57 protein-coding genes, 3 tRNA genes and 2 pseudogenes (1 of these 62 running past the window's edge) are annotated in these 54,809 nt (G+C 58.5%); 35 read left to right on the top strand and 27 right to left on the bottom strand.

The genetic code is table 11. The features are described from left to right. Positions 1-90: 90 nt before the first annotated feature. From ACR0CG_RS11740 to ACR0CG_RS11780, 9 genes and pseudogenes are all read right to left on the bottom strand, one after another. Positions 91-282: pseudogene (locus ACR0CG_RS11740) on the bottom strand (transposase); the annotation flags it as partial. A 63-nt stretch (positions 283-345) separates the two neighbouring features. Further along, entirely contained in the window at positions 346-1,863 is a 1,518-nt protein-coding gene (locus tag ACR0CG_RS11745) for an aldehyde dehydrogenase family protein (RefSeq protein ID WP_480525038.1), read from the bottom strand. Positions 1,864-1,897: 34 nt separating this feature from the next. Then, positions 1,898-2,242 carry a cupin domain-containing protein gene (locus tag ACR0CG_RS11750; protein WP_480525040.1) on the bottom strand — a complete coding sequence of 115 codons (345 nt, stop codon included), beginning with the start codon at positions 2,240-2,242 and terminating at the stop codon, positions 1,898-1,900. Further along, on the bottom strand, positions 2,239-2,604 hold the full coding sequence (locus ACR0CG_RS11755; protein ID WP_480525042.1) for a cupin domain-containing protein: 366 nt from the start codon (positions 2,602-2,604) through the stop codon (positions 2,239-2,241). The genes ACR0CG_RS11750 and ACR0CG_RS11755 overlap by 4 nt, the downstream gene beginning before the upstream one ends. After that, complete coding sequence (locus ACR0CG_RS11760) at positions 2,601-3,887, bottom strand: glycosyltransferase (protein WP_480525044.1); 1,287 nt, start codon at positions 3,885-3,887, stop codon at positions 2,601-2,603. The genes ACR0CG_RS11755 and ACR0CG_RS11760 overlap by 4 nt, the downstream gene beginning before the upstream one ends. Before the next feature lie 24 nt (positions 3,888-3,911). After that, complete coding sequence (locus ACR0CG_RS11765; protein ID WP_480525045.1) at positions 3,912-4,925, bottom strand: ABC transporter ATP-binding protein; 1,014 nt, start codon at positions 4,923-4,925, stop codon at positions 3,912-3,914. 44 nt (positions 4,926-4,969) lie between these two features. Next, positions 4,970-5,752, bottom strand: a complete 783-nt coding sequence (locus tag ACR0CG_RS11770) for an ABC transporter permease (protein ID WP_480525047.1) — start codon at positions 5,750-5,752, stop codon at positions 4,970-4,972. After that, positions 5,752-6,606, bottom strand: coding sequence for an ABC transporter permease (locus tag ACR0CG_RS11775; RefSeq protein ID WP_480525049.1), 855 nt, complete (start codon positions 6,604-6,606; stop codon positions 5,752-5,754). Before ACR0CG_RS11775 ends, ACR0CG_RS11770 begins: the two co-directional genes overlap by 1 nt. Positions 6,607-6,684: 78 nt before the next feature. After that, complete coding sequence (locus tag ACR0CG_RS11780; protein ID WP_480525051.1) at positions 6,685-7,755, bottom strand: polyamine ABC transporter substrate-binding protein; 1,071 nt, start codon at positions 7,753-7,755, stop codon at positions 6,685-6,687. Between ACR0CG_RS11780 and ACR0CG_RS11785 the strand changes: the two genes are divergently transcribed. The 5 genes from ACR0CG_RS11785 to ACR0CG_RS11805 all read left to right on the top strand — a co-directional run bounded on the left by ACR0CG_RS11785 (position 7,739) and on the right by ACR0CG_RS11805 (position 12,382). Continuing rightward, positions 7,739-8,857 (top strand): GntR family transcriptional regulator, encoded by a 1,119-nt coding sequence (locus tag ACR0CG_RS11785; RefSeq protein WP_480525053.1) that lies wholly within the window; start codon positions 7,739-7,741, stop codon positions 8,855-8,857. The genes ACR0CG_RS11780 and ACR0CG_RS11785 overlap by 17 nt on opposite strands. 4 nt (positions 8,858-8,861) lie before the next feature. Continuing rightward, the gene (locus tag ACR0CG_RS11790) at positions 8,862-10,160 is read left to right on the top strand and encodes a nucleotide disphospho-sugar-binding domain-containing protein (protein WP_480525055.1); all 1,299 of its coding nucleotides are present in this window, start codon (positions 8,862-8,864) and stop codon (positions 10,158-10,160) included. Between the two features lie 777 nt (positions 10,161-10,937). Beyond that, a complete protein-coding gene (locus ACR0CG_RS11795) occupies positions 10,938-11,096 on the top strand; it encodes a primase-helicase zinc-binding domain-containing protein (protein WP_480525057.1) in 159 nt (52 codons plus the stop codon). Positions 11,097-11,364: 268 nt separating this feature from the next. Next, a complete protein-coding gene (locus ACR0CG_RS11800; protein WP_480525059.1) occupies positions 11,365-11,814 on the top strand; it encodes a toprim domain-containing protein in 450 nt (149 codons plus the stop codon). Further along, a complete protein-coding gene (locus ACR0CG_RS11805; protein WP_480525061.1) occupies positions 11,807-12,382 on the top strand; it encodes an AAA family ATPase in 576 nt (191 codons plus the stop codon). The genes ACR0CG_RS11800 and ACR0CG_RS11805 overlap by 8 nt, the downstream gene beginning before the upstream one ends. A gap of 163 nt (positions 12,383-12,545) precedes the next feature. Here ACR0CG_RS11805 and ACR0CG_RS11810 read toward each other — a convergent pair whose 3' ends face one another. Then, positions 12,546-13,442 (bottom strand): LysR family transcriptional regulator, encoded by an 897-nt coding sequence (locus ACR0CG_RS11810; RefSeq protein WP_480525063.1) that lies wholly within the window; start codon positions 13,440-13,442, stop codon positions 12,546-12,548. Positions 13,443-13,612: 170 nt separating this feature from the next. On the opposite strand from ACR0CG_RS11810, the gene ACR0CG_RS11815 reads away from it, so the two are divergent. The 9 genes from ACR0CG_RS11815 (at position 13,613) to ACR0CG_RS11855 (ending at position 21,614) form a co-directional block, all read left to right on the top strand. Further along, a complete protein-coding gene (locus ACR0CG_RS11815) occupies positions 13,613-14,233 on the top strand; it encodes a glutathione S-transferase family protein (RefSeq protein WP_480525065.1) in 621 nt (206 codons plus the stop codon). A gap of 80 nt (positions 14,234-14,313) precedes the next feature. Beyond that, the gene (locus tag ACR0CG_RS11820) at positions 14,314-15,969 is read left to right on the top strand and encodes an FAD-binding oxidoreductase (RefSeq protein ID WP_480525067.1); all 1,656 of its coding nucleotides are present in this window, start codon (positions 14,314-14,316) and stop codon (positions 15,967-15,969) included. 53 nt (positions 15,970-16,022) lie between these two features. Next, complete coding sequence (locus tag ACR0CG_RS11825) at positions 16,023-17,369, top strand: dihydrolipoyl dehydrogenase family protein (RefSeq protein WP_480525070.1); 1,347 nt, start codon at positions 16,023-16,025, stop codon at positions 17,367-17,369. A gap of 381 nt (positions 17,370-17,750) precedes the next feature. Continuing rightward, positions 17,751-18,101 carry a hypothetical protein gene (locus tag ACR0CG_RS11830; RefSeq protein ID WP_480525072.1) on the top strand — a complete coding sequence of 117 codons (351 nt, stop codon included), beginning with the start codon at positions 17,751-17,753 and terminating at the stop codon, positions 18,099-18,101. 95 nt (positions 18,102-18,196) lie between these two features. Then, positions 18,197-18,628, top strand: coding sequence for a c-type cytochrome (locus ACR0CG_RS11835; RefSeq protein WP_480525073.1), 432 nt, complete (start codon positions 18,197-18,199; stop codon positions 18,626-18,628). A 10-nt stretch (positions 18,629-18,638) separates the two neighbouring features. Continuing rightward, positions 18,639-18,989 carry a copper resistance CopC family protein gene (locus tag ACR0CG_RS11840; protein ID WP_480525074.1) on the top strand — a complete coding sequence of 117 codons (351 nt, stop codon included), beginning with the start codon at positions 18,639-18,641 and terminating at the stop codon, positions 18,987-18,989. A gap of 2 nt (positions 18,990-18,991) precedes the next feature. Then, complete coding sequence (locus tag ACR0CG_RS11845) at positions 18,992-19,858, top strand: copper resistance D family protein (RefSeq protein ID WP_480525076.1); 867 nt, start codon at positions 18,992-18,994, stop codon at positions 19,856-19,858. 8 nt (positions 19,859-19,866) lie between these two features. Next, positions 19,867-21,186 (top strand): multicopper oxidase family protein, encoded by a 1,320-nt coding sequence (locus ACR0CG_RS11850; RefSeq protein ID WP_480525078.1) that lies wholly within the window; start codon positions 19,867-19,869, stop codon positions 21,184-21,186. Further along, positions 21,183-21,614 carry a c-type cytochrome gene (locus ACR0CG_RS11855; protein WP_480525080.1) on the top strand — a complete coding sequence of 144 codons (432 nt, stop codon included), beginning with the start codon at positions 21,183-21,185 and terminating at the stop codon, positions 21,612-21,614. Before ACR0CG_RS11850 ends, ACR0CG_RS11855 begins: the two co-directional genes overlap by 4 nt. A gap of 85 nt (positions 21,615-21,699) precedes the next feature. Here ACR0CG_RS11855 and ACR0CG_RS11860 read toward each other — a convergent pair. Beyond that, a tRNA-Tyr gene (locus ACR0CG_RS11860) sits at positions 21,700-21,783 on the bottom strand. Between the two features lie 116 nt (positions 21,784-21,899). Here ACR0CG_RS11860 and rlmB point away from each other — a divergent pair. The 4 genes from rlmB (at position 21,900) to ACR0CG_RS11880 (ending at position 24,197) form a co-directional block, all read left to right on the top strand. Beyond that, the gene (rlmB, locus tag ACR0CG_RS11865) at positions 21,900-22,673 is read left to right on the top strand and encodes a 23S rRNA (guanosine(2251)-2'-O)-methyltransferase RlmB (RefSeq protein ID WP_170615167.1); all 774 of its coding nucleotides are present in this window, start codon (positions 21,900-21,902) and stop codon (positions 22,671-22,673) included. 12 nt (positions 22,674-22,685) lie between these two features. After that, positions 22,686-22,967 carry a hypothetical protein gene (locus tag ACR0CG_RS11870; RefSeq protein ID WP_480525280.1) on the top strand — a complete coding sequence of 94 codons (282 nt, stop codon included), beginning with the start codon at positions 22,686-22,688 and terminating at the stop codon, positions 22,965-22,967. 107 nt (positions 22,968-23,074) lie between these two features. Then, positions 23,075-23,524 carry a YHS domain-containing (seleno)protein gene (locus ACR0CG_RS11875; RefSeq protein ID WP_480525083.1) on the top strand — a complete coding sequence of 150 codons (450 nt, stop codon included), beginning with the start codon at positions 23,075-23,077 and terminating at the stop codon, positions 23,522-23,524. A gap of 202 nt (positions 23,525-23,726) precedes the next feature. Further along, positions 23,727-24,197 carry a CoA-binding protein gene (locus tag ACR0CG_RS11880; protein WP_480525085.1) on the top strand — a complete coding sequence of 157 codons (471 nt, stop codon included), beginning with the start codon at positions 23,727-23,729 and terminating at the stop codon, positions 24,195-24,197. A 3-nt stretch (positions 24,198-24,200) separates the two neighbouring features. Here ACR0CG_RS11880 and ACR0CG_RS11885 read toward each other — a convergent pair whose 3' ends face one another. From ACR0CG_RS11885 to hisF, 3 genes are all read right to left on the bottom strand, one after another. Further along, positions 24,201-24,767 (bottom strand): hypothetical protein, encoded by a 567-nt coding sequence (locus ACR0CG_RS11885; RefSeq protein WP_170615173.1) that lies wholly within the window; start codon positions 24,765-24,767, stop codon positions 24,201-24,203. 73 nt (positions 24,768-24,840) lie between these two features. After that, positions 24,841-25,158: a phosphoribosyl-ATP diphosphatase gene (locus ACR0CG_RS11890; protein ID WP_480525087.1), complete on the bottom strand. Its 318-nt coding sequence runs from the start codon at positions 25,156-25,158 to the stop codon at positions 24,841-24,843. Then, positions 25,155-25,916 (bottom strand): imidazole glycerol phosphate synthase subunit HisF, encoded by a 762-nt coding sequence (gene hisF, locus ACR0CG_RS11895; RefSeq protein ID WP_480525088.1) that lies wholly within the window; start codon positions 25,914-25,916, stop codon positions 25,155-25,157. Before hisF ends, ACR0CG_RS11890 begins: the two co-directional genes overlap by 4 nt. 171 nt (positions 25,917-26,087) lie before the next feature. On the opposite strand from hisF, the gene ACR0CG_RS11900 reads away from it, so the two are divergent. After that, a complete protein-coding gene (locus ACR0CG_RS11900) occupies positions 26,088-26,480 on the top strand; it encodes a DUF302 domain-containing protein (protein WP_480525090.1) in 393 nt (130 codons plus the stop codon). On the opposite strand, the gene hisA is transcribed toward ACR0CG_RS11900, so the two are convergent. After that, positions 26,481-27,200, bottom strand: coding sequence for a 1-(5-phosphoribosyl)-5-[(5-phosphoribosylamino)methylideneamino]imidazole-4-carboxamide isomerase (gene hisA / locus ACR0CG_RS11905; RefSeq protein WP_170615179.1), 720 nt, complete (start codon positions 27,198-27,200; stop codon positions 26,481-26,483). It lies immediately after the preceding gene. Between the two features lie 134 nt (positions 27,201-27,334). On the opposite strand from hisA, the gene ACR0CG_RS11910 reads away from it, so the two are divergent. Then, positions 27,335-27,736, top strand: a complete 402-nt coding sequence (locus tag ACR0CG_RS11910; RefSeq protein WP_480525092.1) for a DUF2147 domain-containing protein — start codon at positions 27,335-27,337, stop codon at positions 27,734-27,736. A gap of 4 nt (positions 27,737-27,740) precedes the next feature. Here the strand turns inward: ACR0CG_RS11910 and hisH are convergent, their stop codons facing one another. Next, positions 27,741-28,379 (bottom strand): imidazole glycerol phosphate synthase subunit HisH, encoded by a 639-nt coding sequence (gene hisH / locus ACR0CG_RS11915; RefSeq protein ID WP_480525094.1) that lies wholly within the window; start codon positions 28,377-28,379, stop codon positions 27,741-27,743. Next, positions 28,380-28,967 (bottom strand): imidazoleglycerol-phosphate dehydratase HisB, encoded by a 588-nt coding sequence (gene hisB / locus ACR0CG_RS11920; protein ID WP_480525096.1) that lies wholly within the window; start codon positions 28,965-28,967, stop codon positions 28,380-28,382. 154 nt (positions 28,968-29,121) lie between these two features. Here hisB and ACR0CG_RS11925 point away from each other — a divergent pair, with 154 nt between their 5' ends. Next, on the top strand, positions 29,122-29,361 hold the full coding sequence (locus ACR0CG_RS11925) for an Lrp/AsnC ligand binding domain-containing protein (protein ID WP_480525098.1): 240 nt from the start codon (positions 29,122-29,124) through the stop codon (positions 29,359-29,361). Positions 29,362-29,364: 3 nt separating this feature from the next. Here the strand turns inward: ACR0CG_RS11925 and ACR0CG_RS11930 are convergent, their stop codons facing one another. The 3 genes from ACR0CG_RS11930 to ACR0CG_RS11940 form a co-directional block, all read right to left on the bottom strand. Continuing rightward, on the bottom strand, positions 29,365-30,231 hold the full coding sequence (locus tag ACR0CG_RS11930) for a GNAT family N-acetyltransferase (RefSeq protein WP_480525100.1): 867 nt from the start codon (positions 30,229-30,231) through the stop codon (positions 29,365-29,367). A gap of 84 nt (positions 30,232-30,315) precedes the next feature. After that, positions 30,316-30,390, bottom strand: a tRNA-Gly gene (locus ACR0CG_RS11935). Between the two features lie 34 nt (positions 30,391-30,424). Continuing rightward, positions 30,425-30,499, bottom strand: a tRNA-Gly gene (locus ACR0CG_RS11940). Positions 30,500-30,650: 151 nt separating this feature from the next. Here ACR0CG_RS11940 and ACR0CG_RS11945 point away from each other — a divergent pair. After that, positions 30,651-30,803 carry a hypothetical protein gene (locus tag ACR0CG_RS11945; protein WP_480525102.1) on the top strand — a complete coding sequence of 51 codons (153 nt, stop codon included), beginning with the start codon at positions 30,651-30,653 and terminating at the stop codon, positions 30,801-30,803. Between the two features lie 2 nt (positions 30,804-30,805). Here ACR0CG_RS11945 and ACR0CG_RS11950 read toward each other — a convergent pair whose 3' ends face one another. The 4 genes and pseudogenes from ACR0CG_RS11950 to ACR0CG_RS11965 all read right to left on the bottom strand — a co-directional run. Beyond that, positions 30,806-31,189 carry an MAPEG family protein gene (locus tag ACR0CG_RS11950; RefSeq protein WP_170615194.1) on the bottom strand — a complete coding sequence of 128 codons (384 nt, stop codon included), beginning with the start codon at positions 31,187-31,189 and terminating at the stop codon, positions 30,806-30,808. Between the two features lie 78 nt (positions 31,190-31,267). Then, the gene (locus tag ACR0CG_RS11955) at positions 31,268-34,705 is read right to left on the bottom strand and encodes a pyruvate carboxylase (protein WP_480525105.1); all 3,438 of its coding nucleotides are present in this window, start codon (positions 34,703-34,705) and stop codon (positions 31,268-31,270) included. Between the two features lie 124 nt (positions 34,706-34,829). Further along, a complete protein-coding gene (locus ACR0CG_RS11960; RefSeq protein ID WP_480525107.1) occupies positions 34,830-35,987 on the bottom strand; it encodes an alpha-hydroxy acid oxidase in 1,158 nt (385 codons plus the stop codon). A 39-nt stretch (positions 35,988-36,026) separates the two neighbouring features. Further along, a pseudogene (locus ACR0CG_RS11965) lies at positions 36,027-36,323 on the bottom strand (GGDEF domain-containing protein); the annotation flags it as partial. A 353-nt stretch (positions 36,324-36,676) separates the two neighbouring features. Between ACR0CG_RS11965 and ACR0CG_RS11970 the strand changes: the two are divergent. Next, complete coding sequence (locus ACR0CG_RS11970) at positions 36,677-39,073, top strand: ATP-dependent helicase (protein WP_480525109.1); 2,397 nt, start codon at positions 36,677-36,679, stop codon at positions 39,071-39,073. Here the strand turns inward: ACR0CG_RS11970 and ACR0CG_RS11975 are convergent. After that, on the bottom strand, positions 39,070-39,360 hold the full coding sequence (locus ACR0CG_RS11975; protein WP_480525110.1) for a DUF1330 domain-containing protein: 291 nt from the start codon (positions 39,358-39,360) through the stop codon (positions 39,070-39,072). The genes ACR0CG_RS11970 and ACR0CG_RS11975 overlap by 4 nt on opposite strands. Before the next feature lie 375 nt (positions 39,361-39,735). Continuing rightward, positions 39,736-39,960, bottom strand: coding sequence for a DUF1127 domain-containing protein (locus ACR0CG_RS11980; RefSeq protein WP_170615206.1), 225 nt, complete (start codon positions 39,958-39,960; stop codon positions 39,736-39,738). Positions 39,961-40,858: 898 nt separating this feature from the next. Here ACR0CG_RS11980 and mraZ point away from each other — a divergent pair. From mraZ to ACR0CG_RS12025, 9 genes are all read left to right on the top strand, one after another. After that, entirely contained in the window at positions 40,859-41,362 is a 504-nt protein-coding gene (gene mraZ, locus ACR0CG_RS11985) for a division/cell wall cluster transcriptional repressor MraZ (RefSeq protein ID WP_170677960.1), read from the top strand. A gap of 4 nt (positions 41,363-41,366) precedes the next feature. Beyond that, positions 41,367-42,359 (top strand): 16S rRNA (cytosine(1402)-N(4))-methyltransferase RsmH, encoded by a 993-nt coding sequence (gene rsmH, locus ACR0CG_RS11990; RefSeq protein ID WP_480525112.1) that lies wholly within the window; start codon positions 41,367-41,369, stop codon positions 42,357-42,359. After that, positions 42,356-42,724, top strand: coding sequence for a cell division protein FtsL (gene ftsL, locus ACR0CG_RS11995; RefSeq protein ID WP_170615212.1), 369 nt, complete (start codon positions 42,356-42,358; stop codon positions 42,722-42,724). Before rsmH ends, ftsL begins: the two co-directional genes overlap by 4 nt. Beyond that, positions 42,721-44,508: a peptidoglycan D,D-transpeptidase FtsI family protein gene (locus ACR0CG_RS12000; RefSeq protein WP_480525114.1), complete on the top strand. Its 1,788-nt coding sequence runs from the start codon at positions 42,721-42,723 to the stop codon at positions 44,506-44,508. Before ftsL ends, ACR0CG_RS12000 begins: the two co-directional genes overlap by 4 nt. Before the next feature lie 22 nt (positions 44,509-44,530). Beyond that, complete coding sequence (locus ACR0CG_RS12005) at positions 44,531-46,012, top strand: UDP-N-acetylmuramoyl-L-alanyl-D-glutamate--2,6-diaminopimelate ligase (protein ID WP_480525116.1); 1,482 nt, start codon at positions 44,531-44,533, stop codon at positions 46,010-46,012. Beyond that, complete coding sequence (locus ACR0CG_RS12010; protein WP_170806606.1) at positions 46,009-47,403, top strand: UDP-N-acetylmuramoyl-tripeptide--D-alanyl-D-alanine ligase; 1,395 nt, start codon at positions 46,009-46,011, stop codon at positions 47,401-47,403. Before ACR0CG_RS12005 ends, ACR0CG_RS12010 begins: the two co-directional genes overlap by 4 nt. 40 nt (positions 47,404-47,443) lie before the next feature. Further along, entirely contained in the window at positions 47,444-48,526 is a 1,083-nt protein-coding gene (mraY, locus tag ACR0CG_RS12015; protein ID WP_170615220.1) for a phospho-N-acetylmuramoyl-pentapeptide-transferase, read from the top strand. Between the two features lie 151 nt (positions 48,527-48,677). After that, a complete protein-coding gene (gene murD, locus ACR0CG_RS12020; RefSeq protein WP_480525118.1) occupies positions 48,678-50,075 on the top strand; it encodes a UDP-N-acetylmuramoyl-L-alanine--D-glutamate ligase in 1,398 nt (465 codons plus the stop codon). 106 nt (positions 50,076-50,181) lie between these two features. Next, on the top strand, positions 50,182-50,556 hold the full coding sequence (locus tag ACR0CG_RS12025; protein WP_170677948.1) for a glycine zipper family protein: 375 nt from the start codon (positions 50,182-50,184) through the stop codon (positions 50,554-50,556). Here ACR0CG_RS12025 and ACR0CG_RS12030 read toward each other — a convergent pair. After that, positions 50,553-51,731, bottom strand: coding sequence for a BaiN/RdsA family NAD(P)/FAD-dependent oxidoreductase (locus ACR0CG_RS12030; protein ID WP_480525282.1), 1,179 nt, complete (start codon positions 51,729-51,731; stop codon positions 50,553-50,555). The genes ACR0CG_RS12025 and ACR0CG_RS12030 overlap by 4 nt on opposite strands. Before the next feature lie 235 nt (positions 51,732-51,966). On the opposite strand from ACR0CG_RS12030, the gene ACR0CG_RS12035 reads away from it, so the two are divergent. From ACR0CG_RS12035 to ACR0CG_RS12045, 3 genes are all read left to right on the top strand, one after another. After that, the gene (locus ACR0CG_RS12035; RefSeq protein ID WP_480525120.1) at positions 51,967-53,019 is read left to right on the top strand and encodes a Hint domain-containing protein; all 1,053 of its coding nucleotides are present in this window, start codon (positions 51,967-51,969) and stop codon (positions 53,017-53,019) included. A 165-nt stretch (positions 53,020-53,184) separates the two neighbouring features. After that, positions 53,185-54,348, top strand: coding sequence for a putative lipid II flippase FtsW (ftsW, locus tag ACR0CG_RS12040; protein ID WP_480525122.1), 1,164 nt, complete (start codon positions 53,185-53,187; stop codon positions 54,346-54,348). After that, positions 54,348-54,809, top strand: partial view of a UDP-N-acetylglucosamine--N-acetylmuramyl-(pentapeptide) pyrophosphoryl-undecaprenol N-acetylglucosamine transferase gene (locus ACR0CG_RS12045; RefSeq protein ID WP_480525124.1) — the start only. The gene runs 636 nt beyond the window's last position; the window shows 462 of its 1,098 coding nt (coding positions 1-462); it begins with the start codon at positions 54,348-54,350; the stop codon falls past the right edge of the window. The genes ftsW and ACR0CG_RS12045 overlap by 1 nt, the downstream gene beginning before the upstream one ends.

Below are 54,809 nucleotides of genomic sequence, written 5' to 3' on the forward strand. Positions count from 1 at the left end.
CAAATCCGCCGCATAATCAAACCAACCAGATGAGCCACATCCTCTCTTAGATCAGAGCGCCATCTGTCCCAAAATCCCTGACGACGGACACCAACGATTGTAGAGCGTCTTGTGCGGCCCGTATGCCGCTGGGGCGTCGCGCCACCTTAGGCCATTGCGATTGATGAAGATAATACCTCTCAATACACGTCGATCGTCAACGCGTTGTTTGCCGTGGGACTTGGGGAAAAAGGGCTCAAGACGTGCCATTTGCGCGTCCGTTAGCCAGTAAAGATCAGACATGTTCACCACTCGTTTTCCGAACCGTGAATCACGCGGCCAAGCGGAAATCAATGGGTCCCGAGCCTAGCCGATGTGCTTTCTCCCGCCCTGTACGTCATCTGAATAGAACCAGTCGTCGGGATATGGATACCACCAGTCCGCCTCCTTCGCCTTCGGATCAATCATGACCATCTTGGGCCGTCTGAAAGCCTCGAGGCCTTGAAGGCCTAGCGTGCGCCCAAGCCCAGAATTCTTGACGCCGCCAAAAGGCAAGGCATCGTTGTCCACGAGCGGGTTGTTGACCCAGACCATCCCCACCTGTAGCTTGTTCACCCCTTGAAATGCCTCGTCCAAGTCGCCGGTAAACAGGCATCCGCCAAGACCGAATTGTGACGCGTTTGCCAGTTCAAGCGCTTGGTCAAAGTCGCTCACCCGAATGACCGAGGCGACTGGCCCAAAGACCTCTTCCTGAGTTAGCGCCATGTCCGTCGTCACGCCGGTCAGGATCGTTGGTTCGAAAAACCAACCCGGCCCGGCGTGATCCGGGGTACCGCCTCCTACCTCAACCACCGCGCCTTTCTCAGTTGCATCACGCACCAGCCGCTCGACCTTGTCGCGTGCCTCCTCGGAGACCAAAGGTCCGATTTCCGCCACCCCCATTCCGTCGCCGATGCGCAGTTTCCGGGTTCGGGTCACGAATTCATCGACAAAATCGTCGTACACGTCATCCACTACAAAAATCCGTTCAGACGATGTACAAACCTGGCCCGACTGCAAAAATGCAGCGGTAACCGCCCCGGCAGCAGCGACCGCGATGTCGGCGTGTTTACTGACGATCAGTGGATCGCTTCCCCCAGCCTCGATCACTGCGGGTTTTAGATTCTCTGCTGCGGCCACTGCGACTGCACGACCTGTCGGCACGGACCCTGTAAAAGCGACCACATGGGTTTTGGGGCTGGCAATCAGCTGTTTGCCCACGTCTGCACCACCCGGCAGGCAAGCAATCAGGTCTTGGGGCAACGCCCGAAAAAACTCCATGAACGCCATCGTGCACAAAGTTCCTGCGGGTGAGGCTTTCAACACTACACCGTTACCTGCCGCAAGTGATGCGGCCATCGACCAGCAGCCAAGAATGAGGGGGAAATTGTACGGAACCACATGCACGGACACGCCGTAGGGCTCGTATGTCTGATACTGAAATGATCCAGTTTGCATCGTGCCGGCGATCTTGCCCGCGTCATTGCGCGCCATCTCGGCATAATAGCGGAAAACCGGCGGGATGTTCGCAATCTCGCCGATCGATTCAGGGTAAGGTTTGCCCGTTTCCAATGTCATCAAGCGGGCGATCTCAGTCATGTCGCCGCTTTCGATGTCGTTGGCGATCTGGTGCAATACCCGCGCGCGAGATTTGCAGTCCATCGCAGACCACTTCCTTTGCGCCGCATTGACCCGGTCCAGAACCTGGTTCACGATCTGCGGCGACGGCTCACCAAAAACCCCGACGGGCTGCAAGGTAGACGGGTTGACCAGAGTGGTCCCACCACCCTCCAGTGGCACATGCTTGGGGTTGAGGTAGTAGGTGGGTTTGAACGGGTCACGCATTTGGCAGCCCCCTTGTTTGACAGGCATTGCGCCGTTAGCGGATCATGTACACTTTCTTGACCGTCTCGTGGACAGAGCAAACGCCTTTCCAGTCCTGCGGAAAAAAGGCCGCAGTATCGGGCGTAATCTCAATTACCTCGCCGCTTTCATGGACATAGGTACAGCGGCCTTCCAGAAAGTGGCAGAACTCGTCCTTGGTGACGTGACATTCCCACTTACCGGGAGTGCAGACCCAAAGGCCGCATTCGGACTGGCCGTCAGGCCCCTTGTGGATCAGCTTTCCCGAGGTGCGGGATTGCCCTTCAATCATCGTCGGGATTACCCCCCAATCGACAAGATCAGTCTGCTGGAGCGGGTTTTGCATACGTGGCGTGGTCATGTTTCAGGTTCGCGATCCGTTAGGTAGTAGGTGTTGCGCAATGTTTCCTCGACCGTGCATTCCCCTACCCAACCGGCGAGGAATAGTACGGCCGTTCCGGGCGTAACTTCGATGCTTTCGCCTGCATCCGACCGATAGACCGCGCGGCCCTGCACAAAATAGCAGAACTCGTCACGCGGTATCGTTAGGCGCCAGCGGCCTGGAGTACAGACCCATACGCCGATCTCCGGCCGGTTGTCAGGACCCTTGTGAACCAGCATACCCGATGAATGCGACTGGCTTTCAATCATGTCCGGCTGTAGCCCCCAGTCCGTGAGGTCGGTGCGGGTCGAGATTTCCGAAAGATGCGGGGCGCTGCTCATTCCGCGGCTTTCAGGATTTCGTCGAGAATGCCAGCTGCCTTGGTCGGGCCATGCCGTGACTGCATGTGAGCAGAGGTTGCCGCCATCTTCGCCTGCATTCCTGGATCGTTGATACATTTGTCGAGGGCAATAGCCAATTCATCATCGGTCCAGTCGTATCGGTGAAACCCGAACCCGTGGCCGGTTTCCTGAACACGGGTGGCGTTATCGTGGCCGTCCCAGACATAGGGCATAATGATTGCTGCTTTGCCGAAATATAGGCACTCTGTGAACGAGTTGTTACCGCCATGATGTATCACCGCGTCAACCTGCGGAATTACCGAAGGCTGGGGATACCAGCTCTGTATGTGCACGTTGTCGGGAATGTCTGTGTATTCGTCAATATAATCCCCGACATTTACGAGCGCCCGGTAGGGCAACCTGGAAATGGTCGAAATGATCCTCTTTAGCAGGTCGGTGTCGCCTGCGCCAAGCGACCCGAAAGATACATAGAGAAGTGGTTTGTCATTGTTGGACTTAAACGTTGGCACCTCAAAGGGTTCTTCTTCGCGCACGCAACCTTCAAGATACTGAAACCGGTTTGGGTCCAGTGGGTTCTGCCGTTCGTACTTTGCCGGCTCGGGATAAAGCAGAAGGTTCATTGTGGGCGACGCTTCGAAAAACTCTCCAATCGGATAGGCGTCTTCGTTGCATCTGGCTAGGAACGCATTGTAGTCGTTGTGGATCGGCTTGATCATATCGTGGAACTTTGCCTCATAGGCCTCCATGCCCTCGCGGTCATCCACCCGGCAGCCCGATAAGTGCGGCGGCACAATCGGGTCCGGGATTTCGTTTTCGGAACATGAGATGATCCGCACCCACGGTACGCCGAACTGCTTGATGGCTGGGAACATAATAACATTATCCACGCAGATCATATCTGGTTTGATTTTTGCCAATACCTCGGGCAGATCTTTTTGCGCCCATTTTGCGCTGTCGACGATCGCCTCCCAGCAATCCTTGACGTAGTTATCGATCTGGTCAATCGGGGCTTTGCGAAAATTTGGGATGTGACCGTTGATGAAATCCTCCCAGAACTTTGCCATCGCCTCGGGTTCCATCGGCTCGGACAGGGCAACAGGATGCGCCTCAAACCCATAACCTTCATATACCTCGACAAAGCCGGGATCGCTTAGAAATACAGCCTTATGGCCCAGTTTCTCGCAGGCCTGCGCGATGCCAACCGAATTCAGCGCAGGGCCAAAGGCAGCTTCGGGGAAGAAGGCGATGGTTTTCTGTGACATTGTAGGTCTCCGGTTAGATTTGGCTTAGCAGTTGGGAAGGATGCGGGAATGTTTCGCGTCCCATACGCAGTGGACATCCTGACCCGGCTGGATATTTTCACGGTCGGCTTGGCTGGCAGGAACGCGGGCGGAAAGGGTGCTCCTCCCGCCGCGAACGCGCACATGCACACCCAGGTCTGACCCGTGATAGGCGACTTCTTCGACAGTGCCGGGAAGGCAGTTGCGCCCATCTTGAGGGGCGGTCTGCATCAGGCTGACCCGTTCCGGGCGCACAGCAATCGTGGCAGCACCGCGCAGCTCGGAAACGCCCCTCAGCACCCCCGCCCCGTCGACATCGACACCGCCGTCGACGGCGTTACCATCCAGAAAGTTCATCACGCCGACAAAATCTGCAACAAAGCGCGATCCGGGGTGTTCGTAGAGCTCGTGAGGAGTACCGACCTGCGCCAGCTTGCCATCATGCAAGACCGCGATCCGGTCGGCCATGACTAAAGCCTCTTCCTGGTCATGAGTCACAATCAGAAATGTAATCCCCACCTCGTGCTGCAACCGTTTGAGTTCCAACTGCATCTCTTCTCGCAGCTTCTTGTCCAGAGCCGAAAGGGGCTCATCTAACAGCAGGACCTTTGGCCTTTTGACCAGCGCGCGCGCCAAAGCGACCCGCTGTCGCTGCCCACCGGAAAGCTGATCCGGCTTGCGTCCAGCAAAGCCTGAAAGCTTCGCGCTTTCCAGAACCTCGGCCACCCGCATGGCGATTTCTTCCTTGGGCAATCTCTCCATCTCTAACCCATAGGCGATGTTTTTTTCGACGCTCATGTGCGGAAACAAGGCATATGACTGGAACATCAGGTTCAGGGGCCGCCTGCTGGGGCGTATGTTTGTCACGTCCTGCCCGGCAACTATTACCTGTCCTTCCTGTGGTGTTTCGAACCCCGCCAGCGTCCGCAACAATGTGGTCTTGCCGCAGCCCGATGGGCCCAGAAGTGCAAAGAACTCGTTATCGCGAATATTCAGTGAAACGTTGTCGATCGCAGTCACCAAACCGTATCGCTTGGTTATATTCCTGAGTTGAATCCCTTGGCTCATCGGCTGAAAACCTCTTTGTCGGCACGCTGCGCGAAGAAGACCAGCGTGAACGAAACGAACATGACGATGGTAGCCATCGCGTTGATTTCCGGCGTAACGCCAAATCGGATCATTGCGTAAATCTGCATCGGCAACGTGGTCGAGGATTGCCCAGCACCTGCGGTGAAGAAGGCAATAATGAATTCGTCCACAGACAGGGTAAAAGACAACAGCGCCCCGGCGATAACCCCCGGCGCGATGGCGGGCAGCAGAATGCGGCGAAAGGTGGTGAATTCGCTGGCCCCAAGGTCGGCACTGGCCTCAAGTATCGAATGGTCGAAATTGCGCATCCGCGTTCGTACCACGGCGACAACAAAGGCTATGTTAAATACGACATGGCTGAGGATGATCGAATGAAGCCCCAGCGTCATGTTGAGTAGGGTGAAAAAGGACAAGAGCGCGATGGCCAGAACTATGTCGGGGATGATCATCGGTGCGAACAGAACCGCGTCTAGAACTGAAGAATTACGCCGTGTCTCGACACCGACCGCCAAAAGCGTGCCGATTATTGTCGCCAGAACGGTCGAGATTAAGGCCACGATTAGCGTGTTGCGCGCTGCCGACAGTATTGGATCCGCGGTAAACAACTTGCCGTACCATTCCAACGAAAACCCGGTCCATACAGTTGGAAGTCCGGCCCGGTTAAAGCTTAGCGCCATGAGCACAAGGATCGGCACATAGAGAAAGGTGTAAAACAAAACCAGGTGCAGCTTCAGGCCCATGTTGGATCGGCCCCGCATCAGTCCTGCCCTCTCTGTCCCGCTGCGCGATTGGCCAATACCGCCTGTGCGAACAGTAGCCCCATCATGATCGCAATCAGGAACATCGACAACGTTGCTCCGAACGGCCAGTCGCGGGCGCTCAAGAACTGGTCATAGATCAGGTTTCCAACCATCTGAAGTCGCCCGCCACCAAGCAAATCGGGCGTAATGAAATTGCCGATCGACAGCACAAAAACAAAGACACCACCTGCCGCAATGCCGGGAACGGTCTGTGGCAGTATCACCCGGTAGAAAGTGGTCCAAGCGGGCGCTCCAAGATCTTCCGAGGCTTCTATGGTTTCGACACTTATGCGGTTCAGCGATGAATAGATCGCCAGAACCACAAAGGGGGTGTAGTTGTAGACAAGCCCAACGATCACCGCGAAATTGTTATAAAGCAGAGACAGCGGCTCATCGATCAAACCTGCCCCCTGGAGAGTATTATTGATCAAGCCCTCGCGGTTAAGCATCACGATCCAGGCGTAAGTGCGTATTAGGTAGTTGGACCAGAACGGCAGGATCACCAAGATCAGCAAACCAGTCTGCCAACGGCGCGGCGCCAGCGTGATGGCATAGGCCGCCGGATAGGCGATCAGGATCGCGATTATCGTGGCCAGAAATGCGATCTTGGCCGAGCGCAAGAAGATCCCGAGGTAAAGAGGATCGGCGGCCCGCACAAAATTTTCAAACGTAAAGACGTGGTCGATGCCGCCATAGATACCGCGTTCAAAGAACGCATAGGTAAAAATAAGACCACACGGAACCACCATAAGAAGCGCAAGCCAGCCCAGGCCCGGCCCCAGCAAGATCACCGATTTCAGTCGATTGGTCATATACTTGGCAATCTGTGGAGTGATGTCGTACAGGCCCGACCCTTTGTTCGGGTCGGGTTTTGCTCAGGGTTCGATCACTTACTGTGCGGCCATGATTTCGGTCACGGTCCGAGCAAAAGGTTTTTGGCCCTCGCCGAGATCGCGCAGCTGCTCGTACTTGGTAAGATCTGCAGGCGACATTCCCATGTTCGGGAAGGTGCCGATCAACGACGGGTCCAGCGCCTCCATCGCAGCCTTGTTCGGCGTTTTGTAAAGGATATTGCTGGCAACCCAGACACCGACATCCGCCCCCAAGACATAGTTTACAAAGGCATGCGCCGCGTCTTTGTTTTCAGATGCATCTGTGATGACTAGCGCATCTACCCACAGATCCGATCCTTCTGATGGTATCGTGTACTTGATGTCCGCGTTTTCACCGATGCCGTAGTTACACCAGCCATCCCAGGCGTGAACCATGGTTGCCTCGCCCGATACCAACTTCAGATAAAAAGTTGCGTCGTCGTAGGCCAGCAGATCCTGCTTCGCCGCGACCAGCAGGTCCTTTGCAGCCGCCAACGTCTCATCCGACGTATCGTTCAGCGACTTTCCGAGGGCTAGCGCAGCAGCCCCCATCAGCCAGCGATCCGTCGAGAGCATTGTCACTTTGCCTTTAAGGTCGTCAGAGGGTTTGAGCAGATCATTCCACGAAGTTGGCTCTGCCATCAGGTCTGACCGGTAGCATAAGCCCGTCGTGCCCCAAGCGTATGGCATTGAATAGTTGTTGCCCGGATCATGGGCTAGTTCTTTCGCTTCGTCATACAGGTTGGAGGCATTCGGAACCTTGTCGTGGTCGATTGCAGCCACCAGCCCCAGGTTGTTTAACGCCTCGGCAAAAGGCGACGAGACGAAAAGAACGTCGTAGCCCTTGCCTCCACCGGCTACGACCTTGCCCATGATTTCTTCGTTGGTGCCATGCACCGAGAGCTCGGCCTCGATACCGGTTTCCTTGGTGAAATTCTCCAGCAGGTCCGGCGGCATGTAGCCGTCCCAGTTCGAGATCACGATTTTTTCTGCTTGGGCCGCTCCGGCGAATACGCTGAGTGCGCAGGCCGCCCCGGCGGTGAGCCAAGCAAATGGCAAACGGAACGAATTGGTGAACTTGTTGGTCATGTCTTCCTCCCTTGACATCCGCGCTCGCTTCTGGGGCGAGATATATGATGCAATCACGGTATTTTTTGACGAAATAAAACTCAACAATTTTTTGAATCATTTTTGTATGGCCCGGCGAAGCCATTTAAGGTACCGTTTTTATTGTATATTAATTAAGTATGACGAAAGCCGTCTTCTTATGTCACCAAGCAAACACTTGAAACTTGCTCAAAAAATACTGGATGTTGCGTTGGATCTCGATTTGCATCAGGGCGACAGACTGGTGGAGAAAACCCTTGCTGATTCGTGCAGCGTCTCTCGCACTCCGGTTAGATCCGCATTGAGGCTACTGGAAAAGGAGGGGATGGCACGCAAAGCGGCAGAAGGCGGGTTTGTCCTAGAATGCGAACCCGAAAAGGGGCATTCGATACTCAACCAACATGCGATCGGAGCAGGTGTGGATCTCGCTGGTGCCATCCTACGAGATCGCGGCGCCCGACGCCTGGACGGTGCCATCAATGTCACAGACCTGATCCGCAGATATTCGGTTTCCCGCAGCGCTGCACAGCGTGGGCTCGAAGCCCTCCTGGCCCAAGGTGTGATTCAGAAAGCCGAAGGTCAATCCTGGGTTTTCACGCGCATGCCGGGAGACCGCTCCGGACGAATAGAGAGCTACGAATTTCGTCTGATACTTGAACCGCAGGCCATTCTGTCCGACGGTTTTAAGTTGGACACCAAGCGCGCCGATCTGGTCCGCAGCCAGACCGAAGCGCTTCTGGCGCAGTCGGAAAACTCTTTCAATAGCCAGGATTTCCAAGACGCGGACCTTGCCTTTCACAAGCTCATCGCTCGATCGTCCGGAAACCAGTATCTAGCTTCTGCTCTCATGGCCCATCATGGGTTGCGCCACCTGCCAGGCGGATCATTCGGTATGATCGACTTTCGGATGCGGCAGGCGCTCGATGAACATCTGCGTATACTTGATTTCATCGAACAGGGTTATTTCGATCTTGCGGCGGATCAGATGAGGGTACATTTGCGGCTTTCAATGCACCAAAGGCCCAGCGTAGCCAATCGTGGTGCTCCGGCGCTAGTCCAAGCAACCCGCGGGTCAATCCGGTGAGTGAATGATGAACCGCAAGGAAGCACCCGTAATCGCGTTTTTCCCCGAAGCTAGTTTTGGGGCTGCACTGAATTGTGTGGGGATCGCTCAGGAACTTCGCGCTATGGGTGCACACCCCGTTTTCCTGACCCACGGCGGCTTTGGTGGCGTATTCGCAGACTACGGTTTTGACGAATTCGCTGTCCCTGTTCAGTCAGAGTTGACAGAAGAAGAAACCCAGACCTACTGGCAGGAATTCCTAAGCCATCATCTGCCGCATTTTAACATGCACCCAACTGACCAACTGGCCACCTATGTAGAGCCCGTTTGGAACGCAATCGTCGAGACAGCGGAAGCGGTCGAACAGGGGTTGGAATCCGCGCTAGAGCGTATCAACCCGGATGTCGTCGTCCTCGACAACGTGATCATGTTCCCTGCTATCGTACGCTCCGAGTGCCCATGGGTCAGGGTCATTTCTTGCGCGGAAACCGAGTTGCCAGACAAGTGCCTACCGCCGTACCTGTCCGGCCTGCCGGCATCTGACGTTGCCGGGTGCGCGACATTCCGCGGCCAGTACCTGGAGACCCTTGGCCCACTTCATGCTCGCTACAACAAATTTCGCCAGGATCGCGGGCTTAAGCTATTGCCTGAAGGTGAGTTCCTGGAAACATCACCGCATCAAAACCTTCTTTTGGCGCCGTCTATCATTCGCCATGATCGTGAGCAGGCGCCGGACCCGAGACAATTCACCTTTCTCGAAGGCTGCGTGCGCCAGGAAGGTCCCTATCGTGTACCTCAGATGCCCCGTAACGAAGGGCCTCTGGTGTACGTGAGTTTTGGCAGCCTCGGTGCCATGGATGTCTCATTCTTTGAAAGCCTGTTCGACGTATTCAAGACAATGGACATGCGTTTTCTGATCAATGTCGGCGCCCAGATCGATGCCTATTCCAGAGTGCCAGACAATGTTCACCTGCAGGAATGGTTCCCGCAGCCTTCCGTGGTTGAACAATGCGATCTTTTTATTCACCACGGCGGCAACAACAGCTTTTGCGAAGCACTGTACTTCGGGGCTCCGTCGCTGATCCTCCCCTATTGCTGGGACGGACATGACAACGCCCAGCGGGCAGTTGATACCTGTGTCGGCCTCAGGCTAAACCGATGGGATTGGACACCGGAGCAATTGGAGAGTGCGATTAACCAACTACTTGGGGACGCGGAGATGAAGGCCCGGCTGGCTGCGAGCTCAGAGAGCATGCAGTTGAGAAAGTCGGTTCAGTTAGCTGCTCAAAAAATTCTGGATTGTGTAAAACCTAACCGAATCTAGTTTATTCTCGTCGGTCATCCGTTTTGACAGGAAGGATGGAAGGGTACATCGCAACTAACTCTAAATCACTGAACCTAAAGTGTCGGTTTTGGGCCGATATTGTTGAAAAACTCCAGTTTTGGCCAAAACCTGTAAAAAATTACCCATTGAGAGGCGGTTGAAGTTTTTGGCCAGGGGGTCGGCCAAAGCATTGGTTCCGCGATGTGCGAGGCTGTCATGGCCTTCTCTGGGCAAGTGGCGTCAACATTGCTGGCGCGATGGAAATAGGCGAAAAAGCGAGTGGGCCGAATTCTCGAGTTTTTCAACAATATCGGCTCTGAGCGGTTGTTCGTTGCGCAGCGCATCAATGACCGAGTTGCGGACGGAGCAACCATCGTCTGAAGCACAGTAGTTTGCTGTGTGGGCAAAGAAGCCACAACCGCACAATAGTCCACAAAGAGGTCCAACTAACGCCAAATCTATGTGGTGACTGCACAATGCAGAGGTCAACTCTGCATTGTGCACAGCGATCTTCGTGTGGCTGCGATGAATGCCATGATCATGAATGCCAGCCTGGTTCAGCAGGAGATGGTATGAGATGCGGAAAGTATATAAGCCAAGCGCGGCTGCACTGGCCGCTGCTTCTGCGGCTCAAGCCCCAGAAAAGCGAACCCCTACAACTGAGGCAAAGCAAGTCACAGGGGATCAGCGTCAGATTGCCGTTAAGCATTCCGAACCTACCAGATATGGTGGTCCTAACAAAGAGGAAAGCCAAGCCTTCGCACCCTTGTGTTCAGGATGAACGGCTTGGCGAACACGTTCCTGCGTGATCGCTACGGCCTCGCCATACCTGAGAGATTGGGACAAGGTGGGCCTTGCCCCGTATGCGGTGGTGACGATCGTTTCAACTGGTTCCCGCGGCGAGATGGTCGCGTCCGGTACTTTTGCCGGAGGTGAAGTGAAACCCGTGACCTGGCCCAACTCATGGTGGATGCAGGCTGTGTCTCCGTCATGAAGGAAGCTTGCAGGGTACTCTATGACGTATCCTAACCTGGCTCGGATTCATGACACACCGGTTCAGCTGTATCTGGAACGTCGCGGCGTATGGGGTGAGCTGGCATCTCAAACCAATGCCCTGCGATATGGGCGGGAATGGTTTGCTGGTGCTGTGCGCCACGTCCTGTACGCCAGACAGCGCGACACCCGTACCAATGAGCCTGTTTCCATGCAGCGCACCTTCATTGCTGAGGAGGGCGGGCGGCTTCGGTTGCCTGACATGAAAACAGGGAAGCTGAAAAAACTGCCCAAGCTTTCCCTCTCAGGAATTCCAACAGGTGGCACGGCCATCATGCTTGATCCGTTTGAGCATGTGAGCCACGGCCTGACGATTGCCGAGGGTGTGGAAGCCGCTCTCGCTGTCGCTGACTATTGGCACCACAGGCCCGTGTGGGCAGTCACTGGCACCATGTTTATGAAGAACTTTGAGCCGCCTGCTTACCTGAATGCTGTGACCATTGTTTCGGATGCAGATGAGCCAGGACTGGATGCAGCCAGAGCGTGCGGTGAGCGCCTGATTAAGAGGGGCATCGAAGTCAAAATTTACAAATCCAGTAACGAAGGGGAAGACCCGGATGAGTTGGCCATCCGACTGAAAAAGGAAATGGCCAATGGCTGACATGCCGAAAGATATGGAAGAGCTGAAGGTCGCTCAAATCCCCACCGAGCAATACGCTCTGAAACACTCGGAGCTTTGGGCAAATCGCAAGGCCCCAAAGATGGGTTTTCTCGGTACTTCGGCTGGCGGTTTCTACACCATCACGGCACTGACTGGCACAGGCAAAACAGCCTTTGTCCTGATGCTTGCCATATGTGCAGCCACAGGGATTGACCATCTCGGCATAGGAAACAATCGCAAGTACAAGGTCGTTTTGTGCCTTGGTGAAAATCCAAACGAAACACTGGAAAAGCTGTGGGCAGCAACCTTGTATCTGGTGCTTAATCCAGAAGACTTGGAAGACACCATGTCCAATCTCACAGGCATTCACTCCCCGGAACAGATTACCAGAGAGATGAGGCTCATGGGCGGTGACTTTGAGCTGGTGATTATCGACACACTGTCAGTTTTCATGGGCCTGACTGAAGGTATGGAAATGAACAGCAACACCCACACCCTGAAGTTCTTGGAAGATTATCGCAGCTCTTTTTGTGAGGCAGGGCAACTGAACTGGTCCTCCGTTTCCTAAACATATCGGCGGACCAGTTCAGTTGGGGAGGCTCAAAATTCGCTGATCCTGTACCTTTTGCCCCGGTAGCTTTCTACCCAACCTTGCCCATCACGGTGTTTTCAACGGTCTGCAACTACCCCGCCTGAACTGCGCGTATTCTCAACTTGTTCGGGCAAAGGGTTCAGACACCTGCTTTCGTCGAAAAGTACTTGGCCAGGTGGTCAATCAACGCACGGACTCGGGCGGTTAGGTGCCTGTTTGGGGGGTAAAGGGCATAGAGGCCAAAGTTTTCAGGATCGTAATCTTGAAAAAGCTGCTCAAGGCTGCCGTTGTTCAGGGCCTGAGCGACAGCATACTGAGGACAGCGGCCAATGCCGAGGCCCGCGATCGCCATGTTTGCGATTGCCGCCGGAGCATTGGCGTGCAAGGCGCCAGATACTTTCACCACAAAATCCCGGGTACCAGACCGGAATCTCCACGAAGTGGCGTCAGTCGGGTTTTCATCAATCAGGCAGTTGTGTGTCGCAAGCGCCATTGGATCGCCAGGGCGCCCGTGTTCCGCCAGGTATTCCGGTGAGGCACATACGACAAGCGGCATATCGGCCAGTTTGCGTGCAATCAAAGTCGAATCCCGGAGCACGCCAATTCTGATGGCCAGATCAATTCCTTCTTCCACAAGCGCGACTCTACTGTCCGAAAGCTTGAGGTCCAAATCCACCTTTGGATGTGCCTGCATAAAAGGAACCAACGCCGTCGCCAGGTTGTTGCTGCCGAACCCGGTTGGCGCGGTGATCCGGATAAGCCCCGCCAGCGCGGACTGCCTTTCCTGAACCAGATCTTCCAGTTCGTCGAATTGTTCCACGATCGGCCGACACCGCTCGAGATAGGCAACACCGACATCCGTCAACGCGACACTTCGGGTCGTTCGGTTAAACAGCTGGGTCGAAAGCCTGCTTTCCAACTGGGCGACATATTTGCTGACCAGTCTCGTCGAAAGACCAAGGCGTTTTCCCGCAGCCGTGAAAGAGCCTTCATGTGCAACGGCCAAAAAGGCGCGCATCGTATCAATCGTATCCATGGCCAAGTTCCTCTGTCTGCCCGCATTCTTTTTATTATTACCATTTTGTTCATAGTAACTGAACAAAGTGTTGGATTATTAATGAAATGGGCAATTGGTATGTTTGGTTCAGTGATCGCTAATGAGCTGCGTCACATAACCTCCAGAGCTTCCTCGGAAAGGGAACTGCAATGCCGAACGCCATTCGTATTCATCGTCACCCGTTGTCGGGTCACTCTCACCGGGTCGAGCTTTTTGCCAAACTCGGCGGCATCAATCATGAACTGGTTGATGTCGACCTGCTGGCGGGCGAACACAAAAAGGAACCCTTCCTGTCTTTGAATTCGGCGGGGCAGGTGCCGGTCATCGAAGACGGAGATTCCGTGATCGCCGACTCCAACGCGATCCTCGTCTATCTCGCGCGCAAGTATGCGCCTGATTGGTTGCCAACCGATCCGGTCCGCGAAGCCGAGGTGCAGAAATTCCTGTCGCTGGCTGCTGGTGAAATAGCCAATGGGCCCGCTGCCGCAAGGCTTGTCACCGTATTTGGCGCCCAGTTGGATGCCGAGCGCGCAAAGGCTGTCGCCAAAACCGCCTTTGACCGTCTCGAGGCACATTTGAATGGGCGTGAATGGCTGGTCGGCAACGCCGCGTCAATCGCCGATGTCGCGATATACAGCTACACCGCACATGCCCCCGAAGGTAACGTCTCGCTATCTGACTACCCCAACATCCGTGCGCTGCTGGCCCGTGTCGAAGCCCTGCCGGGCTTTGTGCCGATGCAAAGCACCAAAGTCGGCCTGGCCGCCTGATTGAACGACGCGCCCGGTCGCAAAGCCGGGCGCGCCGCCTTCTGGCGTATCACCGCAACCGCTGTCCCAGGAGAAGTTTCATGCTTATCGTTGACCCTAGTGCAAAAGACGTCTCACCGTTTCATCGGGGCGAACACATGGCCCAATCCCGTCAGGGTGTCCGTGATATCGAAGACTGGGCGCGCAAGGTGGTTCGTGACCATTTGCCCGAACAACACCGTGACTTTCACACCGCCCTGCCGTTCCTGGTGGTTGCGGCCCGGGACAAAGCGGGTTGGCCCTGGGTCACGTTGGTGGAAGGACCCGATGGTTTCGTTACCTCTCCGGACGCCAAAACGCTATCCGTTGCCGCATTACCCCTGAAAGGTGATGCACTTCACGATGCCATTCACAACGAAAGCGACATCGGCATTCTGGGTATCGAACTGGCGACCCGGCGACGCAACCGCGTGAATGGACGGGCGGGCAAAGTCACATCTTCAGGCTTTGAGTTTCACGTCGACCAGACCTTTGGCAACTGCCCGCAATACATCCGCGAACGTGATTGGCGCCGTGTGGACGGCCGGGCACCCGGACCCACAACAAGAAGCAACAAGTTGTCGGCCCAACAAGCCGATTGGATCAAGACAGCCGACACTTTCTTTATCGCCAGTGGTTTTCGTGGTGAAGGTGAAAGCCCGACTTACGGAATGGACGCATCGCACCGTGGTGGTGATCGCGGGTTTGTACAGGTTCTGGATGACACGCGGGTGCGGTTTCCGGATTTCGCAGGCAACAACCATTTCAACACAATCGGCAATCTGATGCTCGACCCCAGAGCCGGCTACCTTTTTGTCGACTTTGAAAGTGGCAGTTTGTTGCAAGTGGCGGGAACTGCAACAGTAGATTGGGACAGTGCCGAAGTGGAAGAATTTCCCGGCGCGCGGCGATTGGTGACCTTGGACATCCACGAGGTTGTCGAAACGCGCTCGGCTCTCAGCCTTCGGTGGAACTTCGATGCGGACTCGATCCGATCCCTGAGGTTGATCGAGAAGACACCTGAAAGCACCGATGTAAGTTCGTTTCTGTTTGAAGCGCGCGACGGTGGTACTCTGCCAGAGTTCGAACCCGGCCAGCACCTGCCGATCGAACTGGACATTCCAGGGCACGATACACCAGTGCGTCGGACCTATTCATTGTCCAACGGGCCGAATGAGCACCGTTATCGGATTTCGGTCAAGCGAGAACCAAAGGGCCTGGTTTCCCGGTACATGCACGATCACCTCGATCCTGGGGCGATCATCAGCAGCCGCCGACCTTCCGGGGATTTCGCAATGACCTGCAGTAAATGCCCGTTGGTGCTTGTCAGCGCTGGTGTTGGCGTCACGCCCATGGTGAGCATTCTCAGCAAGGTTGCGAATGAGCGCGGCAATCGCCCGGTCTGGTTCGTGCACGGTGCACGGGATGGCCAGCATCATCCATTGGCTCACGAGGTTCGCGAACTGGCCGCCAAGCGGGCAGGCATCAACGTCCATGTGGCATATAGCCGACCGACGGCAAATGATAACTTTGGTAGCGTTTACAATTCCCGGGGCCGCGTCAACGGGGCGTTGCTGGCACAGCTGGTCGACGACGCTGACGCTCATTACTTCTTGTGCGGCCCGGTCGGGTTTATGGCCGATATTCAGGCCGATCTGGAAAGCCGGGGCGTCCCCCTGGGGCAGATTCATACCGAAAGTTTTGGTCCTGTCGGGTGATCCGCACGGAGATCGTTTTTGTGACCAAAAAATAGAACGAGAGGAGCAATGACATGCGCGATTCATATGACGTGATAATTATCGGCGGGGGCAACGCGGGGTTAGGTGTTTCCTCGGTTGTACATGAAGCCGGAAAATCGATCGCCTTCGTCGAGGCGCGCGATTTTGGCGGGACTTGCCCCAATCGCGGCTGCACGCCGAAGAAGGTTCTTGTGGCGGCTGCCCATGCGATACACGAGATCGAACAGGCCCACATCCACGGGATTGAGGTCGGCAAGCCAAAATTGAATTGGGCGAAACTGATCGAACGAGAGAAGGACCTGATCTGTTTTATCCCGGGCGCCATGCAGGAACTGGCCGAAAAGCGTGGCGAGGTGTTGCGTGGCACAGCACGCTTTGTTGGGCGAAACACCATTGAGGTCAACGGTCGTGTCATACATGGCAAAGACATTGTTGTCGCAACAGGATCAAAGCCAAGGCCGCTGCCATTTCCCGGTGCCGAGCTCATGATTACTTCGGACGAAGTACTGTCCGATGCGACATTGCCGAAAGAAGTTGTCTTTGTTGGCGGCGGTGTCATCGCCATGGAATTTGGCCACGTCTATGCGCGCGCTGGTGTTCACGTGACGATCCTTGAAGCCTTGCCGCAACTGCTGCCTCGTCTGGACAGTGATGCTGTGGCGGCGCTGCAAGCGGAAACCGAACGCCTGGGCATTGTTGTCAAAACCGGAGTATCGGTGACAGCAATCCAGCAGACGGCCGACGGGTTGAATGTTCAATACGAGCATGACGGCCGCAGTCAAAATGTTATTGCTGAACGCGTCGTAAACGGCGCTGGGCGCATCGCCAATATCGAAGGGCTGAACCTTGATGCGGCGGGTGTGGAACATGATGGGCTTCGCATTCTGATCGACGACACGATGCGGTCCATCTCCAACCCTTCGGTCTGGGTTGCAGGCGACGCGGTGGCGCAATCCGCCCAGCTTTCCCCCATCGCAACTTACGAAGGTCAGATTGTCGGCCACAACATCGTGCATGGCCCGACCAAAACGCCGGACTACACCGTGATCCCCAGTGCCGTCTACACAGTTCCGGCGCTTAGCACCGTTGGGCTTTCTGAAGAACAGGCGCAGGAAAAGGGCCTGGATGTCTCGGTTACGGTTTCCGACATGTCCGGGTGGTTTTCGACCAAGACCTACGCAGAAACCGCTGCATGGTCCAAGGTTTTGGTCGACAAAAATAGCGACCAGATTGTGGGTGCACATATTCTGGGCCACCACGGTGACGAACTGATCCATCTTTTTGCGATGGCCATGCGTCATGGCATGTCAGCTACCGATCTCAAGTCCTCGCTTTATGCGTTTCCGACCTTTGCTGCCGATATGAAATCCTTGATCTAGGCAGTTAAATGCATGCTGTTTCTTCCGGGTGGAAAGCCTGCTTGCAGGGCATTTCCCCGGAATGGCGGTTCATCTGCATGCGAACACTTTCAGGCTGACCAGTTCCACACGCAACGCGGGCTTTCTGACGTCAGCAACCGATCGGAGACATATGTCCCAAGTTCCGAACCGCTAATTTGGATTGGCCTCGGACCTGACCGTGTAGGGGTTGCATCGGCTGCCGTTCTTGTCGAAGTATGCATGGAACAAAGCGCCGGAACTGATCTCGACCAACAAAATCTTTGTCGACTGGGTAGGCTAACTGGTGCACCGGTGTTTGCCGACGCCAAGGTCTTTTCGTGTGTTGTTTTGTTCCGATTTGCGTAATAGGTTTCCGCCGAAATGATTTTGCAGCGGATGATATCGGTGGTCCTGGCGGCAATTCTGGTCTTATTGACCGGGTTCGCAAGTGTTGCCCACGACATGCCGCTGCATTGCAACGATGGACATTGTGACGAAGTTCAGTCTTCGGAGAGATCTCCGCACTTGGATCGTTTGTCGCCGACCGGCCATCACGAAACGGACGGCGCAGACCATGATGGATGCAATCCTTTCCTCTGCAACCTGATGCTCCTTGCCTCCGACACGTCGGATGCATCACCAGACCAGTTCGAACAGGTATTGAATTGGCAGGTAAGCGAACTTTCGGCGCTGCGTGAGCCGGAACATCCTGACAGACCACCTAACTTCTGAAACGGCACTTCGACGCCGGGTGCACGCGCCTGGTGTTTCTGCCTGGCCGCCGCTCAGCGCGGTCAATATTCTGTTTCATAAAGTCAGGAAGAACCATGAACCGAAAGTATCTCGTTATCGGAGTGTGTGCCGTGGCGGTCGCTGCTGCATACACTATGCTGCGGCCCGGTACGTCTGAAATTGCCACTCCGTCGTCCCCTGCCGCAGGGGGTGCCTTGGTGGCCGTTCAAATGCCCACGATCGAGGGCAAAGCCGCCATTGGTCAGCGCATCTTCGACGAGGCTTGCGCCGCGTGCCACGGCACCAATGCTGTCGGAATTGAAGGTGCCGGACCGCCACTGATCCATGTTATCTATGAACCCAGTCATCACGCCGACGAATCCTTTCAGCGCGCAGTTGCGACAGGTGTAAGAAGCCATCACTGGTCGTTCGGAGATATGCCGCCGGTCGAAGGCTTAACCCGTGGCGACGTTGCCATGGTTGTCGCCTATATCCGCGAAATCCAGCGCGCCAACGGAATTAACTGAGGAACACTCTATGAAGACGCTCAAGATCCTTTCTCTGCTTGCCACGCTTGCCACGCTTGCCACGGGTGCGCTTGCGCATTCCCGCGTGGACACGACGACGCCAGAAAACGGTGCGACGATTGCAGAAGTCCCGTCTGAAATCAGTTTCAACTTTGCGGACGACATCCGTCTGACCCGAGTGGAGATGACCCATCAGGATCTTCATTCGGTCCCACTCGACATTGGGAACCAGACCAGTTTTGATCGTCTCTTCACCCTCCCGCTTCAGGATATGGGGGCAGGCGCCTATCGCATAGAATGGCGCGGTCTGGGCGTGGACGGCCATGCGATGCAGGGCGAATTTTCCTTTACGGTTGACTGAGGATGCCGGACGTCTGGGGCATTGCCGCGATCCTGTCAAAACTCCTGCTGTATGTTGGCATTGCAGGATCCAGCGGGCTGGTGATCATGCGCGCCGCCTTTGCTGATCTCCTCTCGTCGCTGAGCGGCCGGATGCGCGTCCATACTGCGTTCTTGGCTGGGCTTGCGATAGTCGCGTCTGTCACTGGGTTCATGCTGCGCGGGGCCGCCCTGACCGGCGGCGCTGATGGGATGAGCGATCCCGAGATGCTGAGGCTTTTGTGGCAAACACCGGTCGGTGATGTTCTGATCTATCGACTGGTCGGCGCGGCCATGATCCTTGTCGGGTTGTTCGTGCCATTTGCCGGTCAATGGATATCCCTTGGTGGCGGTGTGCTGGCGCTGTGGTCGTTTGCACAGATTGGGCATGTGCCCGGCCTGGAACAAAGCGGCGTAAGGCTTCTGCTGCTTTTGCATTTGCTTTGCCTTGCGTTCTGGATCGGCATTCTTGGTCCGTTACGGCGCTTGTCGTTACAGCCCGAACGCTTGGACGAGGCAGCAGCGCTGGGGGATCGTTTCGGGCAAGCCGCCTCGGTCATTGTCCCTGCGTTGATTTTGGCGGGCTTGCTGATGTCCTGGCTTCTGTTGGGTGATCTTCGCAGCCTTTTTGTTTCGGGCTACGGGCAGGCGCTTCTCATCAAACTGGGGCTGGTGGCGTTGGTGCTTGTGATGGCAGCCGCCAACAAGTTTCGGTTTGTTCCCGCCATGCAGGCAGGTGATCACGACGCAGCGCGGCATCTGGCACGCTCCATCGAAATAGAAACTGCAATCATACTGGTCGTGTTCGCGGCAACAGCTACCCTTACCAGCGTCCTGACCCTTCCGAATTGAGGTTTAAGATGAACCGAAGAGAATTCCTGATCACGACAAGTGCAATGGCATTGGTTCCCGGCGTCGTCATCGCGGCGGCTCCATTGGACCTGATTGCACAGCCAGTCTCTGCGCAAATCCTGCCGGAAGGCGATCCGGCAACGCCGATGCTTGGCTTCAACGGCAGCACGCCCGGTCCGGTCCTTCGCGTCCGTCAGGACGAGGTGTTCGACATCCGTTTTCTCAACCAGATAGACGACGGCTCGGCGGTCCATTGGCACGGGTTGCGGACCGACAATGCGATGGACGGCGTGCCGGGCCTGACACAGGACGTTGTCGAAACGGGTGCAGAGTTCACCTATCGCTTTCGCGCGCCGGACGCCGGAACCTTCTGGTATCACTCGCATAACCGGTCCTGGGAACAGGTTGCAAAGGGGCTTTACGGCCCCCTGATCGTCGAGGAGCAATCCCCGCCTGATGTGGACCATGACGTGATCGTCATGATTGATGACTGGCGCCTGACCGAAGACGGCACACTCGCCGATGGCTTTGAGAACATGCACGATCAGGCGCATCAGGGTCGGCTTGGCAACTATGCCCGTGTGCTTTTCGAACCGGACGCGTCCGTTCGTCTTGGTGACCGTGTGCGCTTGCGGTTGATCAACGTCGCGACTGACAGGATTTTCCCGATTGAACTTGAAGGCATTGACGGCAAGACTGTTGCATTGGACGGTATGCCGCTTTCCGATCCGCAAGAGGTTTCTGACCTGGTTTTGGCCCCGGCCCAACGGGTTGATATCATAGCGGATGTCACTTCCGCTGAAACAATCGCATTTGTATTTCCGACCCGGGATGATCCTTACCTGCTGGGCGAAATCCCGGTTGAAGGCGAGAACACGGCGCGACAACCATCAGAGATATCCGCGCTGCCGCCAAACGCGACGGTGCAGCCCGACTTGGACAATGCCGTTTCCCTGACCTTGACCATGGAGGGCGGGGCCATGAGCCAAAGAATGATGCAGGGGCTGATGGAAGAGGGCATCTGGGCGTTCAACGGACAGTCCGGCCTTGCGGACACCCCGTTCCACAGCTTCCAACGCGGACAGACTGCGCGCATCCAACTGGTGAACGATACCCGCTTTCCCCATGGTATCCATCTGCACGGGCATCACTTTTTCGAGGTCGAAGCCGACGGCAATTTAAGTGCTTTCCGGGATACAACTCTGATTGATCCGGGTGAAACGCGAGAAATCGTTTGCGTGTTCGACAACCCCGGCAAATGGCTGATGCACTGTCACATGCTGGGCCATCAGGCGTCGGGCATGAAAACCTGGGTCGAGGTTGCATGAAACGCGTTCTGATCATCGCAGCCTTTAGCGTTGCAACTGGGGCGATCGCAGGTCACGAACTGGATGGCCGGGACTTGGCCAGCGGTCAGGCCCTTTACGTCCAACATTGCGCGTCCTGTCACGGTGCAAACCTCGAAGGGCAACCGAACTGGCAAACGCCAGACGAAAACGGTGTCTTGCCCGCGCCTCCCCATGATGAGACGGGACACACCTGGCATCACGACAACCTTCTTCTTTTTGAATACACCCAATTGGGTGGAGAAAAAGCTTTGGCGGCACGCGGTATCAGCGACTTCGCAAGTGGAATGCCCGGGTTTGAGGAAGTAATATCCGACGATGAAATCTGGGATATCTTAGCCTACATTAGATCGACGTGGTCTGAACGTGCTCAGGAAACTCAGGCCTCCAGAAATCCGCCGCACGACTGACACCGCTAATAGCCGGTTAACGCCGACGAACCGCGTCTGGGCGTATGCCGCACACGATGTTCTAAATTTGAACTGCTTGAAGAAGTGGTGGGCGACCCTGGAATCGAACCAGGCGTGCGTCTCCGCGAGGGAGTTACAGTCCCCTGCCACACCTTGCGGCCTGTCGCCCACTGTCAGGCGTTGCACCTGACGTGGAGGCGTGATTACTAGCGCCTTAAAGGAGCGTCAACAGGAAAATTCCGCTTTGGCGCAGGAAACCGAATTCCCGGCCCGGAGGCCCTTAAAATGAAGAAACCCAAATGGGTCGTCGAAAAGGAACAGGCGCGCAAAGCAGCCGCGTCCGAGACTGTCTGGTTGTTTGGACTGCACGCCGTCCGTGACGCGCTCATGAACCCGAAGCGTCAGAAATTGCGTCTGATCGTGACCCTGAACGCGCAGGCCAAGCTGGCGGAAGCCATTGAATTTTCAGGAATTGAAGCCGAGCTGGTTGATCCACGTAAATTCACGGCACCGATCGATCCGGGGTCGGTGCATCAGGGCGCGGCGCTTGAGGTCAAGCCGCTGGACTGGGGTGGGCTGGCCGAAAACTGCATCGGTCGTGAACACCCGCGCGTCATTCTGCTGGATCGGGTCACCGACCCGCACAACGTCGGGGCGATTCTGCGCTCGGCCGAGGTGCTGGGTGCAAGCGCCGTTGTCGGCACACGCCACCATTCCGCGCCGGAAACCGGGGCACTGGCGAAAACCGCCAGTGGCGCTCTCGAACGTCAGCCCTATCTGCGGGTGCGCAATCTGGCGGACGCAATCGTCGAGCTGCAGAATATGGGGTTTCTGGTGCTGGGGCTGGACGGCGAGGCAGATCAGACCATCGAAACCACGTTGGCGGGCAAGCTGGACCGGCCGGTTGCACTGGTGTTGGGTGCCGAAGGTCCCGGTCTGCGGCAGAAAACCAAGGAAACCGTCGATCATCTGGTGAAAATTGACGCAGCCGGCGGTTTTGGGTCGCTCAACGTCTCAAATGCGGCGGCGATTGCCCTATATGCATCGAGGCACAAATAACAGGAGAGCGTCATTCCCAGCCCGTCGAAAATTGCCACTTGCTGTTACTGCGGCACGCGTGCCGCGCTGGTTCTGCAGGGAAAACAACGTCACGAGCTCAGCTGTTCCAGTTGTGGCGCCCCCCTGAACGACCTCAAGATGTTGCCCAAACGAAAGCTGACGAAAGAAAGGCGAGCGCGTCCGGCCAAGTCCAAGGCCCGAACGCCGAAATACAAATACAAGAAACGGAAAAAAGGTGTATTCTCGCGCGTGCTGGATGAAGCCTGGGATGTGATCGAAGATATCTTCGACTGACTTGTTTCTTCGGCGACACGGGTGTTCACAACCGCGTCAAGGGGGGTTTCATGGCGCTGAAAAAATTGCATTTTGACGGTCTCGAATTCTAAGAACTCAGACCGACGATGCTGACCCGACGTTTCTTCATTGGCGCAATGGCCGCTATCATGTTCGCACCTGCCGTCCAGGCGCAGGAGGCGCCCGTCTATTTTGCCACTGATGGTGCGGCAATGGCGGGCTATGATCCCGTGTCCTATTTCGTGGATGACGCGCCGGTGCTGGGCCATGCCGAGCATTCGTTGATGTGGAAAGGCGTCGAATGGCATTTCGCATCAGCCGAGAACCAGGAGCGGTTCGAGCGTGATCCGCGCGCCTTTGCGCCTCAGTTCGGCGGATACTGCGCCTATGCTATGGCCCTGGGCCTTCTGTCCAGCACCGACCCGATGGCGTGGAGGGTCGTGGATGGCAGGCTTTATTTGGTGCATTCGCTCGCGATCGAGAAAGTGTGGCAGGAAGACATGGCGCTGAACATTCGCATGGCCGAGGAGCACTGGCCCTCGGTTCTGTACAAGTGACAGGCGAAATTTCGCGTTTTTTTGATCTGTCATCACAAAAATGCGCGCGCCCTCTTTTTTTTGTCGAACTCATGCCTAAATGTCACAGTGACCGCGGAACGGAACTGCCGCGGGTCATTTCACTGTCCCTCGTTCCAACAACTGGCGCTCAGGTCCGACCTGGGCGCTTTTTTCTTTTGAACGCAGCGATTAGGGTGCCCTCATGGCAGATTATTCCGATGAGTTCCTGAAAGGCATCCTGCAACGCACCAAAGTTGTGGCGGTCGTTGGGGTGTCGATGAACCCGGTGCGGCCCAGTTATTACGTGGCGCGATACCTTTCGCTGAAAGGATACCGGGTCATTCCGGTCAATCCGGGGCATGCAGGGAAGCAATTGTTCGGTCAGACCGTTCATGCCTCGTTGTCGGATATTGCCGAACCTGTCGACATGGTGGACATATTTCGCAGATCCGAAGCCGTGCCACCGATTGTGGACGAAGCTTTGCAGGTTTTTCCAAAGCTCAGGACAGTCTGGATGCAGATCGGTGTCGAACATGAAGGCGCGGCAGCAGTTGCACAGGCCAGAGGTGTCGATGTGGTCATGAACCGATGCCCGAAAATCGAATATCAGCGGCTTTTCGGGGAATTGCGCATGGGCGGGTTTGCCACCGGGATCATATCGTCAAAGCTGTGACCGTCAGCCGCCGCCTGCCGTTTTCAGCCGGGCAACTTGTTCCAGTCGCCGCTTTTCCAGAACCTGATCGCGCGGGACCCACTCGTAACGTGTGTCCTCGACCAAAGGTCCCCAGTACAGCACTCCACCATACCGCCACGGGTCCAGTACGATCCCTTCGTACATGGTTTCTCCGCGTCGGCTGATAATGGCGGTCGAGTGGTCGATTCGGAACGGGTTGTCGGCATTGGCGATGGCGCGGTGCAGGGTCAGTGTTTCGAACTCTTCCTGTTTTAGGCGCCGTTCAATGTCTTCGGCCCAGTGCCAGCACAATCCGCGCGGACGCAAGCCCTTATTGACCTTTGCGTTATGGATCAGCGGCGGGTCGGTGATCTCATATTCCTCGACCAACTGCGCGGTGTAGCTGTAGGCGACCCGCGCCGCGCGCTGCGCTTCTGCGGGGTCGATATCGGGTCCGAGGCTTTGGATTTTCGCTGCCAGCCGTTGAACCTCGTCCCCGGTGGAACGGGGCGGCGCAGAACAGGCCGCCAGGATGGCAAGCGTCGCCACAAAAACCAATGCTCTGATCATCGCGCGCGTTCCCTGATCTGTGGCACCCTGACACAGCACTATAGCGGGCAGGAGCAGCGCACGAAACCCACGCTTAGCTCTTGGGACGCGCCGCTTTTTCGGCAATGCCGCTGATGCCCTGACGCCGGGCAAGCTCGTTCAGAACGTCATCCAGCGCCACATCACGGGCGGCCAGCATCACCAGCAGGTGATACAGTACATCCGCCGCCTCGGACGTCAGTCTGGCCCGATCGCCCTTGATGGCTTCGATGATGGCCTCGATGGCCTCTTCGCCGAACTTCTCGGCACACTTTTCGGGGCCCTTGGCAAGCAGTTTGGCGGTCCAGCTCAACTCGGGGTCGGTTCCCTTACGCGCTTCGATGGTTGCGGCCAGTTCGTGCAGGATGCTCATGTCAGCCTCATCGGGATGCCTGCGGCGGCCATGTGTTCCTTGGCCTCGCGGATGGTGTATTCGCCGAAATGGAAGATCGAAGCCGCCAATACCGCGCTGGCGCCACCTTCGGTCACGCCTTCGACCAGATGATCCAGATTGCCGACCCCGCCCGATGCGATCACCGGTACATCTACCGCGTCCGAGATCGCGCGGGTCAGGGGCAGGTTGAACCCGGATTTGGTGCCGTCACGATCCATCGAAGTCAGCAGGATTTCCCCTGCGCCCTTGGCGACCACGGTTCTTGCAAACTCGACCGCGTCAATGCCGGTTGGTTTGCGCCCCCCGTGGGTAAAGATCTCCCACTTGCCGAGGCTGACGGTTTTGGCATCGATGGCGACCACGATGCACTGGCTGCCGAACTGATCGGCGGCCTCGGCCACAACATCCGGGTTCGCCACGGCGGCCGAGTTGAAACTGACCTTGTCGGCACCTGCCAGCAGCAGCGCGCGGACATCTTCCCTGGTGCGGACACCACCGCCCACCGTCAGCGGAACAAAACACTGTTCCGCCGTGCGCTGCACCACATCGAACATGGTGCCCCGGTTTTCATGGGTGGCGTGAATATCCAGAAAGCAGATTTCGTCCGCGCCGGCGGCATCATAGGCCTTGGCCGATTCCACCGGGTCGCCCGCATCGCGCAAGCCGACGAAATTGACGCCCTTAACCACGCGGCCATCGGCAACATCAAGGCAGGGAATGATCCGTGTTTTCAGCATGGCATGTCCTTTGTTGGCGCACCTCTACCGGCAAAGCCCCGCCGATGCCAGACTTGTGATTGCCACATCTCTCGAACCTGTGAAAACTGGTCCTTATTTCATCCGGAGATCAATGAGATGCGTAACCTCTTTTTGACGACCACATTCATATTCACAGGAGCTGTCGCCGCGATGGCTGACGATATCATCAAAGTAGAGACAGCCAAATCCGTGTCCGAGGCGATGGACGCGCTCGAGGCCGCAGTCGGCAATGCGGGCGCCACGGTTTTCGCGCGTGTCGATCACGCAGCGGGCGCCGAGAAGGTGGGTATGACCATCCCGGCCAATCAGGTGCTGATCTTCGGCAATCCGGCGCTGGGCACACCCGCCATGCAGGCCGACCCGCGCGCAGGTCTGTTCCTGCCGCTGAAAGTGCAGGCCTACGAGGACGAAAACGGGCAGGTCTGGCTGACCTATGAAGACCCGAAAGAAACCATGGACGAGCTTGACGCGGTCGAGAATTCCCCGGTCATCGAGAATATGCGTGGGGCACTGGCCAAGCTGACATCGGTCGCCGCTCAGTAGTCAGCTCAGGGCGCGAATGGCCTCGTTCAGATCGATCGCGCCGTCATAGAGCGCCCGGCCGGAGATTGCGCCGTTAAGTTCGACCCCGCAATCACGCAAGGCGATCAGGTCGTCCAGCGAGCTAACTCCGCCCGATGCGATGACCGGGATCGACACGGCGCGGGCCAGTGCCGCAGTGGCCTCGATATTGGGGCCCTGCATCGCTCCGTCGCGGTTGATGTCGGTGTAGATGATCGCGGCAACACCCGCATCCTCGAAGCTTCGGGCAAGATCCGTGACCTGCACATCGGTTTCTTCGGCCCAGCCCTTGGTGGCGACCATGCCATTGCGTGCGTCGATACCGACGGCGACGTGGCCGGGGAACTCTTGTGCCGCTTGACGCACCAGATCGGGGTTCTCGACGGCGACAGTGCCCAGAATGACGCGCGCGAGCCCCTTATCGAGCCATGTTTCGATTGTTGCCATGTCACGGATGCCGCCACCCAGTTGGGCGGGCACATCACAGGCTTTCAAAATCGCCTCGACCGGAGCGGCATTGACGGGTTCCCCTGCAAAGGCGCCATTCAGATCGACCAGATGCAGCCACTCGCAACCCGCTTCGACGAAGGCGCGGGCCTGCGCGGCGGGGTCTTCGTTGAACACCGTGGCCTTGTCCATTTCACCGCGCAGCAGGCGCACGGCCTGGCCGTCTTTTAGGTCGATGGCGGGGTAGAGGATCATGTCGGGCGGCCCTATATCAATGTTATCCGCGCGGGATATCGCACACACAGGGCAGGGGATGCAACGCGACGCAAAGTCAATCTTGCCCGACGGCGACCGGCGCGCCAGACTGCTTGCAAAACAGGGAGGATATCATGAGGAAATTCGTTCTGGCCGCAGGGTTTGCCGCCTTGGCAAGCAGCGCTTATGCGGCCGATCCGGTTGATGGCATCTGGAAAACCCAACCCGGTGACACCGGCGGGTATCTGCATGTTTCCATCGGATCGTGCGGCAGCGCCGTCTGCGGCACCATCGACACGGCGTTTGATGCCAACGGCAATGAGCAGCTGGACTACGAGAATTTGGGCAAACAGATTATCTGGGACATGGTTCCGGAAGGTGGCGGGGCCTATGACAACGGCAAGATCTGGGCGCCAGACCGCGACAAGACCTACAACTCGAAAATGACGCTGGACAGCCAGAACCAGCTGACCGTGAAAGGTTGCGTTGCCGGTGGCCTGATCTGCCGTGGGCAAACCTGGACACGCGTGCAATAGGCCGTCACGGAGCCCAGGTCAGGAAATTTCCGATCATACGCAGGCCGACATCCTGACTTTTCTCGGGGTGGAACTGCATCCCGACCATCGTGTCACGGCCAATCACGGCCGTGACCTCTTGGCCGTAATCCACATAGGCCAACCTCTGCGCCGGGTCCGTCACGCGGAAATGGTAGGAGTGCACGAAATAGGCGTGATCACCTGATTTCACCCCTTCAAACACCGGGTGTCTGCTTTCCAGAACCAGATCGTTCCAGCCCATATGTGGTACTTTCAACGCATGGTCTGACGGCTCGATCCGAACCACGTCGCCCGCGATCCAATCCAAACCATCGGTTTCACGGTATTCATGGCCTTTCGAGGCCATCAGCTGCATGCCCACACAGATACCCAGAAACGGGCGACCCTTTTGTTCGACCGCCTCGACCATCGCGTCATAGATACCCTTATGGCCGCGCAGTTCGGCGGCACAGGCTGGAAACGCACCATCGCCGGGCAGAACCAGCCGATCGGCCCGCGCGACAACATCTGCGTCCGAGGTCACGACGACCTCACCCACATCCAGTTCACGCGCCATGCGCTGAAACGCCTTTTCAGCGGAATGCAGATTGCCGCTTTCGTAGTCGATAATGGTAGTCAGCATCTACAATGCGCCTTTGGTCGACGGAATCGCATCGGCCTTGCGCGGGTCGGTCTCAACCGCCAGCCGAAGGGCACGGGCAACCGCCTTAAAGGCCGCCTCGGCGATATGGTGGCTGTTGAAACCGTGTATCTGGTCGATATGCAGGGTGATACCGCCATGGGTGCTGAGCGCCTGAAAGAACTCGCGCACCAGTTCGGTGTCGAAGGTCCCGATCTTGGGTGTCGGCAAATCCACGTTCCAGATCAGGAACGGACGGCCCGACAGATCCAGCGCACAGCGCACCTGAGCGTCATCCATCGGCAGGTGGCACTCGCCATAGCGGCGGATACCCTTCTTGTCGTCCAATGCCTGCGTCAGCGCCTGACCCAGTGCGATGCCTGTGTCCTCGACCGTGTGGTGATCGTCGATGTGATAATCGCCCTTGGCGCGGATCGTGATGTCGATAAGCGAATGGCGCGCCAGTTGGTCCAGCATGTGATCGAAGAAGCCAACGCCGGTCTGGTTGTCATACTGGCCGGTGCCGTCCAGATTGACCTCGACCGTGATCTCGGTCTCGGCGGTCTGACGGCTAATCTTTGCGCTGCGCATGGGCGAATTCCTTTTGATACAGGCGCGCTTATAGACGGGGATCGCCGGGCATATCCAGACCAAGCATCACATGCGCGCCAAACTGTTGCAGGGGATTGCGCCCGGGCGCGGCCCATGCCAGCCTGCGCGCAACTCAACAAACAGGGTCAACCCCATGTCCGCCTGCGTTTTCATCCAGATCCGCTGTAAACCCGGTTCCACCTACAAGGTCGCCGAAGAAATCGCTCTGCGCGAAATCCATTCCGAGCTTTACTCGACCAGCGGCGAATACGACCTGCTGCTGAAACTCTATATCCCCGAAACCGAGGATGTGGGGCACTTCATCAACGAAAACCTGCTGGTGATTCCCAATATCGAACGATCCCTGACCACGATGACGTTCAAGGCGTTCTGAACGTTACCCCAGCTCGAACGTCGTGATCCCATAGATACGGTGCAGATCAATTTCCGGCGCGTGGCTGGAATACATGCGGCCGGTTTCGAACACTTTGGTCAACCCCAGTTGTTGCGCCATCGCCATCGCTTGCGTGTTGGGGTTGGGCATGTCGATAAAGACCTCGGCATCCATCTGGTCAGCCGGAAGCGTCATCAGCAGCGACACCAAAAGCGCCTGCGCGATCTCGGGTGTGTCCGCAAACAATGGCCCTACCTTGTACCCGGCCAAACATCGGCGCAGCGTTGCATAGCCTCTGATCCGGCCGCCTTCCTCAAACACCCGCGAGGTATGGTTGGGTGCATCCAGCCAGGCCTGCAGGAACGTGTCGCGCGGGGCAGGAAACAGGCCCCGATCATAAGACTTCAGCTCATCCGTAAGTGTGTCGATCAGTGAAACCTGACCGTGGCCGGAACGGCCCAGGGCGTTGAGGATTTCACCCGCTGTGCCCGAAAATCGGTAGTTGTCATAAGCCAGTTCGAACCCGAACTTCCGGTAATTGTCCTGCTGTTCGACGACCCCGTCCATGCCCATGTTCCGATGTTCGCAATGCGCCTTGACGGCCTCGGCAACCTGCAGCCCGTAGCCCGATCCACGATATTCGGGCAGGACGATGTAAAAACCCAGAAACGAGTAGGTGTCGTCGTAATTCACGGCCGAGGCAGACGCGATCATCTTGCCATCCAGAAATCCGCCCTTGAATCCTTCGGGATCGGAGCTGCGGAAGCACACGGCGTCGTGAAGGCCGGGGTTCCAACCTTCGCGGCCGGCCCAATCAACAGCCGTCTGGACCTCATCCGCTGTCAGAGCGCGAATTACGTATTCTGGCATGGCGCATCTCCGTCGTGATTGCGTGCGACCCGAGAATGCCGCAGCAGACAACAAAGAACCAGAAATTTAAGGGAGGTTGGTATCTGGAGCGGGCGAGGCGATTCGAACGCCCGACCCTAACCTTGGCAAGGTTATGCTCTACCCCTGAGCTACGCCCGCATCAGATACAAATGTTGGTCCAAAGACCTCTCAATGGAGCGGGCGAGGCGATTCGAACGCCCGACCCTAACCTTGGCAAGGTTATGCTCTACCCCTGAGCTACGCCCGCGCCGTTGAGTGAGGCGTGAAGTATAAATTCTGGCGCAAAGCTGCAAGAGGAAAAACGCATCTTCCGCAAAATTTCTTTTCTGGCGACGGAAATCCGGGCCCCATCCGTTCAACTGTCTGAACACGTCAGGAAAGAACGGCGGAAGCGACAGATGAACCCGAAAGAAACCCTGAAACTCTCGGTGCTGGTTGTTTCGATGCTCATGGCGGGCATCGTGGCGCAGGCCGGTGGCGACAAAGGGCAGACCGCCCAACAGATATGGCAGCCTGCATGCCCGGTTGAAGTCGAGGTGCTGGCCGGCTGACCCTAAAGCGCCAGCACGAGGTTGGTGACCGCAGCGACCAGAATGGCGGCAAATGTCAGCAACATTCCCGTCCGGCGCAGAATCACGATCTGAGGTGTGCGCCCGAATCCGTAGGCATGCAGCAATCGTCCGGACAGAATCGCCAAACCCATCAGGTTGACCAGAACGCCCCCCGCACCTTGAATTTCGGCCATGGCGATCAGCAACAGCGTGAACGGCGCGTATTCGACGCAGTTGGAATGCGTGCGGATGGCCTTGATCAGCGCCTTGTTGCCGCCGTCGCCGACCGAGATTTGCCCCATAAACCGCTGCCGGATGACGTTAAGGCTGAGCGCGAGAAACAGGAGGGCAATCAGCGCGGCGTAGATCGGGGTAATGGTCAGCATGGCGTGGCTCCGCAGGGGCATGAAAAAGGGCCGCGCAGTGTCCTGCGCGGCCCGGCTGACATTAACCTGTTTGTCGGCTTATTCCAGTTCGACCAAAAGGTCCTTTGCGTCAATCTGGCCGCCGGGCTGAATGTGAACCGCTTTGACCACCGCATCGCGCTCGGCATGGATGCCGGTTTCCATCTTCATCGCTTCGATGGTCAGCAGCAGGTCGCCTTCCTTGACCTCCTGACCGGCGGTGACTGAAACGGTCGCGACAACGCCCGGCATCGGTGCGCCGATATGGTTGGGATTGCCGGCCTCGGCCTTGGGCCGGGCCTGCGTGGTCGAAGTCACCAGGCGGTTCGGCACCCGGATGACACGGGGCTGACCATTGAGTTCAAAGAAAACTTTGACCTCGCCCTTTTCATCGGTTTCACCAATCGCCTGACAGCGGATTTCAAGCGTTTTGCCCGGATCGATTTCGGCCGTGATTTCTTCGCCCGGCTCCATGCCGTAGAAGAAGGTGCGCGTTGGCAGGGTCCGGACCGGGCCGTAAACCCGGTGGCGGCCCATGTAGTCCAGGAAGACCTTGGGATACATCAGGTATCCGTTCAGATCCTCGTCATCGACCTCCTTGCCTTCCAGTTGCTTGGACAGTTCGGCGCGGGTGGCCTCAAGATCCACGGCGGGAACGTCCTTGCCAGGGCGCTGGGTGTTGGGCGCTTCGTCCTTGAGGACCTTCTTGATGATCGTGTCGGGGAACCCGCCCGGAGGCTGACCCAGATTGCCGCGCATCATGTCGACGACAGAATCCGGGAAGGCCACATCCGTTTCGGGGCTTTCCACGTCGGCACGGGTCAGCCCCTGGCTGACCATCATCAGCGCCATGTCACCGACCACCTTGGAGGACGGCGTCACCTTAACGATGTCCCCGAACATCTGGTTCACGTCGGCATACATCTGCGCCACCTCGTGCCAGCGTTCCTCCAGCCCAAGCGAACGCGCCTGCGCCTTGAGGTTGGTGAACTGGCCGCCGGGCATCTCGTGCAGGTACACCTCGGAGGCGGGGGCCTGCAGGCTGGATTCAAAGGCCGCATATTGGCCGCGCACCGCTTCGAAGTAATCACTGATCTCGCGGATCGCCTTGATATCCAGTCCGGTGTCGCGTTCGGTATGGCGCAGCGCCTCGACAACGGTGCCCAGCGTCGCCTGGCTGGTGTTGCCACTGAAGCTGTCCATCGCGCAATCCACCGCGTCCACGCCCGCCTCGGACGCGGCCAGAATGGTGGCGCTGGCGATTCCGGCAGTGTCATGAGTGTGGAAGTGGATCGGCAAGCCGACCTCTTCTTTCAGAGCGCGGATGAGGATTTTGGCCGAGGCCGGTTTCAGCAGACCCGCCATATCCTTGAGGCCCAGAACATGTGCACCTGCGTCGCGCAGTTCCTTGGCCATGCCGACATAGTATTTCAGGTCATACTTGGCGCGATCGGGATCCAGAATGTCACCGGTATAGCAGACGGTGCCTTCACAGATCTTGCCGTTTTCAACCACTGCATCCATGGCCACGCGCATGTTCTCGACCCAGTTCAGCGAGTCGAATACGCGGAAGACGTCGATATTCTTCGAGGCCTGACGCACGAACTCCTGCACCACGTTGTCGGGGTAGTTGGTATAGCCGACCCCGTTCGCGCCGCGCAGAAGCATCTGTGTCATCAGGTTCGGCATCGCCTCGCGCAGGTCACGCAGACGCTGCCACGGGCATTCCTGAAGAAAGCGATAGGCCACGTCAAAGGTCGCGCCGCCCCAGCATTCAACGCTGAACAGTTGCGGCAGGTTCGCCGCATAGGTCGGCGCCACCTTGATCATGTCGATCGACCGCATCCGGGTCGCCAGCAGGGATTGGTGGCCGTCCCGCATGGTGGTGTCGGTGATCAGCAACTGCCGCTGCGCTTTCATCCAGTCGGCCACGGCCTGCGGGCCCTTCTGCTCCAGCAGGTTGCGGGTGCCCATTTTGGGCTCACCCTTCAGGGCAGGGGGCTTGGCCTCTTTCAGATCGGCGCGCGGTTCGGGACGATCCTTGGTCTCGGGGTGCCCGTTCACGGTAATGTCCGCGATATAGGTCAGAACCTTGGTGCCCCGATCCCGACGGCGTTTGAACTGGAACAGGTCTGGCGTCGTGTCGATGAACTTGGTGGTGTATTCGTTCGACAGGAAGGTCGGGTGCTTCAGCAGGTTGATGACAAAGTCGATATTGGTGCTGACGCCGCGGATGCGGAATTCACGCAGCGCGCGGTCCATCCGATGGATCGCCTTGTCCGGCGTTGGTGCCCAAGCGGTCACCTTGGTCAGCAGCGAGTCGTAGTACCGCGTGATCACTCCGCCCGCATAGGCCGTGCCGCCGTCCAGACGGATGCCCATACCGGTGGCCGAGCGATAGGCGGTGATGCGGCCATAATCGGGGATGAAGTTATTCTGCGGGTCCTCGGTTGTGATCCGGGTTTGCAGGGCGTGGCCGTTCAGTTGAACGTCCGACTGGCTGGTGGCACCGGTCGCTTCGGCCAGCGTCTTGCCCTCGGCGATCAGGATCTGGGCTTGTACGATGTCGATGCCGGTAACTTCCTCGGTGACGGTGTGTTCCACCTGAACGCGCGGGTTGACCTCGATGAAGTAGAATTTGCCGGTTTCCATATCCATCAGGAATTCGACCGTGCCCGCGCATTCATAGTTCACATGGGCACAGATCTTGCGGCCCAGTTCACAGATTTCGGCACGCTGCTCCTCGCTCAGGTAAGGGGCGGGGGCGCGTTCCACGACCTTCTGGTTCCGGCGCTGGACCGAACAGTCGCGTTCGTAGAGATGGTAGATCTCGCCATGCTTGTCGCCCAGAATCTGAACTTCAACATGCCGGGCGCGGGTGATCATCTTTTCCAGATAACCCTCGCCATTGCCGAACGCGGCTTCGGCTTCGCGACGACCTTCCAGGACTTTCTCTTCCAGTTCGTCCTCGGACTCGATCGGGCGCATACCGCGCCCGCCGCCTCCCCAGGACGCCTTGAGCATAAGCGGATAGCCGATCTGGGCGGCTTCCTTGCGGATCGCGTCCATGTCATCGCCCAAAACCTCGGTCGCAGGGATCACCGGAACTCCTGCCTCGATGGCGACGCGACGGGCACTGGCCTTGTCGCCAAGCGCGCGCATGGTCTTGGCCTTGGGACCGATGAAAGTGATGCCGTTCTGCACGCAGGCATCCACGAAATCGGGATTCTCGGACAACAGACCGTAACCGGGGTGGATTGCATCAGCGCCGCATTCTTTGGCAACACGGATGATCTCGTCTATGCTCAGATAAGCGGCAACCGGCCCCATCCCCTCGCCAATGCGATATGCCTCATCCGCTTTAAAGCGATGCAGGCCAAGCTTGTCCTCCTCGGCAAAGACGGCAACGGTGCGTTTGCCCATCTCGTTGGCCGCGCGCATCACGCGAATAGCAATCTCGCCGCGATTGGCGATCAGGATCTTTTTGAAGTCGGTCATGTCAGGTCCCGGTCTTTATGGTGTGGCCGTGTTCATAGGCGGACAATACGCGCACGTATATCAGTCGTTCTGGGTAGAACCGGCATGTTATCGCTCGCAAACGCCGCCTGTTGGCGCAATCTACTTACACATGCTGCGATGCAGCATCAATATTTGTGATTGCAGATGTCACATTTTGTAAACTTGCAAGGCCCAACTGGCCCATATTGGCCTTCAGATCCTGCCGCAGGATGTCGATGACATGAGCGGGGCCGCGTTCGCCTAACGCCGCCAGACCAAAGAGAAACCCACGCCCCAGCATGACAAAATCCGCGCCAAGGGCCAGCGCGCGAAGGATGTCCAGCCCACCTTCAATACCACTGTCAAAGATAATCGGCAGGTCCGTCGCTGCGCGTATGGCCGGTAGCGCGTCAATACTGGCGGGCGCGCCGTCAAACTGACGGCCGCCGTGATTCGACACCCATATGGCGTCAACGCCCGCCTTTTGCAGCGAAACGGCATCTTCCGGCCGCAGGACGCCTTTGACGACAAACGCGCCATCCCAGTTGTCGCGCAGCCAGGACACGTACTCCATGTCCGGCGACGTTCTCAGAAGATACCCGATATGTGACGTAGGAGGGAGGTTGAGGCTACTGTCCGAATACTTCTCGAGCGTGCGCATTCTGGGTGGTCCCCTACGCAGCATCCCCCTTGCCCAGGCCGGGCATCGCGCAATCTGTGCCAGCAGGCGCGGTGTCAGCCTTGGCGGATGCGTCAACCCGGACTGCACCTGCCGTTCGCGCCGAGATGCAACCGGTACATCCGCAGTCAGCACCAGCGTCCGGAATCCCGCATCGCGCGCGCGGGCCAGCATATCGGTGCGGATGTCGGGATCTCGAGGCGGATACAATTGAAACCAGGCGTTTTCGCCGATGTGGCCGGCCAGATCTTCGGGCATCTGGCTGGCGACCGTAGACAAGGTGTAAGGTATGTTGGCCGCGGCCGCAGCGCGGGCCAATATGCCTTCGGCATCCGGCCAGACCAACCCCGACATTCCAATGGGGGCGATACCGAACGGCAGGGCGCAGTCGTGATCCAGCAGCTTCTTGCTTGTGTCGAACTCCAGTTCGCCATGCAGGATCGACGGGGTCAGTGTAACCCGGTCCAGCGCTTCGCGGTTGCGCCGGATCAGGGTTTCAGCGCCGGTGCCACTTTCCACAAATTCCCAGACAAAGCGCGGCAACCGACGCCGCGCAAGTCGTTTCAAATCGGCAATGCCGGGATATGCACTGTGCAGGTCCATGAGGATTGATCCGATTTGCCGCGCGATTCGGCAAGTTTTTCAAGCGGCTGTCGAGGAAGACGGTTTGATTTTGACCCCCTTGTTCCGAACCAGGCTGTCCCCGATGTCTGCGCCGCAGGACGCGGAACTGGCGACCTGCACCTGATTTCGGCCCCGGTCCTTGGCGGTATGGAGCGCTTCATCCGCCGCGCGCGGAAGATCCTGCGGCATGGTTTCGTGCGCCGGGTAATGGGCGACCCCCACCGAAATCGTAATGCGGGGCAGGGATTTTTCACTATATCTGACCGCAACGGATTCAACCGCCTGCCGTACTTTTTCTGCGCGGGTCAAGGCATCGACGGACCTGCCAATTATATTCGACGGTGGTATTGAAGATGGGCAGGACACCCTTCGCGCGCGGGTACGGCGTAAATCCCCCAACCGGCAGTTGCCGTTAGGGCGATAAGCATCTGCGAAACGCCTACCATTTTCAGCCGCGAACTTCGCACTGCCCATGTCGCCTGCTTCGTCATATGCTCTCCCACAGCAATGGACCGGGCATCAGAAACAAACTTTTGCAGAAAGGTAAGATCGCCGGATGTACACAAAGGTTTAATCTGGAATCCAGTATATTATCTTCTGCGATTTCTTTGTGAACAAGCCGTGAACAAACCCTTTCCCTCGGGCCGCATCCGGCGTAGTTTGGGGGCATGAGCAGTTTTGACGAAATGGACGCCTTCGAGGGCGCATCGCTGTCCCAAAAGGCAATGGCCGCGCGTGCCGTGCCTTACCTGGATGATCTCAACCCGGCGCAGCGCGATGCGGTTGAACGGCTTGACGGTCCGGTTCTGATGCTGGCCGGGGCAGGGACCGGCAAGACCAAGGCACTCACGACCCGGATCGCGCACCTGCTGAATACCGGTCGCGCGCGCCCCAACGAGATCTTGTCGGTGACATTCACCAACAAGGCTGCGCGTGAAATGAAAGAGCGTGTCGGCCGCCTGCTCGGCCAGCCTGCCGAAGGGATGCCGTGGCTTGGCACGTTCCATTCGATTTGCGTCAAGCTGCTGCGACGCCACGCCGAACTTGCGGGGCTGAAATCGAACTTCACGATTCTGGATGGCGACGACCAGTTGCGCCTGCTCAAGCAACTGGTGCAGGCGGCCAATATCGATGACAAGCGCTGGCCTGCGCGGATGCTGGCGGGAATCATCGATGACTGGAAAAACCGTGCACTGACACCCGACAAGATACCTGCTGCTGATGCCGGAGCCTATAATCACAAGGGCGTCGACCTTTACGCCCAGTACCAGACCCGTCTGCGCGAGCTGAACGCGGTGGATTTCGGTGATCTGCTTTTGCACATGGTCACGATCTTTCAGATACATGCGGATGTGCTGGAACAATACCAGCGGTGGTTCCGTTACATTCTGGTGGACGAGTATCAGGACACCAACATCGCCCAGTACCTGTGGCTGCGGTTGCTGGCGGGCGGTCACAAGAACATCTGTTGCGTGGGCGATGATGACCAGTCGATCTATGGCTGGCGCGGGGCCGAGGTGGGCAACATTCTGCGGTTCGAGAAAGACTTCCCCGGCGCCTATGTCGTCCGGCTTGAACAGAACTACCGCTCGACCCCGCATATCCTCGCCGCCGCGTCGAATGTCATTCGCGGCAATGAAAATCGCCTGGGCAAAGAGCTTTGGACCGACGCGCAGGACGGCGAGAAGGTCCGGCTGATTGGCCATTGGGATGGCGAAGAAGAAGCGCGCTGGATTGGCGAGGAAATCGACGCGATGCAGGGCGGCACCCGTGGCGTGCGGCCGATGAACCTTGATGAAATCGCCATTCTCGTGCGCGCCAGCCACCAGATGCGTGCCTTCGAGGACCGTTTTCTGACCATTGGATTGCCCTACAAGGTCATCGGCGGCCCGCGGTTCTATGAGCGGATGGAGATCCGCGATGCCATGGCCTATTTCCGGCTGGTCATCAGCCCCGAAGACGATCTGGCGTTCGAGCGGATCGTGAATACGCCCAAGCGTGGCCTCGGCGACAAGGCGCAGCAGACGATTCAGGCGACCGCCCGACAGAATGGCGTCTCTCTGGTCGAAGGCGCGCGGGTCGCGGTCGAACTAGGGCTGATCAAGGGCAAGGGCGGCACGGCCTTGCGCCAGCTTGTCGATGGGCTGGCCCGCTGGAACGCAATGACCCGGGGTCCAAGGATCGAGGTTGACGACGATTCCGTCATTGATGATGGCACCGCTCCCATTCGTTTTGGCGAACCGGAACATACTCATATTGAACTGGCGCAGATCATCCTCGACGAATCCGGCTATACGGCGCACTGGCAGAACGACAAGAATCCAGATTCCCCGGGGCGGCTGGAAAACCTCAAGGAACTGGTCAATCAGTTGGACAACTTTGAAAACCTGCAGGGCTTTCTGGAACATGTCAGTCTGGTGATGGATAACGAGCAGGAATCGGATGGCGCGAAAGTGTCGATCATGACCCTGCATGCCGCCAAAGGTCTGGAATTTCCCGCTGTGTTCCTGCCGGGGTGGGAGGACGGGTTGTTCCCCTCGCAACGGTCGATGGACGAAGCTGGCCTCAAGGGCCTCGAGGAGGAACGGCGGCTGGCTTATGTTGGCATCACCCGCGCGGAGGAGGTCTGCACGATTTCCTTTGCCGCCAACAGGCGCGTTTTTGGTCAATGGCAGAATTCGATGCCGTCCCGGTTTATCGATGAGCTGCCCGAAGATCATGTGGAGGTTCTGACGCCTCCGGGTCTCTACGGTGGCGGTCAGACCACGGCCGGGATTGAAGCCCGCGCCGCCGAAGCAAACGTTTACAACTCGCCCGGCTGGAAACGGATGCAGGCGCGGCAGGGCCAGTATGGCATGTCGCAACCGCGCGAAAGCCGCAACACCGTCATCGATGCGACCGCGGTGGCAAGTTTCACGCTGGGCGAACGGGTATTCCACCAGAAATTTGGCTATGGCGCAGTGATCGGTATTGAAGGGGACAAGGTCGAGGTCGATTTTGACAAGGCGGGCATGAAGAAGGTTGTCTCGCGCTTTCTGTCCGCCAAGGATGACGTTCCGTTTTAAAGGCCTTCGACCAGAACCATGTTTGCCGTCGCGGTCGCGTGCCGGATTTTCGCCAGTTCGACGTAGTCGGGATCGTCTTTCCATGCCTTTGCGGCTTCGATCGACGGAAACTCCATAAGGACTATCCCTTCCTCAGCCCAGGTGCCCTCGATCACGTCCACTGGTTTGGATGATACTGTCAGAAGGCGACCTCCGTGCCTGTCAAAGACCGGCATGAACCCTTCAAGGTATTTCTGGTATCCGTCTGGGTCGTGAATTGTGATCTGGGCGATGAAATATGCAGCCATTGGAAACTCCTGAAACTTCGGTTCCGGCTTCACCTTACACACACAAGCACAAACAAAAAACGGCGGTTCCCAGGGAGGAGAAAGGGGAACCGCCGTTCTTTTCAACATCGAGGCAGGGAGGAGGAAGGCCCCGATGTATCCGAACCCGGGTCTGATCCCGGTATGAGGAAGACGCGGCGACACAAGGGAGGAGAATAAGTGTCGCCGCGTGCTTTCAACATCGGGGTAGGGAGGAGGAGAGCCCCGATGTGTCATGTCCCGGCTGTCAGGGCCGGTATTTGGGGCGGCAGCATCAGGGAGGAGGAGAGATGCCGCCGCCGAAATGCAGGTCCAAAGGGAGGAGGACGGACCTGATCTCGTTAATCTGTTGTGCGCTTACTGCGCGGTGTAATCCGCAGCGGCCTGCAGGGCCAGTTGACGGATCATCGAGCGTTGCAGGCCCAGATCGGCCAGTTCGCGGTTCGACAGGCCCGACAGTTCGTTGAGTGTCTGGCGGTACAGGCGATAGCGAACAAAACGTGTTTTTACTGCTTCAAACAGTGCCACCAGCCCGGTTGCCGGTGCATTGCCAAGCGCGGAGTGGTTGGTTGCGACTGCCATTTTCAATGCCTCTGACTTGATCGTTTGCCGAAGTGTTCCGGCGTTTGCTTGAGGATGAAAATAGGCAAATGCTGCAGATGCACAATAGCGGGCGTCGTCAATGCCGCTATGCAGCAAATGCATAGATATCAAATTGTTGGGGCGGTCGCGGCCAAGGGCAGCGGGTGCCGTAGGGTCACCTTTGGGGCTTCGGCGGGTGTGCATTTGGGTGAAGCTGTCCGGCGCATGGGCGTGATGGCGGAATGGAAATGGTGTCCAGGCCGATCGTTCGGCACATGCACATTCACATGTTAAGGGGCCCTTGCATTCCGGATGGGAATTCATGGGCTGCCGGTGTTCTTGCGATGTGTGTGGGGAAACTGCGCCATTCGACACGGTTGATTCGAGGCGGTGTTCGGCAAAATACCGATTTTTTGCCAGCCGATGTAAGGAGGATTCGAATTTTCTGGGAAATCATGGGACAATTTGGGTTGAGCAGATTCTGTGGATATGTTGTGTGCAGTCGGCAAAGAGTATCTATTTATGGTGCCCATTGGTGAAGTTTATGTTGACTTTTCGCGTGTGGATTGCGTTCAGAATGCGTCAGTGCCCAAAAAACTTGTTGATTTCCATGATTTCCCATGTCATCCCTAATACATCCGATGAGGACGAGGCAGATGGGGCACCAAACGACCCCGACCAAAAATAATCAGGTTTCATACAGGCATCTCGCTTTCATCACTTAACAGATCCGGCGCGCGGGCGAGCAGACATCCCCCCAGGTGGCGCGCGCAGCTGGACATCCCCGCACAGCGGGCGAATGCGGCGGGTTGATCAGTGGCAGCAGATCAACCCGCCGTTTTTCATCAGGGGGGGAACGTAAAGATCAAGTGGGGCGCAAGCGAAAGGGACAGTCGTCTTGGCGCGCAGGTTCAGAGGTGAAAGCCACCACAAGGTGGATACGAAGGGCAGGGTATCGATCCCGGCCTCGTTTCGCCGTGTGCTAGAGGCTTCGGACCCCAACTGGCAACCTGGAGATACCCCCGAACTGGTGATTGTCTACGGGGATCACCGCCGCAAGTTCCTTGAATGCTATACAATGCAGGCGATCGACGAGGTCGACGAAAAGATTAATGCACTGCCGCGCGGTTCGATGCAGCGCAAGATGCTGCAGCGTATGTTCCATGGCCAGTCCTTCCCGACAACGGTCGACGAAACCGGGCGTCTGGTCCTGCCGGCCAAGCTGCGCAACAAGATCGGGCTTGAGAACGAGGCCTTCTTTATCGCCGCCGGCGACACGTTCCAGATCTGGAAGCCCGAAACCTACGAGACCGAAGAACTGGCCGCGGCCGAAGACTGGCTGGACGATCAGCCCGAGGACTTCGATCCTCTGGAGTTCCTAGACGGCGTCGGGGACGCGTAACGGCATGGCCGGCGCCGGGTCCCCTTCCGACAAACCCCATATCCCCGTTTTGCTGCGTCCTTTGCTGGCCGCCGTTGCGCCCGTCTCGGGCGTTTGGCTGGACGGAACCTTTGGTGCGGGCGGGTACACGCGTGCGCTGCTCGAGGCTGGCGCCGACAAGGTTATCGGTGTCGATCGCGATCCGCTGGCTTTTGAGATGGCAGCCGGATGGGCGGGTGACTACGGCGACCGGCTGGTGATGCAGCCGGGCGTTTTCTCGCGACTGGATGAATACGCTCAGGATCTGGACGGTGTCGTGCTGGATCTTGGTGTTTCGTCCATGCAACTGGATCAGGCCGAGCGTGGATTTTCGTTCATGAAGGACGGTCCACTGGACATGCGGATGAGTCAGGATGGCGAAAGCGCAGCCGATCTGGTGAATACCGCAACCGAGGCGCAACTGGCCGACATCCTGTTTCACTATGGCGAAGAACGTGCCAGCCGCCGCATCGCCAAAGCGATTGCAAGGGCGCGGACGGATGCTCCGATCACAACGACCCTGCGTCTGGTTGAAATCATCGAATCCTGCCTGCCGCGCCCGAAACCGGGGCAGTCGCACCCGGCGACCCGCAGCTTTCAGGGGCTGCGCATTGCCGTGAACGCCGAATACGAGGAACTGTTTCAGGGCCTCATGGCAGCAGAACGCGCGCTGAAGCCGGGCGGGCAACTGGCGGTGGTGACGTTCCATTCCATCGAGGACCGGATGGTCAAGCGGTTCTTCCAGGCGCGCGCAGGGAAAACGGGCCGCGCCAATCGCTATGCGCCCGAGATGGAACAGGAACAGCCGCAATTCACCCTGAAAACCCGCAAAGCCGTCGGTCCGGATGATCAGGAATTGCAGGAAAACCCGCGCGCACGCTCGGCCAAGCTGCGTGTGGCTGTACGAACCGAGGCGCCTGCAGGGGAAATTGACGCCCGTGCAATCGGCATGCCGCAACTGGGGGGAAGGGCAAGATGAAGAGTGTTCTGTATGTGTTGACTGCTCTGTCCGTGTTCGGACTGGCGTTGTGGGCCTATCAGGAGAATTACCGCACCCAGCAGGTACTGAAGGAGACGCAAGGTCTGCAACGTGAAATTGGCATGGCGCAGGTTCGGCTGGCCGTGCTGAACGCCGAATGGGCCTATCTGAACCGACCCGACCGGCTGCGCGAACTGGCGGATTTGAACTTTGAACGGCTTGGTCTGCTGCCGCTGCGGGCCGAGCAGTTCGGACGCGCCGACCAGATCGCCTATGCCGAAGACCCCGACCTGCCGATCGTAGATCCGATCGAACTGCAGGCCATCACAAGCATTCAGGCGCTGGGCGAGGTACAGTTTCCATGACCCGCACGCCTCTGCGCCCACTGGCCCGCATCCTTGACGCCCGCGCCCGGGGCGAAAATCCCAAGGCCATCGAGCGCGAGAACATTCGCCAACGTCACGAGGGCATGAAAGACCGCGCCCGCGCCCGTGCCGAAGGGCGTCTTCTGGTGCTGGGGCTGTTCTTCTTTTGCGCTTTTTCGGTCGTTGGCGTGCGGATGGGAATGCTTGCCACGTCCGAAGCGCAGGAGCCACTGGCCAGCGCCCCCGGTGCGGCCATCGCCATGCAGCGCGCCAATATTGTCGACCGCGACGGGCGCATTCTGGCGACCAATCTGGACACTTATTCGGTCTATGCCCAGCCCCCGCTGATGATCGACCCGGTTGCCGCCGCCGATCAGCTTGTGGCCATCTTCCCCGATCTCGACAAGGATCGTCTGGTCAAGGATTTCACCGGCAACCGCAAGTTTCTGTGGATCAAGAAACGTATCTCACCCGAGCAAAAGCAGGCGGTGCACGACATTGGCGACCCCGGTATCCTGTTCGGCCCGCGCGAGATGCGGCTGTATCCGAACGGCAGGCTGGCCGCGCATATCCTCGGTGGGTCGGGGTTTGGTCGCGAAGGCGTCAGCGCGGCTGAGGTGATTGGCGTTGCCGGTGTTGAAAAACAGTTTGACGAGTATCTGCGCGATCCGGCCAACGGAAACAAGCCGCTGCAACTGTCGCTGGACCTGACCGTTCAGGCCGCGGTCGAACAGGTGCTTTACGGCGGCATGAAGATCATGAATGCCAAAGGTGCTTCGGCTGTCCTGATGAACGCCCACACGGGTGAGGTGATTTCGGCGGCCTCCCTGCCGTCCTTTGACCCCAATGACCGTCCGCGCCCGCCGACTTCGGGGTTTGATCCCTCGGACAGCCCGCTGTTCAACCGTTATGTTCAGGGTGTCTACGAACTGGGATCGGTCTTCAAGATATTCACCGCCGCACAGGCGGTCCAGCTTGGGCTGGTGAATTCGAACACCATCATCGACACCTCGGGTCCGATGAAGATCGGGCGCTTTCCGATTGGTGAATTCAACGGCAAGAACTACGGCAAGATCAGCGTGGCGGACGTGATCGTCCACAGTTCGAACCGGGGCACCGGGCGTCTGGCCCTGCAAATTGGCGCACAGCGACAACAGGATTTCCTTGAATCGCTGGGCATGTTCGAACCCACCCCGTTCGAAATTGTCGAGGCCGCAGGTGGCGCGCCCCTGAAACCCAAGAAATGGGGCGAATTGAGCACGGTGACCATCTCATACGGCCATGGCCTGTCGACCAGCCCCATGCATCTGGCGGCCGGGTATGCGTCGATCGCCAATGGCGGCCACTATGTCAGCCCCACGATCCTGCGAAAGAACGGTCCGCAATACGGGCCCCGCGTGTTGTCGGAAAATGCGGCGCAGCAGGCCCAGAGGATGTTGCGCAAGGTCGTGACGGACGGGACCGCCAGCTTTGGTGAAGTTGCAGGCTATGATGTCGCGGGCAAAACCGGCACCGCCGACAAGCCAAAACCGCGCGGCGGCTACTATGACGACAAGGTCATCGCCACCTTTGCGACGATCTTCCCGGCCTACGACCCGAAATACGTTCTGATCGTCACGCTCGATGAGCCGTCGATCGTGGCCTATGGCGAAAAACGCCGCACGGCAGGCTGGACGGCCGTCCCGGTGGCTGCCGAACTGATCGGCCGGGTCGCACCTTTGCTGGGCCTCAGACCCCGGCTTGAGCCTCAGGCGCGCGCTGCTATAACGCTGACCTCGAACTAGGCCGTCGGACAAGAGGTGGGTCATGGGCGCAAGGTCAAAGAAACTAAGCCAACTGGCGCTGACCGCACGGGGCGGCGCGAATCCCGACATCACCGGTCTGGCGGTTGACAGCCGCGAGGTCAAAGACGGTTTTCTCTTCGCAGCGCTTCCCGGGACACGCGTTCATGGGGGCGAATTCATCCAGTTCGCTCTGCGCATGGGAGCCGCCGCCATCCTGACCGATGCAAGGGGCGCTGAGATCGCGGCCAGTGAACTGGCTGCATCGGACGCGGCTCTGATTGTTGTCGAAGATCCGCGTCAGGCGCTGGCAGGCGCGGCGGCCCTGTGGTTCGGCGCGCAGCCGCAAACCATCGTGGCCGTCACCGGGACCAACGGCAAAACCTCGGTTGCCACGTTTGTCCGCCAGATCTGGACTGAACTTGGCCACGCCGCCGTGAACCTCGGCACCACCGGTGTCGAAGGCGCATGGACCGCACCGCTGGCCCACACCACGCCGGAACCTATCACCTTGCATCGCTGTCTGGCGGCGGCAGCGGGAAATGGCGTGACCCACGCCGCGATGGAGGCGTCCTCGCACGGGCTGGAGCAGCGCCGCCTGGACGGTGTGCACCTGGCGGCCGCCGGATTCTCGAACTTCACGCAGGATCATCTGGATTACCACGAAACGTTCGAGGCGTATTTCGCCGCCAAAATGGGCCTGTTCGACCGGGTTCTTCCGCAGGATGGAACGGCAGTCGTCAATCTGAGCGATCCCAAGGGCGCCCAGGTGCGCCGAATTGCCGAACAGCGCGGTCAGACGGTCCTGACAGTCGGGCTCGGCGATGCGGACCTTTGCCTGATGAACCAGCGCTTTGACGCGACCGGGCAGGATTTGCGGTTTTCGTGGCAGGGCAAAACGCATCTGACCCGCCTGAACCTGATCGGGGGGTTTCAGGCCGAAAACGTACTGCTGGCCGCCGGGCTGGTCATCGCGGCCGGGGATGAACCCGAGCGTGTGTTCGAAACCCTGCCGTACCTAACAACGGTTCGCGGGCGGATGCAGCTTGCCGCAACCCGCGAAAACGGGGCTGCGGTCTTTGTCGATTACGCCCACACGCCTGACGCGGTCGCCACGGCGCTGAAAGCGATGCGCCCGCATGTCATGGGTCGCCTGATCGCCATCGTCGGCGCGGGCGGGGACCGGGATGCCACCAAGCGCCCGCTGATGGGCAGGGCTGCGGCTGATCACGCTGACATCGTCTTTGTCACCGACGACAATCCGCGCAGCGAAGATCCGGCCACCATCCGTGCCGCCGTTATGGATGGCGCGCCGGAAGCCACCGAAGTGGGTGACCGCGCCGAAGCCATCCTGCGTGGCATCGACGCGCTGCAACCGGGTGACGCGCTGTTGATTGCGGGCAAAGGGCACGAGACGGGCCAGATTGTCGGCGATCAGGTTTTGCCGTTCGACGATGCGGAACAGGCCAGTATCGCCGTGGCCGCACTGGACGGGAGGGTGGCATGACGCTCTGGACAGCGGCTGAGGCTGCCGCGGCAACCGGCGGGCGTGCGACCTCTGACTGGGAAGCAAACGGCGTGTCCATCGACACCCGCACCATCCAGCCGGGCGATCTGTTTGTCGCACTGAAGGCCGCGCGTGACGGGCACGACTTTGTGGCGCAGGCGCTCGAGAAGGGCGCAGGCGCAGCGCTGGTCTCGCGTATTCCGGATGGCGTTCCAGACGACGCGCCATTGCTGATCGTCGACGATGTTCAGGCGGGGCTCGAAGCGCTGGGGCAGGCCGCACGCGCCCGGACAAACGCGAAAGTTGTCGGCGTGACCGGCAGTGTCGGCAAGACCTCGACCAAGGAAATGCTTGCAACGATTCTGGAAACGCAGGGCAGGACCCATGCCAGCGTCGCCAGTTACAACAACCACTGGGGAGTGCCGTTGACGCTGGCCCGGATGCCGCGCGACACCGAGTTTGCGGTGATCGAGATCGGCATGAACCACCCGGGCGAGATTGCGCCGCTGGCGCGGCAGGCAAAGCCGCATGTGGCGCTGGTGACGACTGTGGCGGCGGTTCACCTCGAAGCTTTCGAGTCGGTCGCTGCTATCGCCCGTGAAAAAGCTGCGATTTTCGAGGGACTGACCGAAGGCGGCGCAGCCATCGTCAATGCGGACATCGAACACGCGCACATCCTGCGGGAATGTGCGCAGAAGCTCGGTCTGAAAACAGTCGAATTTGGCCGCGATGGGCAGGATTTCATTCTGGAAGGCGCGGCACAGGAGGTCGATTCGGTTTCCGCAACGGCAATGGTGGGCGGCAAAACGATCCGTTTTGGCGTCAGGTCCGCTGGTCTGCATTTTGCCATGAACGCATTGGGTGCATTGGCAGCTTGTGTCGAAATGGGTGTGGACCTGGATCAGGCGATCGCTGGACTGGGGCAATGGTCGCCGGTCAAAGGGCGTGGTGTGCGCGAGCAGATCACCCTGGCTGATGGCGGCAATATCGAACTGCTCGACGACAGCTATAACGCCAACCCCACCTCGATGGAGGCGGCGCTGAATGTACTGGCCGCGTCGCGCGGCTCCCGCCGGATCGCATTTCTGGGCGATATGAAGGAGTTGGGCGCACAGGAAATCGCCATGCACGCCGGTATGGCTGACCTGCCTGCCATGGGCGAGGTCGATCAGATCCATTGCATCGGCCCGCTGATGCAGTCGTTGCATCAGGCGTTGCCCGCAGAAAAACGGGGATTGTGGTTTGAGACGAGCGCCGATATGGCCGACCGCCTGCCGGAACTGGTCCGGGATGGAGACACCGTTCTGGCCAAGGGCTCGCTAAGCATGGCGCTGGCCCGTATTGTTGACGGTTTGCGCAAAATGGGGCAAGTGGGCGCGCCCGGGTCATGAGCGTTTGCCCCCGTGACCACCGCGTGAGAAAGGTATCGCTATGTTGTATTGGCTGACCGGCCTGTCGGACGGAGGAGATTTCTGGAACCTCTTCCGGTATATCACCTTCCGTGCAGGCGGTGCCTTCATGACGGCGCTGATCTTCGGCTTCCTGTTCGGCAAACCGCTGATCAACGTGCTGCGCCGCAAGCAGGGCAAAGGTCAGCCGATCCGCGATGATGGCCCAGAGGGGCATTTTTCCAAGGCCGGAACGCCCACGATGGGTGGGTTGCTGATCGTTGGGGCGCTGGTGACATCGACGCTGATCTGGGCGCGATGGGACAACCCGTATGTCTGGATGGTGCTGTTCGTAACCCTGGCATATGCGGCCATAGGCTTTGCCGACGATTATGCCAAAGTGTCCAAGCAGAACACACAAGGCGTTTCCGGCCGAATGCGCATGGCGCTGGGCATCATCATTGCAGCCCTGGCGGCGCTTTGGGCGACGTTGAATCACCCCGAAATGCTGCAAAGCCAGCTGGCATTGCCGATCTTCAAGGACACGCTGATCAATCTGGGCATCTTTTATATTCCCTTCTCGATCGTGGTGATTGTCGGGGCCGCCAATGCGGTGAACCTGACCGATGGTCTGGACGGTCTGGCGATCATGCCCGCGATGATTGCGGCTTCGACGCTGGGCATCATCGCTTACGCGGTGGGGCGGGTCGACTTCACCGAATATCTGGACGTGCACTACGTGCCGGGCACAGGTGAGATTTTCATCTTCACCTCGGCGCTCTTTGGCGCGGGGCTTGGGTTCCTGTGGTACAACGCGCCGCCGGCTGCGGTTTTCATGGGTGACACCGGATCCTTGGCCTTGGGCGGGGCGCTGGGCGCAATTGCCGTGGCCACCAAACACGAGCTGGTACTGGCGGTTGTCGGCGGGCTGTTCGTGGTCGAGGCGCTGAGCGTGATCATTCAGGTGCTGTATTTCAAACGCACAGGCCGCCGCGTGTTCCTGATGGCGCCGATCCATCACCATTACGAGAAAAAGGGCTGGGCGGAACCCACCATCGTCATCCGCTTCTGGATCATCTCGCTGATCCTGGCGATGATCGGTCTGGCGACGCTCAAGGTCCGCTAACGCTCCCGCCAGGTTCGGCGGACCTGCGGTCCGCCTGGTCACCTGTTGGGCCCGGCTCGCGCTGCCGCGCGAGCCTTTCCGGACCCTTGCCTTCGCTCAGGTCTTCTGCGCAGTGTGGCGGCAAATTGAAGGTCGAAGGAAGGGTGGCGGCATGATCCCGGTCAAAGGGTTTTCAGGGCAGAAAGTTGCGGTTCTGGGGCTGGGCCGGTCCGGTCTGACCACGGCGCGCGCGCTGCGGGCGGGTGGGGCCGATGCGATCTGCTGGGATGACAATCCGACGGCGCGTGACATAGCGTCAGGCGAAGGGTTCACCTGTGCCGATCTGCGGCGTCATGGGGCCTTCGATGACATCGCCACTCTGATCGTCTCCCCCGGCATTCCGCATCTCTATCCCGAACCCAACCCGGTCGTGGCGGCCGCGCTTGAGGCCGGTGTGCCGGTCGACAACGATATCGGCCTGTTCTTCCGGTCATTCGCGGATCAGACATGGAACAGCTTTGACACCCCGCCACGTGTGATCGCCGTAACCGGGTCGAACGGCAAATCCACCACCGCAGCGCTGATCCACCATATCCTGACAGAGGCCGGTCGCGAGGCGCAGCTGGCCGGGAATATCGGACGCGGAGTGCTGGATATTGATCCCGGCGGTGATGGTTCGGTCGTGGTGCTTGAGCTTTCCAGCTATCAGACCGAACTTGCCCGTGCGCTGACGCCGGATGTGGCTGTGTTCACCAACCTCTCGCCCGACCATCTGGACCGCCATGGCGGTATGGGCGGGTATTTCGCCGCCAAGCGCCGCTTGTTTGCCGAAGGCGGACCGGATCGCGCGGTCATCGGCGTGGATGAGGCCGAAGGCGCGTTTCTGGCCGGTCAGATGTCCGAAGGCCCTGCCGACGACCGCGTCATCCGGGTATCGGTTGCGCGCAAGCTGACCGGGCCGGGCTGGCAGGTTTTTGCCCGCAAGGGGTTCCTGTCGGAGTACCGCAAGGGGCGCCAGGCCGGATCAATCGACCTGCGTGGGATCAAGGGACTGCCAGGGGCGCATAACCACCAGAACGCCTGCGCCGCTTATGCTGCCTGCCGGTCAGTGGGGCTTGCGCCAAAAATGATCGAGCAGGCCCTGCACAGCTATCCCGGCCTGCCGCATCGCAGCCAGATCATCGCCGAAGCGAACGATGTGACCTATGTGAACGATTCCAAGGCGACTAATGTGGACAGCGCGGTAAAAGCGCTGAGCGCGTTCCGCAACATCCGCTGGATCTGTGGGGGGCTGGAAAAGGACGGTGGCCTGTCCGGCCTGAACGAGGTGAAGGATCAGGTCCGCAAAGCCTACGTGATCGGGCGCGAGGCCGCAGGATTCGCCATGCAACTTGAGGTCGAAACCGAAATCTGCACCACGATGGCCACGGCGGTCGAGCGCGCGATGCAGGACGCGCAGCCGGGTGAGACGGTATTGCTGGCTCCGGCAGCGGCCAGTTTCGACCAGTACGACAATTTCGAGCAGCGCGGAGATGACTTCACCGCGCAGGTGCGCCAACGGCTGGATTGAGCCGCGTTTGCAATAGGCCGCCGGTTCGGGCAGGCTTGGACCCTGCCTGCTTGAAGACTGTCCCTGGCGGTATTACCTGCGGGTAAATCAATACGAGGTCACGAAAATGTTCAATCGCAAGTCACTTCTGGTCGTTCCCGCACTTGTTCTGGTGGGCGCCTGCGCCAACTCCGGTGCCAATTACCAACCGGTCATCGATGGACCTGTGGGTCCGAACTACAACTCGGATCTGGCGCAATGCCAGCAGCTGGCGGCGTCGCAGGCCAGCGTTGACGGCTCGACCGCCGGCAACGCGGCGATCGGCGCAGCGGGTGCTGCCGCCACGACCGCCATCATTCAGGACAGCAGCTCTAACCTGGGCAGGGCCGCCGCCGCCGGCGCGGTGATCGGTGCGGGCGCGGATGTCATCGCGAAAAACCAGAACAAGGAAGTTATCGTGCGCAACTGCATGCGCGGACGCGGGTACAACGTCGTCGGCTAACGCCCCGCGATTGCAGTTCCGGCGGCGTAGCCCGAAGACCACGCCCATTGGAAGTTGTAACCGCCCAGCCAGCCGGTGACATCCACCGCTTCGCCAATCGCATAGAGGCCGGGGACATCCCTGGCCTCCATCGTTCTGGACGACAGATCGTCGGTGTGAATTCCGCCAAGCGTGACCTCGGCCGTGCGATAGCCTTCCGTGCCAGAAGGCGTCAGTTGCCAGTCGGACAGGGCCGCGATCAGGTCGTTCAGCGCGGCATCGGACTGATCCGCCAGATTGCCCTGCATCGGGATGTACTGTTTCAGGTAATCCACCAATCGCGCGGGAAGGTGGCGCGCCAGCTCCGTGGTCAGGGCCTTGCGGCCACCGCTTTGCCGCTGGTCCCGCAGCATGTCGAACAGCGGCAGATCCGGGATCAGGTTCACCCTGATCGTCTCACCTTCGCGCCAATAGGACGACAATTGCAGCACCGATGGTCCGCTGAGGCCGCGATGGGTGAACAACAGTGCCTCGTCAAAACTGGTCCGGGCGTTTGACAACCGTGCGGGCAGGGACACGCCCGACAGGTCCCGGAACTTGCCGTCCGAAAAGGTAAAAGGCACCAGCGCCGCCTGCGTTTCCGTCAGCCGCAGACCGAACTGCCGAGCAATGTCATAGGCCAGCCCGGTCGCGCCCATCTTGGGGATCGACTTGCCACCCGTGGCCAGCACCAGATTGGCGCAGGTCAGGCTCAGACGCTTACCTTCACGCTCGACCTCCAGTGCAAAGCCGCCTTCGGTCTTGCGCAGGTCATTCAGTTCGGTTCGGATCCACAATTCGGCCCCCGCACGCTGCATCTCGTCCAGCAGCATCTGGATGATCTGCTTTGACGACCCGTCACAGAACAGCTGACCCAGAGTTTTTTCATGCCAGGCGATGCCGTGGCGGTTTACCAGATCGATAAAATCCCACTGCGTATATCGCGCCAGCGCCGATTTGCAGAAATGGGGGTTTCGCGACAGGAAGTTCTGCGGCCCCGCATACATGTTGGTAAAGTTGCAGCGCCCACCGCCCGAGATGCGGATTTTCTCTCCGGCTGCCTTGGCGTGATCGATCACCAGAACACGCCCGCCACAGTGGGCGGCGCACATCATGCCGGCGGCTCCGGCACCAAGGATGATCGTGTCAAAGGTCATGTGCAAGCGCATGGCCCGGTTTTCCCGCAACCGCAAGGCCGAGATGTTTTCCAACGCCCCAATTTCTTTTGTTTCGGCCTTTCCAACAGGCGATCGACACGACGAGGACTTGCCTGCCGGTCACAACTTCGAAGTTTTCCCGCGGCGGCACTTGACCTGCACGAGCCTCAAATCCTACGAATTCTTCGGTAAAGTGACGATTTGTCTGCGTTAATAAATTTGGTGGAGGGGCCGCATGCCCACGAACGTATATGGTGCCTTTCGGTCTGACAGCACATTGTCCGATGCAGGGGCTTCATCCAGTGTCGTGGGATCCACGTTCCAGATATCGGCCTACAGCCAGATCACGATCCAGGACGGCGCAGACGCCACGATTATCGATGGCGACAACATCTCAAACGAGACCGGCAACGACCCGACCCAGACCCTGAACGGAGAGATCATCTTCTGGGATTTCACCGTTTCGGTGACGGACGGCACGAATACTTACCAGATCGGCCTTTTCGACTATGACCTCGACGGGGATGGAAATTCGATCGGGGTCGACAGCGAGGACGGTTATTTTCTGGGCTTTATCGGCGGGACCATACCGCCCCTGAACACGACGCTGACCATCACCGCCATTATAGACAATGGCCCGGACATCGATGTCGACACTGTTGTCCCTTGCTTTGTGGAAGGGACAAGCATCCAGACGCCTGATGGTCCACGCCTGATCGAGACCTTGCAGCCGGGCGATGTGGTTACGACCCTGGACAATGGGCCGCAGTTAATCCGCTGGATCGGTTCGCGCGAACTGGACAGCATTGATTTGCAGGTCAAGCCAAAGCTGCGGCCGGTTCGGATCACAAGGGGCGCGCTTGGGAATGGTCTGCCCAAAGACGACCTGCGAGTGTCCAGGCAGCATCGGATGCTGGTCCGATCCCCGATCGCGGCCAGAATGTTTTCCAAGCACGAGGTTCTGGTGCCTGCGCACGAGCTGGTTGGGATGCCTGGTATTTCCATCGTAGAAGACGACCAGCAGGTGACGTATTTTCACATGCTGTTTGATCGGCATGAGGTGATTTTTGCCGAAGGGGCGCCGTCGGAAAGCCTGTTCACCGGACCACAGGCCCTCAAAAGCATAGGTGAAGAGGCCACCGCCGAAATCGCAGAACTGTTTCCCGAGATCATGTCCGAAACCTATGCGCCCGAAATGGCGCGGCTCATCCCGCGAACCGGAGGGCAAACGCGGACACTGGTCAAGCGTCATCTGAAAAACAGCAAGCCGCTGGTTTCTGAGGCCTGAGGTCCACCCGTACCACAGTCGTGGGGGCACGGAGCCCCTGGCATTCTCGCGATGGGAATTCCGCTGACCGCCCTCATTCCACTGGCCCAAACGCAAAAATCGCGTTAGACTCTCAATCAGATCCCGAAAACGGGACGTGAACGAGGCAGAAAGTGGCGGTATCTCATGACTGAGATGGTGTATGGCGCGGTCCAGGACCAGCGCGGCGAACCGATTCTACCAAAGTGGTGGCGCACGATTGATCGCTGGTCGATGTCCTGCGTTCTGATCCTGTTTGTCATCGGGCTTTTGCTGGGGCTTGCCTCATCACCGCCACTGGCGGGGCGCAACGGGTTCGACCCGTTCCACTATGTCGAACGTCAGGCGTTTTTCGGCGGATTGGCGTTGATCGCAATGCTGCTGACCTCGATGATGTCGCCGACATTGGTGCGACGCCTGGCGGTGCTGGGTTTTCTGGCTTCATTTGTGGCTCTGGCCTTTCTGCCCGTCTTCGGCACCGATTTCGGCAAAGGCGCGGTGCGCTGGTATTCGCTGGGGTTTGCCTCGCTGCAGCCGTCCGAGTTTCTGAAACCCGGGTTTGTTGTCGTGGCTGCATGGCTTCTTGCCGCATCACAGGAAATCAACGGCCCGCCGGGGCGGTTGTGGTCTTTCGCGCTGTGCATGGCGATTGTCGGAATGCTGGTGATGCAACCCGATTTCGGGCAGGCGTGCCTGATCCTGTTTGGTTGGGGTGTTATGTACTTTGTGGCAGGCGCACCTATGCTGTTGCTGGTCGGCATGGCTGCATTTGTGGTTCTGGGCGGCATGTTCGCCTATTCGAACTCGGAACACTTCGCCCGCCGTATTGACGGTTTCCTCAACCAGGAGGTCGATCCGACCACCCAGTTGGGCTATGCCACCAACGCCATCCGCGAGGGTGGGCTGTTCGGTGTCGGCGTCGGTGAAGGGCAGGTGAAATGGTCGCTGCCCGACGCGCATACGGATTTCATCATCGCCGTGGCGGCCGAGGAGTATGGCCTGATCCTGGTTCTGATCATCATCGCGCTATACTCACTGATCGTCGTGCGGTCGCTGCTGCGCCTGATGCGCGAGCGAGACATGTTCATCCGTCTGGCCGGAACCGGTCTGGCCTGCATGTTCGGTGTTCAGGCGATGATCAACATGGGCGTTGCCGTGCGCTTGTTGCCGGCCAAGGGCATGACGCTGCCGTTCGTCAGCTACGGCGGCTCATCGCTGATTGCAGGCGGCATTGCGGTCGGCATGCTTTTGGCGTTTACCCGCACCCGCCCACAGGGCGAACTGGGTGATATTCTGCGCGGACGAGGTTGATGAGCAAACCCTACCTTCTGATTGCGGCGGGCGGCACCGGGGGCCACATGTTCCCGGCGCAGGCGCTGGCCGAGGCGATGCTGCAAAAAGGATGGCGCGTGCGCCTGTCCACCGATGCACGTGGTGCCCGGTACACCGGCGCCTTCCCTGACGCGACCGAGATTGTCGAGGCATCTTCGGCCACTTTCGCACGTGGTGGCTTGGCGGCCAAGGCGATGGTCGGGCCCCGGATCGCCGCCGGTGTGACGGGGATGGCGTTTCAGATGATGCGCGACCGCCCGGATGTGGTCGTGGGCTTTGGCGGCTATCCTTCGATTCCGGCGTTGGGCGCGGCGACGATGCTGAAAATCCCCCGCATGATCCATGAGCAGAACGGGGTACTGGGCCGTGTGAACCAATTGTTCGCCACCCGTGTTGCACAAGTGGCCTGCGGCGTCTGGCCCACCGATCTGCCCGAAGGT

The organism is Ruegeria sp. AB8 (genome assembly GCF_056542605.1).

Excerpts from the sequence above, each read along its gene's own strand:
- ACR0CG_RS11745 (WP_480525038.1), bottom strand. The coding sequence starts at position 1,863 with ATGCGTGACCCGTTCAAACCCACCTACTACCTCAACCCCAAGCATGTG.
- ACR0CG_RS11750 (WP_480525040.1), bottom strand. The coding sequence starts at position 2,242 with ATGACCACGCCACGTATGCAAAACCCGCTCCAGCAGACTGATCTTGTC.
- ACR0CG_RS11755 (WP_480525042.1), bottom strand. The coding sequence starts at position 2,604 with ATGAGCAGCGCCCCGCATCTTTCGGAAATCTCGACCCGCACCGACCTC.
- ACR0CG_RS11760 (WP_480525044.1), bottom strand. The coding sequence starts at position 3,887 with ATGTCACAGAAAACCATCGCCTTCTTCCCCGAAGCTGCCTTTGGCCCT.
- ACR0CG_RS11770 (WP_480525047.1), bottom strand. The coding sequence starts at position 5,752 with ATGCGGGGCCGATCCAACATGGGCCTGAAGCTGCACCTGGTTTTGTTT.
- ACR0CG_RS11775 (WP_480525049.1), bottom strand. The coding sequence starts at position 6,606 with ATGACCAATCGACTGAAATCGGTGATCTTGCTGGGGCCGGGCCTGGGC.
- ACR0CG_RS11780 (WP_480525051.1), bottom strand. The coding sequence starts at position 7,755 with ATGACCAACAAGTTCACCAATTCGTTCCGTTTGCCATTTGCTTGGCTC.
- ACR0CG_RS11790 (WP_480525055.1), top strand. The coding sequence starts at position 8,862 with ATGATGAACCGCAAGGAAGCACCCGTAATCGCGTTTTTCCCCGAAGCT.
- ACR0CG_RS11795 (WP_480525057.1), top strand. The coding sequence starts at position 10,938 with ATGAACGGCTTGGCGAACACGTTCCTGCGTGATCGCTACGGCCTCGCC.
- ACR0CG_RS11800 (WP_480525059.1), top strand. The coding sequence starts at position 11,365 with ATGCAGCGCACCTTCATTGCTGAGGAGGGCGGGCGGCTTCGGTTGCCT.
- ACR0CG_RS11805 (WP_480525061.1), top strand. The coding sequence starts at position 11,807 with ATGGCTGACATGCCGAAAGATATGGAAGAGCTGAAGGTCGCTCAAATC.
- ACR0CG_RS11810 (WP_480525063.1), bottom strand. The coding sequence starts at position 13,442 with ATGGATACGATTGATACGATGCGCGCCTTTTTGGCCGTTGCACATGAA.
- ACR0CG_RS11815 (WP_480525065.1), top strand. The coding sequence starts at position 13,613 with ATGCCGAACGCCATTCGTATTCATCGTCACCCGTTGTCGGGTCACTCT.
- ACR0CG_RS11820 (WP_480525067.1), top strand. The coding sequence starts at position 14,314 with ATGCTTATCGTTGACCCTAGTGCAAAAGACGTCTCACCGTTTCATCGG.
- ACR0CG_RS11825 (WP_480525070.1), top strand. The coding sequence starts at position 16,023 with ATGCGCGATTCATATGACGTGATAATTATCGGCGGGGGCAACGCGGGG.
- ACR0CG_RS11830 (WP_480525072.1), top strand. The coding sequence starts at position 17,751 with ATGATTTTGCAGCGGATGATATCGGTGGTCCTGGCGGCAATTCTGGTC.
- ACR0CG_RS11835 (WP_480525073.1), top strand. The coding sequence starts at position 18,197 with ATGAACCGAAAGTATCTCGTTATCGGAGTGTGTGCCGTGGCGGTCGCT.
- ACR0CG_RS11840 (WP_480525074.1), top strand. The coding sequence starts at position 18,639 with ATGAAGACGCTCAAGATCCTTTCTCTGCTTGCCACGCTTGCCACGCTT.
- ACR0CG_RS11845 (WP_480525076.1), top strand. The coding sequence starts at position 18,992 with ATGCCGGACGTCTGGGGCATTGCCGCGATCCTGTCAAAACTCCTGCTG.
- ACR0CG_RS11850 (WP_480525078.1), top strand. The coding sequence starts at position 19,867 with ATGAACCGAAGAGAATTCCTGATCACGACAAGTGCAATGGCATTGGTT.
- ACR0CG_RS11855 (WP_480525080.1), top strand. The coding sequence starts at position 21,183 with ATGAAACGCGTTCTGATCATCGCAGCCTTTAGCGTTGCAACTGGGGCG.
- rlmB (WP_170615167.1), top strand. The coding sequence starts at position 21,900 with ATGAAGAAACCCAAATGGGTCGTCGAAAAGGAACAGGCGCGCAAAGCA.
- ACR0CG_RS11875 (WP_480525083.1), top strand. The coding sequence starts at position 23,075 with ATGCTGACCCGACGTTTCTTCATTGGCGCAATGGCCGCTATCATGTTC.
- ACR0CG_RS11880 (WP_480525085.1), top strand. The coding sequence starts at position 23,727 with ATGGCAGATTATTCCGATGAGTTCCTGAAAGGCATCCTGCAACGCACC.
- ACR0CG_RS11885 (WP_170615173.1), bottom strand. The coding sequence starts at position 24,767 with ATGATCAGAGCATTGGTTTTTGTGGCGACGCTTGCCATCCTGGCGGCC.
- ACR0CG_RS11890 (WP_480525087.1), bottom strand. The coding sequence starts at position 25,158 with ATGAGCATCCTGCACGAACTGGCCGCAACCATCGAAGCGCGTAAGGGA.
- hisF (WP_480525088.1), bottom strand. The coding sequence starts at position 25,916 with ATGCTGAAAACACGGATCATTCCCTGCCTTGATGTTGCCGATGGCCGC.
- ACR0CG_RS11900 (WP_480525090.1), top strand. The coding sequence starts at position 26,088 with ATGGCTGACGATATCATCAAAGTAGAGACAGCCAAATCCGTGTCCGAG.
- hisA (WP_170615179.1), bottom strand. The coding sequence starts at position 27,200 with ATGATCCTCTACCCCGCCATCGACCTAAAAGACGGCCAGGCCGTGCGC.
- ACR0CG_RS11910 (WP_480525092.1), top strand. The coding sequence starts at position 27,335 with ATGAGGAAATTCGTTCTGGCCGCAGGGTTTGCCGCCTTGGCAAGCAGC.
- hisH (WP_480525094.1), bottom strand. The coding sequence starts at position 28,379 with ATGCTGACTACCATTATCGACTACGAAAGCGGCAATCTGCATTCCGCT.
- hisB (WP_480525096.1), bottom strand. The coding sequence starts at position 28,967 with ATGCGCAGCGCAAAGATTAGCCGTCAGACCGCCGAGACCGAGATCACG.
- ACR0CG_RS11925 (WP_480525098.1), top strand. The coding sequence starts at position 29,122 with ATGTCCGCCTGCGTTTTCATCCAGATCCGCTGTAAACCCGGTTCCACC.
- ACR0CG_RS11930 (WP_480525100.1), bottom strand. The coding sequence starts at position 30,231 with ATGCCAGAATACGTAATTCGCGCTCTGACAGCGGATGAGGTCCAGACG.
- ACR0CG_RS11945 (WP_480525102.1), top strand. The coding sequence starts at position 30,651 with ATGAACCCGAAAGAAACCCTGAAACTCTCGGTGCTGGTTGTTTCGATG.
- ACR0CG_RS11950 (WP_170615194.1), bottom strand. The coding sequence starts at position 31,189 with ATGCTGACCATTACCCCGATCTACGCCGCGCTGATTGCCCTCCTGTTT.
- ACR0CG_RS11955 (WP_480525105.1), bottom strand. The coding sequence starts at position 34,705 with ATGACCGACTTCAAAAAGATCCTGATCGCCAATCGCGGCGAGATTGCT.
- ACR0CG_RS11960 (WP_480525107.1), bottom strand. The coding sequence starts at position 35,987 with ATGGACCTGCACAGTGCATATCCCGGCATTGCCGATTTGAAACGACTT.
- ACR0CG_RS11970 (WP_480525109.1), top strand. The coding sequence starts at position 36,677 with ATGAGCAGTTTTGACGAAATGGACGCCTTCGAGGGCGCATCGCTGTCC.
- ACR0CG_RS11975 (WP_480525110.1), bottom strand. The coding sequence starts at position 39,360 with ATGGCTGCATATTTCATCGCCCAGATCACAATTCACGACCCAGACGGA.
- ACR0CG_RS11980 (WP_170615206.1), bottom strand. The coding sequence starts at position 39,960 with ATGGCAGTCGCAACCAACCACTCCGCGCTTGGCAATGCACCGGCAACC.
- rsmH (WP_480525112.1), top strand. The coding sequence starts at position 41,367 with ATGGCCGGCGCCGGGTCCCCTTCCGACAAACCCCATATCCCCGTTTTG.
- ftsL (WP_170615212.1), top strand. The coding sequence starts at position 42,356 with ATGAAGAGTGTTCTGTATGTGTTGACTGCTCTGTCCGTGTTCGGACTG.
- ACR0CG_RS12000 (WP_480525114.1), top strand. The coding sequence starts at position 42,721 with ATGACCCGCACGCCTCTGCGCCCACTGGCCCGCATCCTTGACGCCCGC.
- ACR0CG_RS12005 (WP_480525116.1), top strand. The coding sequence starts at position 44,531 with ATGGGCGCAAGGTCAAAGAAACTAAGCCAACTGGCGCTGACCGCACGG.
- ACR0CG_RS12010 (WP_170806606.1), top strand. The coding sequence starts at position 46,009 with ATGACGCTCTGGACAGCGGCTGAGGCTGCCGCGGCAACCGGCGGGCGT.
- mraY (WP_170615220.1), top strand. The coding sequence starts at position 47,444 with ATGTTGTATTGGCTGACCGGCCTGTCGGACGGAGGAGATTTCTGGAAC.
- murD (WP_480525118.1), top strand. The coding sequence starts at position 48,678 with ATGATCCCGGTCAAAGGGTTTTCAGGGCAGAAAGTTGCGGTTCTGGGG.
- ACR0CG_RS12025 (WP_170677948.1), top strand. The coding sequence starts at position 50,182 with ATGTTCAATCGCAAGTCACTTCTGGTCGTTCCCGCACTTGTTCTGGTG.
- ACR0CG_RS12030 (WP_480525282.1), bottom strand. The coding sequence starts at position 51,731 with ATGACCTTTGACACGATCATCCTTGGTGCCGGAGCCGCCGGCATGATG.
- ACR0CG_RS12035 (WP_480525120.1), top strand. The coding sequence starts at position 51,967 with ATGCCCACGAACGTATATGGTGCCTTTCGGTCTGACAGCACATTGTCC.
- ftsW (WP_480525122.1), top strand. The coding sequence starts at position 53,185 with ATGACTGAGATGGTGTATGGCGCGGTCCAGGACCAGCGCGGCGAACCG.